The sequence below is a fragment of the Kineococcus sp. NPDC059986 genome (assembly GCF_040702905.1).
Taxonomy (GTDB): domain Bacteria; phylum Actinomycetota; class Actinomycetes; order Actinomycetales; family Kineococcaceae; genus Kineococcus.
The window spans coordinates 57,672-113,676 of record NZ_JBFBND010000013.1 but is presented as its reverse complement, the minus strand read 5'-3'; the positions used below and the strand labels follow the sequence as shown (position 1 = coordinate 113,676).

At 73.9% G+C, this 56,005-nt stretch carries 59 protein-coding genes and 1 pseudogene (2 of these 60 only partly in view); 26 read left to right on the top strand and 34 right to left on the bottom strand.

Annotated elements, in window-relative coordinates; translation table 11 throughout:
• A protein-coding gene (gene fabG, locus AB0637_RS12215) for a 3-oxoacyl-ACP reductase FabG (protein WP_366172448.1) crosses the window boundary here: on the top strand, positions 1–160 show its final stretch. The gene continues 587 nt to the left of window position 1, outside the view; the window shows 160 of its 747 coding nt (coding positions 588–747); its start codon lies beyond the left edge, outside the window; its stop codon occupies positions 158–160.
• Positions 161–302: 142 nt separating this feature from the next.
• Here fabG and serB read toward each other — a convergent pair whose 3' ends face one another.
• The 3 genes from serB to glgC form a co-directional block, all read right to left on the bottom strand.
• Positions 303–1,529 carry a phosphoserine phosphatase SerB gene (gene serB, locus AB0637_RS12210; RefSeq protein WP_366172447.1) on the bottom strand — a complete coding sequence of 409 codons (1,227 nt, stop codon included), beginning with the start codon at positions 1,527–1,529 and terminating at the stop codon, positions 303–305.
• A 69-nt stretch (positions 1,530–1,598) separates the two neighbouring features.
• Positions 1,599–2,384, bottom strand: a complete 786-nt coding sequence (locus AB0637_RS12205; RefSeq protein ID WP_366172445.1) for an LLM class F420-dependent oxidoreductase — start codon at positions 2,382–2,384, stop codon at positions 1,599–1,601.
• Positions 2,381–3,625, bottom strand: coding sequence for a glucose-1-phosphate adenylyltransferase (gene glgC, locus AB0637_RS12200; RefSeq protein ID WP_366172483.1), 1,245 nt, complete (start codon positions 3,623–3,625; stop codon positions 2,381–2,383). The genes AB0637_RS12205 and glgC overlap by 4 nt, the downstream gene beginning before the upstream one ends.
• 92 nt (positions 3,626–3,717) lie before the next feature.
• On the opposite strand from glgC, the gene glgA reads away from it, so the two are divergent.
• A complete protein-coding gene (gene glgA, locus AB0637_RS12195) occupies positions 3,718–4,908 on the top strand; it encodes a glycogen synthase (RefSeq protein ID WP_366172444.1) in 1,191 nt (396 codons plus the stop codon).
• 7 nt (positions 4,909–4,915) lie between these two features.
• Here glgA and AB0637_RS12190 read toward each other — a convergent pair whose 3' ends face one another.
• Complete coding sequence (locus AB0637_RS12190) at positions 4,916–5,866, bottom strand: DUF1731 domain-containing protein (RefSeq protein WP_366172443.1); 951 nt, start codon at positions 5,864–5,866, stop codon at positions 4,916–4,918.
• A gap of 60 nt (positions 5,867–5,926) precedes the next feature.
• Here AB0637_RS12190 and AB0637_RS12185 point away from each other — a divergent pair, with 60 nt between their 5' ends.
• Positions 5,927–7,009 (top strand): type III polyketide synthase, encoded by a 1,083-nt coding sequence (locus AB0637_RS12185; protein ID WP_366172442.1) that lies wholly within the window; start codon positions 5,927–5,929, stop codon positions 7,007–7,009.
• Complete coding sequence (locus AB0637_RS12180; protein WP_366172441.1) at positions 7,006–7,545, top strand: isoprenylcysteine carboxylmethyltransferase family protein; 540 nt, start codon at positions 7,006–7,008, stop codon at positions 7,543–7,545. Before AB0637_RS12185 ends, AB0637_RS12180 begins: the two co-directional genes overlap by 4 nt.
• Here AB0637_RS12180 and AB0637_RS12175 read toward each other — a convergent pair.
• Positions 7,454–8,752 (bottom strand): MFS transporter, encoded by a 1,299-nt coding sequence (locus AB0637_RS12175; RefSeq protein ID WP_366172440.1) that lies wholly within the window; start codon positions 8,750–8,752, stop codon positions 7,454–7,456. The two genes, AB0637_RS12180 and AB0637_RS12175, sit on opposite strands and share 92 nt — an antisense overlap.
• 104 nt (positions 8,753–8,856) lie before the next feature.
• Positions 8,857–9,690: a hypothetical protein gene (locus AB0637_RS12170; protein ID WP_366172439.1), complete on the bottom strand. Its 834-nt coding sequence runs from the start codon at positions 9,688–9,690 to the stop codon at positions 8,857–8,859.
• Between the two features lie 34 nt (positions 9,691–9,724).
• Between AB0637_RS12170 and AB0637_RS12165 the strand changes: the two genes are divergently transcribed.
• The gene (locus AB0637_RS12165; RefSeq protein ID WP_366172438.1) at positions 9,725–10,507 is read left to right on the top strand and encodes an ABC transporter ATP-binding protein; all 783 of its coding nucleotides are present in this window, start codon (positions 9,725–9,727) and stop codon (positions 10,505–10,507) included.
• Between the two features lie 7 nt (positions 10,508–10,514).
• Here AB0637_RS12165 and AB0637_RS12160 read toward each other — a convergent pair whose 3' ends face one another.
• Together AB0637_RS12160 and AB0637_RS12155 are read right to left on the bottom strand one after the other, a co-directional pair.
• Positions 10,515–11,180 (bottom strand): pyridoxal 5'-phosphate synthase, encoded by a 666-nt coding sequence (locus tag AB0637_RS12160; RefSeq protein ID WP_366172437.1) that lies wholly within the window; start codon positions 11,178–11,180, stop codon positions 10,515–10,517.
• A 75-nt stretch (positions 11,181–11,255) separates the two neighbouring features.
• Positions 11,256–12,080, bottom strand: a complete 825-nt coding sequence (locus tag AB0637_RS12155) for an aminoglycoside 3'-phosphotransferase (RefSeq protein WP_366172436.1) — start codon at positions 12,078–12,080, stop codon at positions 11,256–11,258.
• A gap of 100 nt (positions 12,081–12,180) precedes the next feature.
• Between AB0637_RS12155 and AB0637_RS12150 the strand changes: the two genes are divergently transcribed.
• Together AB0637_RS12150 and AB0637_RS12145 are read left to right on the top strand one after the other, a co-directional pair.
• A complete protein-coding gene (locus AB0637_RS12150) occupies positions 12,181–12,687 on the top strand; it encodes a sigma-70 family RNA polymerase sigma factor (RefSeq protein ID WP_366172435.1) in 507 nt (168 codons plus the stop codon).
• Positions 12,687–13,460, top strand: a complete 774-nt coding sequence (locus AB0637_RS12145) for a zf-HC2 domain-containing protein (protein ID WP_366172434.1) — start codon at positions 12,687–12,689, stop codon at positions 13,458–13,460. The genes AB0637_RS12150 and AB0637_RS12145 overlap by 1 nt, the downstream gene beginning before the upstream one ends.
• 30 nt (positions 13,461–13,490) lie before the next feature.
• Here the strand turns inward: AB0637_RS12145 and AB0637_RS12140 are convergent, their stop codons facing one another.
• Positions 13,491–14,621 (bottom strand): lytic transglycosylase domain-containing protein, encoded by a 1,131-nt coding sequence (locus AB0637_RS12140; RefSeq protein WP_366172433.1) that lies wholly within the window; start codon positions 14,619–14,621, stop codon positions 13,491–13,493.
• 270 nt (positions 14,622–14,891) lie between these two features.
• Between AB0637_RS12140 and AB0637_RS12135 the strand changes: the two genes are divergently transcribed.
• On the top strand, positions 14,892–16,037 hold the full coding sequence (locus AB0637_RS12135; RefSeq protein ID WP_366172432.1) for an EAL domain-containing protein: 1,146 nt from the start codon (positions 14,892–14,894) through the stop codon (positions 16,035–16,037).
• Positions 16,034–16,204: a DUF1059 domain-containing protein gene (locus AB0637_RS12130; RefSeq protein ID WP_366172431.1), complete on the top strand. Its 171-nt coding sequence runs from the start codon at positions 16,034–16,036 to the stop codon at positions 16,202–16,204. Before AB0637_RS12135 ends, AB0637_RS12130 begins: the two co-directional genes overlap by 4 nt.
• Before the next feature lie 35 nt (positions 16,205–16,239).
• Here the strand turns inward: AB0637_RS12130 and AB0637_RS12125 are convergent, their stop codons facing one another.
• The gene (locus tag AB0637_RS12125) at positions 16,240–16,707 is read right to left on the bottom strand and encodes a PPOX class F420-dependent oxidoreductase (protein ID WP_366172429.1); all 468 of its coding nucleotides are present in this window, start codon (positions 16,705–16,707) and stop codon (positions 16,240–16,242) included.
• Positions 16,708–16,768: 61 nt separating this feature from the next.
• Here AB0637_RS12125 and AB0637_RS12120 point away from each other — a divergent pair, with 61 nt between their 5' ends.
• Complete coding sequence (locus AB0637_RS12120; RefSeq protein WP_366172428.1) at positions 16,769–18,169, top strand: amino acid permease; 1,401 nt, start codon at positions 16,769–16,771, stop codon at positions 18,167–18,169.
• 26 nt (positions 18,170–18,195) lie between these two features.
• On the top strand, positions 18,196–18,873 hold the full coding sequence (locus AB0637_RS12115; RefSeq protein WP_366172427.1) for a response regulator transcription factor: 678 nt from the start codon (positions 18,196–18,198) through the stop codon (positions 18,871–18,873).
• On the opposite strand, the gene AB0637_RS12110 is transcribed toward AB0637_RS12115, so the two are convergent.
• The gene (locus AB0637_RS12110; RefSeq protein WP_366172426.1) at positions 18,846–20,321 is read right to left on the bottom strand and encodes a HAMP domain-containing sensor histidine kinase; all 1,476 of its coding nucleotides are present in this window, start codon (positions 20,319–20,321) and stop codon (positions 18,846–18,848) included. The two genes, AB0637_RS12115 and AB0637_RS12110, sit on opposite strands and share 28 nt — an antisense overlap.
• A gap of 146 nt (positions 20,322–20,467) precedes the next feature.
• On the opposite strand from AB0637_RS12110, the gene AB0637_RS12105 reads away from it, so the two are divergent.
• Complete coding sequence (locus AB0637_RS12105) at positions 20,468–22,387, top strand: ABC transporter ATP-binding protein (protein WP_366172425.1); 1,920 nt, start codon at positions 20,468–20,470, stop codon at positions 22,385–22,387.
• Here AB0637_RS12105 and AB0637_RS12100 read toward each other — a convergent pair.
• Positions 22,377–22,886: a GrpB family protein gene (locus tag AB0637_RS12100; protein ID WP_366172423.1), complete on the bottom strand. Its 510-nt coding sequence runs from the start codon at positions 22,884–22,886 to the stop codon at positions 22,377–22,379. The two genes, AB0637_RS12105 and AB0637_RS12100, sit on opposite strands and share 11 nt — an antisense overlap.
• Positions 22,887–22,919: 33 nt before the next feature.
• Between AB0637_RS12100 and AB0637_RS12095 the strand changes: the two genes are divergently transcribed.
• Both AB0637_RS12095 and AB0637_RS12090 read left to right on the top strand, forming a co-directional pair.
• Positions 22,920–23,564 carry a hypothetical protein gene (locus AB0637_RS12095; RefSeq protein WP_366172422.1) on the top strand — a complete coding sequence of 215 codons (645 nt, stop codon included), beginning with the start codon at positions 22,920–22,922 and terminating at the stop codon, positions 23,562–23,564.
• A gap of 70 nt (positions 23,565–23,634) precedes the next feature.
• Positions 23,635–24,426: a DUF4190 domain-containing protein gene (locus tag AB0637_RS12090; RefSeq protein WP_366172421.1), complete on the top strand. Its 792-nt coding sequence runs from the start codon at positions 23,635–23,637 to the stop codon at positions 24,424–24,426.
• Between the two features lie 10 nt (positions 24,427–24,436).
• Here the strand turns inward: AB0637_RS12090 and AB0637_RS12085 are convergent, their stop codons facing one another.
• The 4 genes from AB0637_RS12085 to AB0637_RS12070 form a co-directional block, all read right to left on the bottom strand.
• The gene (locus tag AB0637_RS12085; RefSeq protein ID WP_366172419.1) at positions 24,437–24,868 is read right to left on the bottom strand and encodes a MarR family transcriptional regulator; all 432 of its coding nucleotides are present in this window, start codon (positions 24,866–24,868) and stop codon (positions 24,437–24,439) included.
• Positions 24,861–25,958 (bottom strand): LLM class flavin-dependent oxidoreductase, encoded by a 1,098-nt coding sequence (locus AB0637_RS12080; protein WP_366172481.1) that lies wholly within the window; start codon positions 25,956–25,958, stop codon positions 24,861–24,863. Before AB0637_RS12080 ends, AB0637_RS12085 begins: the two co-directional genes overlap by 8 nt.
• Positions 25,959–26,036: 78 nt before the next feature.
• On the bottom strand, positions 26,037–27,506 hold the full coding sequence (locus AB0637_RS12075; protein WP_366172418.1) for an amino acid permease: 1,470 nt from the start codon (positions 27,504–27,506) through the stop codon (positions 26,037–26,039).
• Between the two features lie 20 nt (positions 27,507–27,526).
• Positions 27,527–27,742 carry a DUF5703 family protein gene (locus tag AB0637_RS12070; protein WP_366172417.1) on the bottom strand — a complete coding sequence of 72 codons (216 nt, stop codon included), beginning with the start codon at positions 27,740–27,742 and terminating at the stop codon, positions 27,527–27,529.
• 56 nt (positions 27,743–27,798) lie between these two features.
• Here AB0637_RS12070 and AB0637_RS12065 point away from each other — a divergent pair, with 56 nt between their 5' ends.
• Positions 27,799–28,110, top strand: a complete 312-nt coding sequence (locus AB0637_RS12065) for a primosomal protein (RefSeq protein ID WP_366172415.1) — start codon at positions 27,799–27,801, stop codon at positions 28,108–28,110.
• Positions 28,111–28,259: 149 nt separating this feature from the next.
• Positions 28,260–29,102, top strand: a complete 843-nt coding sequence (locus AB0637_RS12060) for an undecaprenyl-diphosphate phosphatase (protein WP_366172480.1) — start codon at positions 28,260–28,262, stop codon at positions 29,100–29,102.
• Positions 29,103–29,111: 9 nt separating this feature from the next.
• Here AB0637_RS12060 and AB0637_RS12055 read toward each other — a convergent pair whose 3' ends face one another.
• Positions 29,112–30,158, bottom strand: coding sequence for a magnesium and cobalt transport protein CorA (locus tag AB0637_RS12055; protein ID WP_366172414.1), 1,047 nt, complete (start codon positions 30,156–30,158; stop codon positions 29,112–29,114).
• A gap of 142 nt (positions 30,159–30,300) precedes the next feature.
• On the opposite strand from AB0637_RS12055, the gene AB0637_RS12050 reads away from it, so the two are divergent.
• From AB0637_RS12050 to mshC, 4 genes are read left to right on the top strand one after another with little or no spacing between them, the layout of a single operon-like run.
• On the top strand, positions 30,301–31,029 hold the full coding sequence (locus AB0637_RS12050) for a histidine phosphatase family protein (RefSeq protein ID WP_366172413.1): 729 nt from the start codon (positions 30,301–30,303) through the stop codon (positions 31,027–31,029).
• Positions 31,030–31,039: 10 nt separating this feature from the next.
• Positions 31,040–31,588: a DUF3090 domain-containing protein gene (locus tag AB0637_RS12045; RefSeq protein WP_366172412.1), complete on the top strand. Its 549-nt coding sequence runs from the start codon at positions 31,040–31,042 to the stop codon at positions 31,586–31,588.
• Entirely contained in the window at positions 31,558–32,433 is an 876-nt protein-coding gene (locus tag AB0637_RS12040; RefSeq protein ID WP_366172411.1) for an SCO1664 family protein, read from the top strand. The genes AB0637_RS12045 and AB0637_RS12040 overlap by 31 nt, the downstream gene beginning before the upstream one ends.
• A 23-nt stretch (positions 32,434–32,456) precedes the next feature.
• Positions 32,457–33,710: a cysteine--1-D-myo-inosityl 2-amino-2-deoxy-alpha-D-glucopyranoside ligase gene (mshC, locus tag AB0637_RS12035; protein WP_366172410.1), complete on the top strand. Its 1,254-nt coding sequence runs from the start codon at positions 32,457–32,459 to the stop codon at positions 33,708–33,710.
• Here the strand turns inward: mshC and AB0637_RS12030 are convergent.
• The 7 genes from AB0637_RS12030 to AB0637_RS12000 form a co-directional block, all read right to left on the bottom strand.
• Positions 33,707–34,723, bottom strand: a complete 1,017-nt coding sequence (locus AB0637_RS12030; protein ID WP_366172409.1) for a dipeptidase — start codon at positions 34,721–34,723, stop codon at positions 33,707–33,709. The two genes, mshC and AB0637_RS12030, sit on opposite strands and share 4 nt — an antisense overlap.
• Positions 34,720–35,493, bottom strand: coding sequence for an AIM24 family protein (locus AB0637_RS12025; protein WP_366172408.1), 774 nt, complete (start codon positions 35,491–35,493; stop codon positions 34,720–34,722). The genes AB0637_RS12030 and AB0637_RS12025 overlap by 4 nt, the downstream gene beginning before the upstream one ends.
• Entirely contained in the window at positions 35,493–36,161 is a 669-nt protein-coding gene (locus AB0637_RS12020; protein WP_366172406.1) for an AIM24 family protein, read from the bottom strand. Before AB0637_RS12020 ends, AB0637_RS12025 begins: the two co-directional genes overlap by 1 nt.
• On the bottom strand, positions 36,161–36,829 hold the full coding sequence (locus AB0637_RS12015; protein WP_366172405.1) for an AIM24 family protein: 669 nt from the start codon (positions 36,827–36,829) through the stop codon (positions 36,161–36,163). The genes AB0637_RS12020 and AB0637_RS12015 overlap by 1 nt, the downstream gene beginning before the upstream one ends.
• A 63-nt stretch (positions 36,830–36,892) precedes the next feature.
• Positions 36,893–37,402 (bottom strand): DUF805 domain-containing protein, encoded by a 510-nt coding sequence (locus tag AB0637_RS12010; protein ID WP_366172404.1) that lies wholly within the window; start codon positions 37,400–37,402, stop codon positions 36,893–36,895.
• A gap of 118 nt (positions 37,403–37,520) precedes the next feature.
• Positions 37,521–38,000, bottom strand: a complete 480-nt coding sequence (locus tag AB0637_RS12005) for a DUF805 domain-containing protein (protein ID WP_366172403.1) — start codon at positions 37,998–38,000, stop codon at positions 37,521–37,523.
• A 114-nt stretch (positions 38,001–38,114) separates the two neighbouring features.
• Positions 38,115–38,987: a PAC2 family protein gene (locus AB0637_RS12000; RefSeq protein ID WP_366172402.1), complete on the bottom strand. Its 873-nt coding sequence runs from the start codon at positions 38,985–38,987 to the stop codon at positions 38,115–38,117.
• 25 nt (positions 38,988–39,012) lie between these two features.
• Here AB0637_RS12000 and AB0637_RS11995 point away from each other — a divergent pair, with 25 nt between their 5' ends.
• Both AB0637_RS11995 and AB0637_RS11990 read left to right on the top strand, forming a co-directional pair.
• Entirely contained in the window at positions 39,013–39,741 is a 729-nt protein-coding gene (locus tag AB0637_RS11995; protein WP_366172400.1) for an HAD family phosphatase, read from the top strand.
• 61 nt (positions 39,742–39,802) lie between these two features.
• Positions 39,803–40,612 (top strand): alpha/beta hydrolase, encoded by an 810-nt coding sequence (locus tag AB0637_RS11990; RefSeq protein ID WP_366172399.1) that lies wholly within the window; start codon positions 39,803–39,805, stop codon positions 40,610–40,612.
• Positions 40,613–40,628: 16 nt separating this feature from the next.
• Here AB0637_RS11990 and AB0637_RS11985 read toward each other — a convergent pair whose 3' ends face one another.
• Positions 40,629–41,477 carry a PD-(D/E)XK nuclease family protein gene (locus tag AB0637_RS11985; RefSeq protein WP_366172398.1) on the bottom strand — a complete coding sequence of 283 codons (849 nt, stop codon included), beginning with the start codon at positions 41,475–41,477 and terminating at the stop codon, positions 40,629–40,631.
• 109 nt (positions 41,478–41,586) lie between these two features.
• On the opposite strand from AB0637_RS11985, the gene AB0637_RS11980 reads away from it, so the two are divergent.
• Positions 41,587–42,723, top strand: coding sequence for a site-2 protease family protein (locus AB0637_RS11980; RefSeq protein WP_366172397.1), 1,137 nt, complete (start codon positions 41,587–41,589; stop codon positions 42,721–42,723).
• Between the two features lie 24 nt (positions 42,724–42,747).
• The gene (locus tag AB0637_RS11975; RefSeq protein ID WP_366172395.1) at positions 42,748–43,785 is read left to right on the top strand and encodes a tRNA (adenine-N1)-methyltransferase; all 1,038 of its coding nucleotides are present in this window, start codon (positions 42,748–42,750) and stop codon (positions 43,783–43,785) included.
• 27 nt (positions 43,786–43,812) lie between these two features.
• On the opposite strand, the gene AB0637_RS11970 is transcribed toward AB0637_RS11975, so the two are convergent.
• From AB0637_RS11970 to AB0637_RS11950, 5 genes are all read right to left on the bottom strand, one after another.
• A complete protein-coding gene (locus AB0637_RS11970) occupies positions 43,813–44,538 on the bottom strand; it encodes a ThuA domain-containing protein (RefSeq protein WP_366172394.1) in 726 nt (241 codons plus the stop codon).
• The gene (locus AB0637_RS11965; protein WP_366172393.1) at positions 44,535–45,620 is read right to left on the bottom strand and encodes a Gfo/Idh/MocA family oxidoreductase; all 1,086 of its coding nucleotides are present in this window, start codon (positions 45,618–45,620) and stop codon (positions 44,535–44,537) included. The genes AB0637_RS11970 and AB0637_RS11965 overlap by 4 nt, the downstream gene beginning before the upstream one ends.
• Complete coding sequence (locus AB0637_RS11960) at positions 45,590–47,044, bottom strand: DUF222 domain-containing protein (RefSeq protein ID WP_366172392.1); 1,455 nt, start codon at positions 47,042–47,044, stop codon at positions 45,590–45,592. Before AB0637_RS11960 ends, AB0637_RS11965 begins: the two co-directional genes overlap by 31 nt.
• 144 nt (positions 47,045–47,188) lie before the next feature.
• Positions 47,189–48,037: a phosphotransferase gene (locus tag AB0637_RS11955; protein WP_366172391.1), complete on the bottom strand. Its 849-nt coding sequence runs from the start codon at positions 48,035–48,037 to the stop codon at positions 47,189–47,191.
• Positions 48,034–48,882: a sulfurtransferase gene (locus tag AB0637_RS11950; RefSeq protein WP_366172389.1), complete on the bottom strand. Its 849-nt coding sequence runs from the start codon at positions 48,880–48,882 to the stop codon at positions 48,034–48,036. Before AB0637_RS11950 ends, AB0637_RS11955 begins: the two co-directional genes overlap by 4 nt.
• 73 nt (positions 48,883–48,955) lie before the next feature.
• Here AB0637_RS11950 and AB0637_RS11945 point away from each other — a divergent pair, with 73 nt between their 5' ends.
• A complete protein-coding gene (locus AB0637_RS11945; protein WP_366172388.1) occupies positions 48,956–49,942 on the top strand; it encodes a bile acid:sodium symporter family protein in 987 nt (328 codons plus the stop codon).
• Here AB0637_RS11945 and AB0637_RS11940 read toward each other — a convergent pair.
• The 4 genes from AB0637_RS11940 to AB0637_RS11925 all read right to left on the bottom strand — a co-directional run bounded on the left by AB0637_RS11940 (position 49,853) and on the right by AB0637_RS11925 (position 54,228).
• Positions 49,853–50,899 carry a YhjD/YihY/BrkB family envelope integrity protein gene (locus AB0637_RS11940; protein WP_366172387.1) on the bottom strand — a complete coding sequence of 349 codons (1,047 nt, stop codon included), beginning with the start codon at positions 50,897–50,899 and terminating at the stop codon, positions 49,853–49,855. The two genes, AB0637_RS11945 and AB0637_RS11940, sit on opposite strands and share 90 nt — an antisense overlap.
• A gap of 76 nt (positions 50,900–50,975) precedes the next feature.
• Positions 50,976–52,088, bottom strand: coding sequence for an alpha/beta hydrolase (locus AB0637_RS11935; RefSeq protein ID WP_366172386.1), 1,113 nt, complete (start codon positions 52,086–52,088; stop codon positions 50,976–50,978).
• Positions 52,088–52,936: a tryptophan 2,3-dioxygenase gene (gene kynA / locus AB0637_RS11930; RefSeq protein WP_366172385.1), complete on the bottom strand. Its 849-nt coding sequence runs from the start codon at positions 52,934–52,936 to the stop codon at positions 52,088–52,090. The genes AB0637_RS11935 and kynA overlap by 1 nt, the downstream gene beginning before the upstream one ends.
• Positions 52,933–54,228 carry an aminotransferase class V-fold PLP-dependent enzyme gene (locus AB0637_RS11925; RefSeq protein ID WP_366172384.1) on the bottom strand — a complete coding sequence of 432 codons (1,296 nt, stop codon included), beginning with the start codon at positions 54,226–54,228 and terminating at the stop codon, positions 52,933–52,935. Before AB0637_RS11925 ends, kynA begins: the two co-directional genes overlap by 4 nt.
• A gap of 254 nt (positions 54,229–54,482) precedes the next feature.
• Between AB0637_RS11925 and arc the strand changes: the two are divergent.
• A pseudogene (gene arc, locus AB0637_RS11920) lies at positions 54,483–56,005 on the top strand (proteasome ATPase) (its annotated part continues 121 nt past the right edge of the window); the annotation flags it as partial.

Sequence of the window (56,005 nt, the reverse complement as noted above, 5' to 3'; positions counted from 1 at the left end):
GCTGCCCGAGGCCACACAGGCCCAGTACAAGGGGCAGATCCCGGCGGGCCGCTTCGGCGACGCCGCCGACGTCGCGCAGGCCGCGCTGTTCCTGGCCGACGCGGGCTACGTCAACGGTGCCGTCCTGCCCGTCGACGGCGGCCTCGGGATGGGGCACTGAGTGTCCGAACCCTCCGGCGGTCGCAAGCTGGCGCTGCTGGGCGCCGTGATGATCGCGTTCATCGCGGCGCTCGCCCTGCTCTCGACGTGGGCCCTGCGCCAGGGCTGAGCCCCGCCCGTCCCCGCTCTCGTCGGCGCGGTGCTCAGTCCCGGCCGAGCGCCTCGTCGGCCAGGTCCGCGTCCTCGACGTCCTCGCGCGTGATGCCCAGCAGCGGCAGGACCGCGTCGAGGTAGGGGACGTTGAGCGCGGCGTCGGCCTGCTCGCGCACGACGGGTTTGGCGTTGAAGGCGATGCCGAGCCCGGCCGCGCCGATCATGTCGAGGTCGTTGGCGCCGTCGCCGATGGCGACGGTGCGGTGCAGGGGCAGCCCCTCGGCCGCGGCGAACTCCCGCAGGGCCGTGGCCTTGGCGGCCCGGTCGACGACCGGCCCCAGCACACGGCCGGTGAACCGGCCGTGCACGACCTGCAGGCGGTTGGCGCGGACGTGGGCGATGCCGAGGTCGGCCGCCAGCGGCCCCACGACCTCCAGGAACCCGCCCGAGACGAGCGCCAGCGTGAAACCCAGCCGGTGCAGCGTCCGGCACAGGGTCCGCGCGCCGGGCGTGAGTTCCACCGCGGCGCGCACCTCCTCCACGACGCCGACGTCGAGACCCTCCAGGCAGGCGACGCGTTCGCGCAGCGAGGCGCCGAAGTCGATCTCCCCGCGCATGGCGCGTTCGGTCACCGCCGCGACCTCGGCCTCGCGGCCGGCGTGGGCGGCGAGGAGTTCGATGACCTCCTGCCGGATGAGGGTGGAGTCGACGTCCATGACGACGAGCCGGCGGCCCATCCGGGCCAGCCCGGCGGGGGAGACGGCCGCGTCCAGGCCGTGGCGGCCCGCCTCGACGGCCAGGGTGCGGCGCAGGGCCAGGACGTCCTGGGCGCTGCCGTGGGTGGACACGTCCAGTTCCACGCTCGTGACGGGTTCGCCCGACATCCGCCGGATCCGGTCGACGTTGGCGCCGGCCTGGGCCAGGACCGTCGTCACGCGGGCGACGGCGGCGGGCAGGAGCGGGGCGCCCAGCAGGGTGACGTGCAACCGCCGGGGCCGGTCGGTGACCGTCGGACGCGGTGCGGTGCAGCGGATCTCCAGACCCTCCAGCCGCAACGGCGCGATGGTGGCGCGGACGGCGTCCGCGTGGCTGGTGAGGACCGACAGGGTCAGGACCCCGCCGACGACGACCTGCTCGACGTCGAGCACGTGGGCGCCGGTGGGTTCCAGGGCGGCGAACAACGCCGAGGTCACGCCGGGGCGGTCCGGCCCGGTGACCGTGACGAGGACGCTGTCGTGCGCAGTGTCGTGCGAGGTGTCCGGGGACGTGGGGGGCACGCCCGGAACCCTACCGGGAGGGTTCCGGGCGGCTCGTGGCCGACCGTGTGGCCGAACGCGCGGGCGACCTCAGGCGTTCTTGGCGTCGCGCCAGGCGAGCAGGTCGGCCAGGACGGCGGTGTCGTAGTCCGGTCCGCCGACGCCGATGGTGAACAGGCGGGCGCCCGCGGCGAAGAGGGCCTCGGCCTCCTCGACGTTCTCGACCCCGACCGAGCGCTCGATCTCACCGGGGTCGCGGCCGATCTCGGCGCAGCGCTCGTCCAGGACGGCCGACTTGCGGGTGAACGTCTCCACGTCGCCGAAGGTGTGCCAGATGTCGGCGTGCTTGGCGACGAGGCGCAACGTCTTCTTCTCCCCGCCGCCGCCGATGAGGACGGGGATCTTGCGGGTGGGCGCGGGGTTGAGCTTGCCGAGGCGGGACTCGATGCGCGGCAGGTCGTCCCGCAGCTTGTCGAGGCGGCCGCCGGCGGTGCCGAACTCGTAGCCGTACTCGTCGTAGTCCTTCTCGAACCAGCCCGAGCCGATGCCGAGGACGAGGCGGCCCGCTCCCGTGTCGTGGGCCGAGACGTGGTCCACGGTGCGGGCCATGTCCGCGAGCAGTTCGGGGTTGCGGTAGGAGTTGCAGGACACGAGCGCACCGATTTCGATGCGGCTGGTGGCCTCGGCCCAGGCGGCGAGCATCGTCCAGCACTCGAAGTGCAGACCCTCGGGTTCGCCGTAGAGCGGGTAGAAGTGGTCCCAGTTGAACGCGATGTCCGCGCCCATCTCCTCCACCTTCGCCGCGGCGGCGCGGATGGCGGGGTACTGGGCGTGCTGGGGCTGCAGCTGGATGCCGATGCGTGCTGGCGTGCTCACGAGATGGTCTGTCCCTTCCCGACGACGGTGATGCCCGAGGGGGTGACGTGGAAACCCCGGGCGCGGTCCTCCTCGGCGTCGACCCCGATGCGGGTGTCGTCGGGGATGGTGACGAACTTGTCGACGATGGCGCGCTGGACCACGGCGTGCCGGCCGACCGTGACGCCGTCCATGAGGACGGATTCGGACACGTGCGCCCAGGAGTCCAGGCGCACGTTGGGGGAGACGATCGACTTCTCCACCAGCGCACCGGAGACCACGGTGCCCTGGCTGATGATGGAGTTCACGGCGTGGCCGTAGGTGCCCTGCCACCCGTGGACGAACTTGGCCGGCGGGTAGAAGTCCTGGGCGGCGACGATGGGCCACTCGTAGTTGTAGAGGTTGAAGACGGGCAGCACCGAGATGAGGTCCATCTGCGCCTCGAAGTAGGCGTCCAGCGTCCCCACGTCGCGCCAGTAGGCGCGGTCGCGGTCGGTGGCGCCGGGCACCTCGTTGTCCTTGAAGTCGTAGACCGAGGCCAGACCGCGGCTGACGAAGTCGGGGACGATGTCGCCGCCCATGTCGTGCTTGGAGTCCTCCCGCTCGGAGTCGCGGGTGACGGCGTCCACGAGCGCGTCGGCGTCGAAGACGTAGTTGCCCATGGAGGCCAGGACCTCGTGGGGGGAGTCGTCCAGGCCCTGCGGGTCCTTGGGCTTCTCGAGGAACTCGGCGATGCGCGAGGAGCCGTGCTCGGTCTGGATGACGCCGAACTGGTCGGCCAGGGAGATGGGCTGGCGGATCGCGGCGACGGTGCACGGCGAGCCCGAGGCGATGTGCGCCTCCACCATCTGGGAGAAGTCCATGCGGTACACGTGGTCGGCGCCGACCACGACGACGATGTCGGGACGCTCGTCGCTGATGAGGTTGAGCGACTGGTAGATGGCGTCGGCCGAGCCGAGGTACCAGCGCTGCCCGACGCGCTGCTGAGCCGGGACGGAGGCGATGTAGGAGCCGAAGAGGTTCGACATCCGCCAGTTCTGCGAGATGTGCCGGTCCAGGGAGTGCGACTTGTACTGCGTCAGGACGACGATCTTGCGGTAGGCGGCGTTGACGAGGTTCGAGAGGGCGAAGTCGATGAGCCGGTAGGTGCCGCCGAACGGCACCGCGGGCTTGGCCCGGTCGGCCGTGAGTGGCATCAGCCGCTTGCCCTCCCCGCCGGCGAGGACGATTGCGAGGACGTTCGGTGTGGCCACGAGGGGCAGACTAGGGCCCAGTACCCTGGCTTGCCCATCACCGGGCTCAACACGGCGGCTGATGCGCTCTCCTGCAGCGCGGTTTCCGGGAAGGACGTGCGATGCGTGTCGACCTGTTCACCAAGGAGTACCCGCCCGAGGTCTACGGCGGCGCGGGCGTCCACGTGGACGAGCTGGTCAAGGCCCTGCGCGCCGTGCCGACCGGCCCGCAGGTGCAGGTGCGCTGCTTCGGCGCGCCGCGCACCGAGCCCGACGCCACGGCCTACCCCGAACCGGCCACGCTGGAGGGCGCCAACGCGGCCCTGCGCACCCTCGGGGTGGACCTGGCGATGGCCTCCGACGCCGGCGGCGCCGACCTGGTGCACTCCCACACCTGGTACGCCAACATGGCCGGGCACCTGGCCTCGCTGCTGCACGGCGTCCCGCACGTCGTGACCGCGCACAGCCTGGAACCGTTGCGGCCGTGGAAGGCCGAGCAGCTCGGCGGCGGGTACCGCGTGTCCTCCTGGGCCGAGCGGACCGCGTTCGAGGCGGCCGCCGCGGTCGTGGCCGTCAGCGCCGGGATGCGCGCGGACATCCTGCGCTCCTACCCCGCGCTGGACCCCGCCCGCGTCCACGTCGTCCACAACGGCATCGACGCCGCCCAGTGGAACCGCGTCGAGGGCCGGGACCTGGTGCGCGCCAACGGGGTGGACCCCGACCGTCCCAGCGTCGTCTTCGTCGGGCGCATCACCCGGCAGAAGGGGCTGCCGCACCTGCTGCGGGCCGCCGCGCAGCTGCCGCCGGAGGTCCAGCTCGTCCTGTGCGCCGGCGCGCCGGACACCCCCGAGATCGCCGCGGAGGTCGCCGCGCTCACCGAGGAGCTGCAGCGCACCCGCGACGGCGTCGTGTGGCTGCAGCGGCACCTCTCGCGAGCCGAACTCCTCGAGCACCTCTCCCAGGCCACCGTCTTCGTCTGCCCGTCGGTCTACGAACCCCTCGGGATCGTCAACCTCGAGGCGATGGCCTGCGGCGCAGCCGTCGTCGGCACCGCCACGGGCGGCATCCCCGAGGTCGTCGACGACGGCGCCACCGGCTGGCTCGTGCCCATCGAGCAGGTCACCGACGGCACCGGCGCCCCCGTCGACCCCGACCGCTTCGTCGCCGACCTCGCCGCCACCCTCACCGAGGCCGTCTCCGACCCCGACCGGGCCCGCGCGTACGGCGCGGCCGGCCGCACCCGGGCCGTCGAGCAGTTCTCCTGGGACGCCATCGCCGACCGGACCCTGGAGGTCTACCGCTCCGTGCTGTGAGCGGCGGTCAGAGGGCGCGGCGGCGGGCGACGAGGTCGGCCGCCGCGTCCGGCCACGTCGGGTGGGCGAAGGCGAACCCGGCCCCGAGCAACCGCCCCGGCACGACGCGCCGGCTCTTCAGCAGCAGTTCGGCGTCGGTGCGCAGTGCCAGCGCCCCGGCCCGGGCCATCCACCGCGTCGCCGGCAGACCGACGGGCCGGCCCCACGTGCGGCGCAGCACCCGCATCGTCTCGGCCTGCGTCAGCGGGTGCGGCGCGGCGAGGTTCACCGGACCGGACAGCTCCGGGTGCTCCACGAGGAAGTCCAGGGCCCGCACGACGTCGTCGCCGTGGATCCACGACACGTACTGCCCGCCCCCGGCGACCGGGCCGCCGAGGCCGAGCCGCGCCATGGTCGAGAGCACGTCGAACACCCCGCCGCGGTCGGGCGTCATGACCATCGCCGCCCGCAGCGCCACCTTCCGCGTGCGGGGGGTGTCCGCCTCGGCCAGGGCCTGCTCCCAGCGGCGCGCGATGCGCACGCTGTACTCCCAGTAGAGGGGGACGTGCGGTTCCTCCCCGCCGAGCTCGCCGTCCTCGTCGTGCGCGGGGCCCCGAGTGTCGGCGTAGACCGTCGCGGTGCTCATCTGCAGCCACGTCGACGGCGGCCGGGCCGCGGCGGCGACCGCCTGCCCCACGACGCGGGTCGACTCGACCCGCGAGTCCATCATCTGGCGCAGGTTCTCGTCGGTGTAGCGGCAGTTCACCGTGCGCCCCGCGAGGTTCACGACGACGTCGGCGCCGTCGAGCTCGGCCGCCCACGGTCCCAGCGTCCGGCCGTCCCAGACCGCGTGCCGCACCCCCGGTTCGAGCTGCTCGGGCCGGCGGGACAGCACCACCACGTCGTGCCCGCGTCCGGCGTACGTCCGGCGCAGCAGCGCCCCGACCTGACCCGTGCCCCCCGGCAGGACGATCTTCACGTCCTCGACGGTAGCCGCCCCGCACGAGCAGTCCCCAGGACGGGGTGCGAGGCTGCGCCGATGGACCCACGTGCGACGTCCCGGGCGTCACGGGTGCTGGCCGTCGAACCGGTCCTGCCCGCCCACCGGCACGAGCAGGGCGAGATCGCGGCCGAGCTCGCGCTCCTGCTCACCGAACCCGGCCCGCGCCGGCAGCTGCTGCACCGCCTGCACGCCAACGCCGGCGTCCGCACCCGGCACCTGGCGCTGCCGCTGGCCGAGTACGCCGACCTCGCCCGCCGTCCCGACGCCTTCGACGCCGCGGGCGCGGTGTTCGCCGACGTCGGGCTCGACCTGGCCGAGCGTGCGGTCAAGGGGGCGCTCGCGAGCGCCGGGCTGGCGCCGGCCGACGTCGACGTCCTGCTCTTCACCACGGTCACCGGGGTCGCGGCCCCGTCGCTGGACGCCCTGCTCGTGGACCGGGTCGGGTTGCGGCGCGACGTCGTGCGCTGGCCGGGGTTCGGCCTGGGCTGCGTGGCGGGGGCGGCGGGCATCGCGCGGCTGGAGGACCACCTGGTGGGGCACCCGGGACAGGTCGGGCTCCTCGTCAGCGTCGAGCTGTGCTCCCTCACGTTGCAGCGCAGCGACACGTCCGTGGCCAACCTCGTGGCCAGCGGGTTGTTCGGCGACGGGGCCACCGCGGTGGTGGTGGCGGGCGCCGAGCGTGCGGGGGACCGGCCCGGGTGGGCCGTCCTGGACCACGTCTCGCGGCTGTTGCCGGACTCCACCGACGCCCTGGGGTTCCAGGCGGGGTCGCGGGGGCTGCGGATCGTGCTGTCCGCGGGGCTGCCGGACGTGCTGCACCGGCACGTCGGCGGTGACGTCGCCGCGTTCCTGGCCGGCCGGGGGGAGGACCGGGGGGTCGACCGGTGGGCCGTGCACCCCGGGGGCCCGAAGGTGCTCGACGCGGTCGCGGACGCGCTCGCCCTGCCGGCCGACGCCCTGGACGTGTCGCGCGAGGTGCTGGCCGACGTGGGGAACCTGTCGAGCTCGGCCGTCCTGCACGTGCTGGCCCGCACCCCGGCGGTGGTGGGGGAACGGACCCTGCTCCTGGGCGTGGGCCCCGGCGTCAGCACCGAGACCGTCCTGCTGGAGCGCGTGTGAGCGTCCTGTTCGTCGTCCTCGTCGTCGCGACGGGGCTGGAACGGCTGGCCGAGCTCGTCGTCTCCACGCGCAACGCCCGCTGGTCCTTCGCCCGCGGCGGGGTGGAGAGCGGCCGGGGCCACTTCCCGCCCATGGTCGCCCTGCACACGGGGCTGCTGGTGGCGTGCCTCCTCGAGGCGCACGTGGCCGACCGGCCCGTGCTGCCGGCCCTGGCGTGGCCGATGCTCGTCCTCGTCCTGGCCTCGCAGGCGTTGCGCTGGTGGTGCATCGGGACGCTGGGGCGGCGCTGGAACACCCGCGTCGTCGTCGTGCCGGGGTTGCCGCTGGTGGCCCGCGGGCCCTACCGGTGGTTCACCCACCCCAACTACGTGGCCGTCGTCGTGGAGGGTTTCGCGTTGCCGCTCGTGGGGTCCTGCTGGTGGACCGCGGCCGGTTTCACGGTCCTCAACGCGGTGCTGCTGCTGGGGTTCCGGCTCCCGGCCGAGAACCGCGCGCTCGCGGCGCTGCCACCAGCAGCGACAGCCCCGCCGCGGTGAGGCACAGGACGCCGCCGACCCAGAACGCGCTGTCGTAGGCGCCGGTCCGGTCGCGCAGGACCCCCGCGGCGAACGCCATGACGGCGGCGCCCACCTGGTGGGAGGCGAACACCCACCCGAACACGACGGGGCCGGCGAGACCGAAGTGCTTGCGCGCCAGCGCGATCGTCGGGGGGACGGTCGCGATCCAGTCCAGGCCGTAGAACACGACGAACACCCACGTCGCCGGTTCCACCCCCGGGGCCAGCAACCCCGGCAGGAGCAGCAGCGAGAACCCGCGCAGCGCGTAGTAGCCGAGCAGGAGCAGCCGCGGGTCGACGCGGTCGGTCAGCCAGCCCGAGGCGATCGTCCCGGCGACGTCGAACAACCCCACGAGCGCCAGCAGCGACGCGGCCGTCGTCGGGGGCATCCCGTGGTCGTGCGCGGCGGCGACGAAGTGGGTGCCGACGAGACCGTTCGTCGTGGCCCCGCAGACGGCGAACCCGGCGGCCAGGAACCAGAACGCCCGGTGCCGCACGGCCAGCCGCAGCGCGCCCACGGCCCCCAGCGGGCGCGAGGGTCCGGCCTCCGGCAGCGGTCCGCCGTAGGGGGTGACCCCGAGGTCGGCGGGGTGCTCGTGCAGGCGCAGCAGGACCAGCGGCACCACGGCCGCCGCGACGGCGGCGATGAGCAGGCACGGGGTGCGCCAGCCGTGGTCCTGCGCCAGCGCCGCGACCAGCGGGAGGAACACCAGTTGCCCGGCGGAGGCGGCCGCGGCCAGGACCCCGGTCACCAGACCCCGGCGGGCGGTGAACCAGCGGCCGACGACGGTGGCCGCCAGCGACATCGCCATCGACCCCGTGCCCAGACCCACGAGCACGCCCCAGGTGGCCACGAGCTGCCAGCGGTCGGTGACGAACGCCGACCCCGCCGACCCGGCCGCCACCAGCAGCAGCGCCACGGCCACGACGCGCTGCACCCCGAACCGCTGCATGAGGGCCGCCGCGAAGGGCGCCATCAGCCCGTACAGGACGAGGTTCACGCTCACCGCGGCGGACACGCTCGCCGTCGACCAGCCGAACTCCGCGCCCGCCGGCTGCAGCAGGGTGGCCGGCACCGAGCGGAACGCGCCGGCGGCCAGCAGGGTCGCGAACGTGACGGCCGCGACGGCCCACGCGGGGTGGACGGAGCGCAGGCGGACGGGGCGCACACCGACGGGAGAGCTCACCGGGTCATCGTGACCGACGACGGCCCGGTCCGTGAGCCTCGCGACGGACACGTCCCGTCCAGATCCCGCCACCGGCCGCGCGCCAGGACGGGACGGGACGAGCGCTAGGGGCGGGCGGGTTCGGTGTGGGCGTTGACGGCCGCCACCAGCGCCCGCCGCGCCACGGCACCGACCTCGCGCAGCGCCACGGCCCGCGACGTGGCCTCCAGGCTCGTGATGGCCGCGCCGTCGTCCTCGGTGGCCAGGTCGACGATCGCCAGCACCCGCGCGGCCGTCTGCAGGACCCGCATCGCCCGCGGCGACGTCGCCGGCGGCACCGCGTCCGGGACGAGCGCCCCGTCGCGGACGGCGGCGATCCGGTCGGCGGCCTCCTCGCGCCAGCGGGCCACGTCCAGGCTGGCCAGGGCCTGCGTCGCCGTCGACAGCGCCACCCGCAGCTCCCGTTCGGACTCGGCGACGCTGGAGCTCTCCGGAACCCGGCGCGGGGCCGCGGAGTGCGCGGTCCAGCTCACGAAGGCACCCGGCTCCAGGACGGACCCGAACTCGACGACCTCCGGGACGAACGCCCAGCGGCCCTCGTGACCGTCGACCTCGGCCACGACGCACTCGCCGGCCTCGAGGGCGGCGACGTTGACGTCCGCGGGGCCGGGCAGCCCGCGCGGGTCACCGGGCACCGGCAGCGCCAGCAGCAACCGTCCACCCGAGGACCCACCCGAGGACCCACCCGACCCGGTCGCGCACTCGGCCAGCCCGGCCAGCAGGGTCGTGACGTCGTCGGGGACCGACCGCACCCCGGGCAGCGCCTCGCCCTCCCACCGCACGGTGTGCGGTTCGTCGTCGCGCAGCACGGCGGCGACGGCGGCGGCCAGGGGGACGTCGGCGGTCAGCACGCCCGTGCCCCAGGCGGCCAACCGCGCGGAGCGGGGCAGGTCCAGCACAGGCGCGAGGATACGACTCGTTAGGGTCGCGACCATGAGCGACGTGCTGGACCTGTCCGCGGTGACCGTCCGGCGGGGGAGCAGCGTGCTGCTCGACGCCGTCGACCTGGCCGTGGGCAGCGGGGAGCGCTGGGTCGTCCTGGGGCCCAACGGCGCGGGCAAGTCGACGCTGCTGTCCATCGCCGCCGGCCGGCTGTTCCCCACCTCGGGCACCGTCGGCATCCTCGGTGAGGTCCTGGGCCGCGTCGACGTCTTCGAACTGCGCCCCCGCATCGGCCTGGCCAGCACCGCCCTTGCCGGCGCCGTCCCGAACCGCGAACGCGTCCGCGACGTCGTCGTCACCGCCGCCTACGGCGTCACCGGCCGCTGGAACGAGGAGTACGACCCCGACGACGAGGCCCGCGCCGCCGACCTGCTCGCCCTGCTCGGCGTCGCGCACCTGGCCGACCGCGCCTTCGGCACCCTCTCGGACGGGGAGCGCAAGCGCACCCAGATCGCCCGCGCCCTCATGACCGACCCGGAACTGCTCCTGCTCGACGAACCCGCCGGCGGCCTCGACCTCGGCGGTCGCGAGGACCTGCTGCGGCGGCTGACGGCGCTCGCGGCCGACCCCGACGCCCCGACCCCGGTCATGGTCACCCACCACGTCGAGGAGATCCCCGTCGGCACCACGCACGCGCTGCTGCTGCGCGGCGGGCAGGTCGTCGCCGCGGGCCCCGTGGCGGAGACCATCGCCTCCCCGTCGCTGTCCGACACGTTCGGGCTGGCGCTGGAGGTCAGCGCCCGCGAGGGCCGGTACGCCGCCCGGGCGGTCTGACCCGACCTCAGGGACGGAGGAGCTCGGTCTCCCAGCCGCCGCCCTCGTGGCGGGAGTAGCGCAGCCGCAGGTGGTGGCCCTCGGGGTCGGCCTGGAAGAACTCCATCCGCCCCGCGTCCACACCCCACAACCGCCACGTCGGGGCCGAGGCCGCGCCGGGTTCCTCCAGCTGGAGCAGTTCGCTGGGGTCGCCGAGGGCGTCGGACAGGTACACCTCGTCGTGCAGGGGGCGGCTCTGCCGGTCCACGAGCGCCTCGGCGCGCGCGTGCGCGGACAGCCGTTCGAACGCCGCGGTCGTCCGCGCCTCGTCGGCGGCGCGCACCGTCCCGCGCACCCGCACCTGCCGACCCTGCTGCGGCCAGTGGAAGACGAGCGCCGCCACCGGCACCCGGCCCAGCTGCTTGCCCTTGGGGCTGGTCTCGCTGGCCGCCAGCCAGAAGGCGTGGTCGTCGACGTCCTCCAGCAGCGTCACCCGCGCGTCGGGACGGCCGGCGACGTCGACGGTCGCCAGGGTCATCACGTGCGCGGCGGGCACGTCGTGCGCGACGGCTTCGCGCAGCCACCGCTCGAACAGCTCCACCGGGTCACCGGGAGCGGCCTCGGGGTCGAACGCGGGTGCGTGGGGGCGGGGCCAGGACAGCTCGGCGAGGAACCGGGACAACTCACTGCGCACCCCGCGACGGTAGCCCGTCCGCACCCCGGCGCCGGACACGGCTCCACCCACCAGCGGGACACGGTCCCGCAACAGTCAGGGGCCGACGTCCCACAGCGCCCGGTAGTACGCCGTCCGCACCGGGTCCGGCGCCACCCCGTACGCGCCCAGGAACACCTCCTGCCACCCCGTCCCGTAGTTCCAGTCCAGGCTCATCGTGGCCACCGCGACGTCCGCCCACCGGTCCGCGACCCCCACGCCCGACAGGTCCACCCACGCCACGGCGTCGCCGGTCGCGTCGTCCAGCAACGTGTTCGGGGCGCACGCGTCGCCGTGGCACACGACGAGCCGGTCCACCGGCGGCGGTTCGCGCAGCGCCGAGGTGTCCTGCACCGCCCGATCCAGCCGGTAGGGCACCGACCAGTCGAACGGGCACTCCCGCACCGGCAGCGCCTCGTGCCAGCGCCGCAGCGCCCGGCCCAGCGCCGGCACCGCCACCTCCGGACGGGCGATCCAGTCCGGCTCGACCGCCGACCGGCCCGGCAGCCCGCGCGAGAGCAGCCACGACCCGCTCGCGTCGGCCCCGGTCTCGACGACCTCCGGCACCGGCAGCCACCGCGCCGCCCACCGCGCCTTGACGGCCTCCCCGGCCAGGTCCAGCGCCACCCCCGCCGGCGCCCACTTGCAGAACACCGTCCCGGCCCTGCCCTGCACGCGGAACGTCACCCCGCCCGCCGCGTTCACCCACGCCGCGGGCAGCTCCCGCGCGTGCGGCGGTGCGCCCCAGCGGGTCAGGACCGGCCGCAGCGCCGGTGGCACCGGCACCGGGTCCTCCGGCACCTGGCTGATCGGCACCAGACCGTGCGGCACCGGACCGTGCGGCGCCGGATCGTGCGGCGCCGGACCGTTCGCTTCGTCCACCCGGACCAACCTAGGGGCGGTGTCGAACCGTTTCCCCGGCTGCCTCGTGGTGTCCTCGAGAAGGCGCCACGACCAGGACGAGGAACGGGAGGGACCAGCGGTGACCGATGCCGACGAGGAGCTCGTGCGTGCCCTGCACGACGAGCACGCCGGCGCCCTGTGGGCCTACGTCGTCTCCCTCACGGGTGACCGCGTCAGCGCCCAGGACATCGTCCAGGAGACGCTCCTGCGGGCCTGGCGCCACCCGGAGTCCCTGGACCCCGCCCGCGGCTCCACCCGCGCGTGGCTGTTCACCGTCGCCCGCCGGCTCGTCATCGACGACTGGCGCTCGGCCCGCAACCGCCGCGAGAGCGTCCACGCCGACGTCCCCGACCGCGCCGTCGTCGACGAGTCCGAGCAGGTCCTGCAGCAGTGGGTCGTCGCCCAGGCCCTGACCCGGCTGTCCGCCGAGCACCGCGCCGTCCTGCGCGAGTGCTACTTCGCCGGCCGTTCGGTCGCCGACGCGGCCCGCACCCTCGGCATCCCCGAGGGAACCGTGAAGTCCCGCACCCACTACGCCCTGATGAACCTCAGACTGGCCCTGCAGGAGATGGGGGTGAGCCGCTGATGAGCCAGCCGTTCCACCAGCACGACCGCGACCGGGACCACGAGCACCGGCACGGCGACGACGGCGTCGGCACCGACCCGTACGCCACGACCGCCGGCCCGTACGTCCTGGGGGCCCTGTGCCCCTCCGAACGCGCCGACTTCGAACGCCACCTGCGCGGCTGCGCCGACTGCCGCCGCAGCGTCGAGGAACTCGCCGGACTGCCCGGACTGCTGTCCCGCACCCCGCGCGAGGTCGTCGACGCCCTCACCGAGGACGACCCGCAGGCCGCCCTGCGCGAAGGCACCGGTGTCCCCGACACCGTCCTGCCCGGGCTGCTGCGCGCCGTCCGCCACCGGCGCCGCACCCGCCGCGCGGCGCTCGCGGGCGGACTGGTCGCCGCCGCCGCCCTCGTGGCGACCGTCGTCACCGGCGGACTCGGCGGCCTCGGCGGGGACGACCCGGCCGGGACCCCGCAGGCCGGCACCCCGCTGCCCATGGACCCGGTCGTCAGCACGCCCATCACCGCCACCGTGGCCCTCACCGAGGTCGGCTGGGGCACCAAGGTCGACCTCGTCTGCGCCTACGCCGCCGCGTCCACCGCCGAGCCCTACCAGTACGCCCTCTACGTCAGCGGGACCGACGGGAAGACCCAGCAGATCGGCACCTGGACCGCCGTGCCCGGCCACGACGCCCAGCTCAGCGGCGCGACGTCCTGGACGCCGTCGCAGATCAAGAGCATCGAGGTCAAGACGATCGGCGGCCTGACCGTCCTGCAGCGCGAGGAGACCTGACGGTCCGGCGGCGCGGGGGAGGGACGGAGTTCAGCTCCCGAACCCCTGCGCCGCCAGCTCGTCGGCCACCCGCTGCACCATCTGCACGTACCAGTCGGCGTGGTTGTACCGGAACACCGCCGACGCCTCCGCCTCCCGGCCCTGCCCGGCCCCGTTGCTGCACAGGTACTTCGCCGCGCTGAACACCGCGTCCGCGGGGTCGGAGGCCGACGTCTCCCCGTCCCCGTCCCCGTCGACCGCGTACGTGGCGAACGTCGAGGGCATGAACTGCATGGGACCCACGGCACCGGCCGAGCTCGGGCCGGTGTTCACCCCGTGCCCGCTCTCGACCTGCCCCACCGCCGCCAGGAGTTCCGGGCGCATGCCCGCGCACGTCGCCGCAGCCCGCACGTACAGGTCGGAGTAGTCGGCCGGCACGCCCCGGGCGTGCACCGTGGCCGCCCGCCCGGCCGCCGAGGCGTTGAGCGCCGCCGCGGCGGCCTGCGCGGCCGCCAGCGCCGCCGCCGCGTCCTCCGCGGCCTGCAGCCGCACCGCCTCCCCCTGCAACGCCTCCACCCGCGACCGCGCCAGCTGCAGCGCGTCGTCCGCGCGGCTCACCTGCGCCGCCACGTCCCGCAGCGAGGCCACCGCCGACGTCGCCCCCGACGCCGCGCTCTCGGCGCGCTCGCGGGCGCTCGTGGCCGCCTGCTCCCGCGCCGCGACCTGCGCCCGGTCCTCGCGCCGCACCGCCGAGAAGGCCCGCTCGGCCACCGCGGGGTCGGCCCCCGAGACCGCCGAGGCCAGCAGCGCCAGCCCGCGCCGGGCGCCCAGCGTCCCCGCGCCCAGCGCCCCGTCCATGTAGATCGACCGCGCCCGCGCCGTCGCCGCCGCCTTCTCCCGGCGCGCCGTCGCCGCCGAGCGGTCCGCCTCGACCTGCGCCTGCACGCTCTCGCTCACCGCCGTCCCCACGGCCGCCGTCGACCGCGTCAGCGCCTCCTGGGCCTGCTGCACCGCCACCCCCGCCGCCTGCGCCGCACTCGCCGCGGCCGCCGCGTCGGCGCGCGCCTGGGCCGCCGTGCGACCCGGGTCGGCGCTCGCGGGCCCTGCCACGCCGGCCAGGACGGTGGCCGCCAGCGTCGCGGCGAGCGTGGTGCGCAGGAGGGCGCGCGGTCGGGTCGTCACCGACAGGGCATCGACCCGGCGGTGGCAACCCTTGAGGTGTCGGACGGTTCAACGCGTGAGCAGCGTGTGACCACGCGGTTACCCCTATATGCTCCGCGACACGACGCTGGATCCTCACAGGGCACTCACTCGGGCGCTCCAGGGGGGAGGATTCAACGACGCTGTGGTCGGGAACAGCTACGGGGAGCGACCGTGACGGGGTCCCGGACGAGGGGGTGGGCAATGGGTGCTGCGGGTGACGTGGCGCACCGGGGCAGGTGGCACCGGAGGTTGGACGCGGTCTGCGCCGACCCCGACGCCCTGCGCCTCGTGCTGCACCCCGTGGTCGACGTCGCGGCCGGGCGGGTGGCCGGGTACGAGGTGCTCAGCCGCTTCGCCTCCGACGTGCCCACCGAGCAGTGGTTCCGCGCCGCACGGGCGCTGGGGCGCGACGCCGACCTCGACCGCGTCGTGCTGACGGCGGCGCTGCGCTTGTTGCCCCAGCTGCCCGCGGGGACGTTCCTGACGGTCAACGCCAGCCCCACCTCCCTGGCCGACCAGCGGGTCATGGACGTGCTGCTCTCCCACGACCTTACCGGTGTCGTCCTCGAACTCACCGAGCACGCCGACTGCGACCCGCGACACCTCGCCGGACCCCTGCAGCTGCTGCGCGCCCGGGGCGCGCTGGTGGCCCTCGACGACGTGGGCACCGGTCACTCGGGGCTGCTGCGGATGGCGGTCGTGCGCCCGGAGATCCTCAAGGTCGACCTGCAGCTCGTGCGCGGTCTGCACCACGACCTCGTCAAGCGCTCCCTCGTGCAGTTCCTCGGGGAGTGCGCGGGCCGGCTGGACGCCTGGATCATCGCCGAGGGCGTGGAGACGGTCGACGAGCTGGACGTCCTGCGCGGGATGGGCGTCCCGCTCGTGCAGGGGTTCCTGCTGGCCCGGCCCGGGGCGGACTTCGTCGACCTCGACGCCGACGCCCGCCGGTTGCTGCACGTCGGCGACGGGGTCCCGCCCCCGCGTCCGGCGGTGGGGGCCGCGCGGCGCGCACGGGACCTGACCCGGCGCACCAAGACCGACCGGTCGGTGACCGACGCGGTCCGCTCGGTCGCCGAGCAGTCGGCCCCGGTCGTCGTCGTCGACGGCGAGGACGTGCCCCGCGTGCTGGTGCTCCCCTCCCAGCGGCCCGGCGGGCTGCCGCGCGTGCAGACGGTCGACGTCACGGTGGCGCCGGAGACGACGGTGACCGACGTCGCCGCGCGGGCCGTGGCGCGCTCGGCCGACGTCCGCTTCGACCCGCTCGTGTGCACCGACGCCGCCGGCCGCTACGTGGGGGTCGTGGGGGTCGAGGACCTCGTGCTGGAGCTGGCCGCCACCTGCGGCCCCGCGTCCACCGCGCCGGGCGGACGTTCGGGCTGGAGGATGGGCGCGTGAAGGCCTTCCGCTGCGGCGACGTCGTCCCCGGCTGCACCCGGGAGTTCACCGGGACCGACCGCCAGGACATCCTCGACCAGGTCGCCGAGCACGCCCGCGCCGACCACCACGTCGAGGTCGACCTCAGCCTCCTCGAGGCCGTGGAGGCGAACCTGCAGGACCGGTGAGCCAGGACCCGGTGCGTCAGGACCGGTGAGGGTCCTCAGCCGGCGAGCCGGGCGGGGAACCCGCCGGTGGCGACGGGACCCCAGCGGGTGATCGTGAGCCGCAGCAGCGACTTGCCCTGGTCCCGCATGGCCTGGCGGTACTCGTCCCAGTCGGGGTGCTCCCCGGAGATGCACCGGAAGTACTCCACGAGGGGTTCCACGGCCTCCTCCCCGTCGAGGACCTCGAACTCCCCGTCGACCTGCACCCACGCGCCGCCGAAGTCGTCCGACAGGACGAGGACCGATCCGCGCGGATCGCGGCGGGCGTTGTTGGCCTTGGCCCGGTCGGGGTAGGTCGAGACGACGATCCGCCCCGACTCGTCCACGCCGGCGGTCACGGGGGAGGACTGCGGGAAGCCGTCGGCCCGGAACGTGGACAGCACGACGTTGTGCCGGGGCCGGACGAAGTCGAGCAGTTCGGGCAGTTCGACGCGACGCGCGGTCGCGATGGTTCGCGGGCTCATGTCCCCGGACGCTACTCTGCTGCGCGCCCAGCACCACCCACCCACGGTTCGAGGAGGCGTCGTGCAGACGGTCGAGCAGTCCGGCAACGGACTCGGGACGGGGCTCAAACCCCGCCACATCACGATGATCTCCATCGCCGGGGTGATCGGCGCGGGCCTGTTCGTGGGGTCCAAGAACGCCATCGCCGAGGCCGGTCCCGGCGTGCTGCTGTCCTACGCGCTGGCCGGGACCCTCGTCGTCCTCGTCATGCGGATGCTGGGGGAGATGGCCACGGCCCAACCGGACACGGGGTCGTTCTCCACCTACGCCGACCGCGCCCTCGGCCGCTGGGCCGGGTTCAGCGTCGGGTGGCTGTACTGGTGGTTCTGGGTGCTCGTGATCCCGGTGGAGGCCACCGCCGCCGCCAACATCCTCTCCAGCTGGCTCGGCGCCCCGCAGTGGGTCTGGGCCCTGGCGGTGACGCTGCTGCTGACGGCGACGAACCTGGCCAGCGTCGGGAACTACGGCGAGTTCGAGTTCTGGTTCGCCGGCATCAAGGTCGTCGCCATCGTCGGGTTCATCGTCGTCGGTCTGCTGGCGATCACCGGGGTCCTGCCCGGCTCCGACGTCAGCGGGACACCCGGGCTCTCCCTGGCCGGCGGGTTCCTGCCCAACGGTTTCTCCGCCGTCCTGGCGGGCATGCTGCTGACGATGTTCAGCTTCATGGGCACCGAGATCGTCACCATCGCCGCGGCCGAGTCCCCGGACCCGCAGAAGGGCGTCCGGCGCGCGGTGAACTCCGTCATCGGCCGCATCGCGGTGTTCTACCTGCTGTCGATCTTCGTCGTCGTGGCCATCGTCCCGTGGAACTCCCCGGAGCTGGAGGCCGACGGGTCGTTCCAGACGACGCTGCAGTCCATCGGCATCCCGGGCGCGGCGACGATCATGGACATCGTCATCCTCACCGCCGTCGCCAGCTGCCTGAACTCCGCGCTCTACACGGCCTCGCGGATGGTGTTCTCCCTGTCCCGCCGCGGCGACGGCCCCGCCTGGCTGTCCCACGTCTCCGGCCGCGGGGTGCCGTACCCGGCGATCCTCATCTCCACCGCCGTCGGGTTCCTCGCCGTCCTGGGCAACTACCTGCTGCCGGAGAAGATCTTCGGCATGCTCCTGGCCACCAGCGGCGCGCTCGCCCTCGTCATCTACGCGATCATCGCGCTGTCGCAGGTGTCGATGCGGCGACGGCTGGACGCCGAGGGCGTGCGCCCGGCGGTGCGGATGTGGCTGTTCCCCTGGCTCACGTACGCGGCGCTGGCGTTCATCGCCGTCGTGCTCGTCCTCATGGTCGTGCTGCCCGGCCAGCGGCTGGAACTCCTCCTGTCCCTCGTGCTGACCGCCGTCGTCGTGCTCGTCGGGGTCCGGCACCAGCGCGCCGCGCGCGCGGTGGACGTCAGCGACCGGGACGTCACCGCCGAACGCTGACCCGGGGGCTCCGGCACACTGGGGGAGTGAAGGTCCTGCTCGTCGAGGACGAGGTCCGCCTCGCCGACACCGTCCGACGCGGCCTGGAGGCCGAGGGCCTGAGCGTGGACGTCGCCCACGACGGGCTCACCGGGTACGACCGCGCCCTGCGCGGCGACCACGACGTCCTCGTCCTCGACCTCATGCTCCCGGGCCGCAACGGCTACGAGGTGTGCCGGGACCTGCGGGCGGCGGGGGTGTGGACCCCCGTGCTCGTCCTGACGGCCAAGGACGGCGAGTACGACCAGGTCGACGCCTTCGACCTGGGCGCCGACGACTACCTCACCAAGCCGTTCTCGTTCCCGGTGCTCATCGCCCGGCTGCGCGCCCTTCAGCGGCGCGGCGCCCCGGAGCGCCCCGTCGTCCTGACCGCCGGCGACCTCGTCCTGGACCCCGGCAGCCGCCGCGTCGAACGGGCCGGCCAGCCGGTCACCCTCACGGCCCGGGAGTTCGCCCTGCTCGAACTGCTCCTGCGCCACCGCGACGAGGTGCTGTCCAAGACGGAGATCCTGCGCGCCGTGTGGGACCCCGTCGTCGACGCCGACCCGAACGTCGTGGAGGTCTACGTGCGATACCTGCGCAAGAAGATCGACATCCCGTTCGGCCGCGCCGCGATCCAGACGGTCCGCGGCGCCGGCTACCGGCTCGCCGCCGACGGCGGCTGAGCCCCGCTCCCGGACCCGTCCAGGGGCAGTCGCAACCGCAGGCTCGCCCCACCGCCCGGGCGTTCGCCCACCTCCACCGACCCGCCGTGCGCGGCCGCGACCTCCGCCACGATCGCCAACCCCAACCCGGTGCCACCCGCCCCGCGCTGCCGGCTCTCGTCCAGGCGCACGAACCGCTCCAGCACCCGTTCGCGGTCCCCGGCGGGGATCCCCGGGCCGTCGTCGGCGACGGTCACCACCGCCGTGCCCCCCGCCGTGCCCCCCGCCGTGCCCCCCGCCGGGCCCCCCGCCGTGTCCCCGTCCTCGACGGCCACCGCGAGCTCGACGACACCGCCGGCGTGCCGGACCGCGTTGTCGACGAGGTTGCGCACCGCACGGGTCAGCGCCCCCGCGTCCCCGCGCACACGCGCCGGCACCGTCGTCACCCGCACACCCGGCGACCCCCCGCTGACGGCGCGCACCCGCACGGCCTCGGCCTCCACCACCTCGTCCAGGTCCACCTCCACGGCCCCCGCCCCCACGAGCCGACCCTCGTCGGCGCGGGCCAGCAGCAGCAGGTCCCCCACGAGGGCCTCCAACCGCCCGCTCTCGGAAGCCACCAGCTCGGCGAACTCCGGGTCCACCTGTCCCCGCCACACGTGCGCCGCGGCCCGCAGCGTCGCCACCGGCGAGCGCAGCTCGTGGCTGGCGTCGGCGACGAACCGCCGCTGCGAGCGCTGCGACGCCTCCAACCGCGCCAGCATCGAGTTCATCGTCACCGCCAGCCGGGACACCTCGTCGTCCCCCGCCGGGACCGGCACCCGCCCGTCCAGCCCGCCCGCCGTGATGCCCTGCACCGTCGAGCGGATCGCCTCCACCGGCCGCAGCGAACGACCCACGAACGTCCACGTCGCGACCGCGATCGCCCCCAGCAGCACGGGCGTGCCCACCGCCAGCAACGCCGCCGCCACGTGCAGGACCCGCTGCGCGTCCTGCGTGCTCTGCGCCACGACCACCCAGAACCGCTGACCGTCCACGTCCGCGCCCAGCACCGTCACCACCCACGGCGCCGACCCCGACAGACCGGGCAGGTCCACCGTCTCCCGCGCCACCTGCGCCTCACCCGGACGCAGCGCCGACAGCGGCGCCCGCCCCCGCAGGGCCACGCTCGCCACCACCACCTGCCCGTCGGCGCGCACCACCTGCACGTGCGAGCCCCGGTCGGCGTCCGCGCCCACGACCGCGGCCAGCCCACCGTCGACGTCACCGCGCGTCAACGCCGGCCCCGTCACCGCGAGCCGCACCAGCCGCGCCTGCAGCTCCCCGGTCTCGGCGTCCCCGCCGTACAGCGCGAGCCGCACCACCGCCAGCCCCAGGAACGCCCCCGCGACCACGAGCACCGCCAGCAGCGCCGTCGCCGCCACCGTCGAACGGACCCGCACACCCGCCCCGCGCCACCACCGCCTCACGTCTCCCTCACCGCCCCAGCATGCCGCCCCGGCGGTGGGTCCCACGTCCCGTTGAGCTGCAGCGCGCTGCAGCACCTAGCGTCGAGACATGCAGTCCCCCTCCTGCCTGGAGTCCCACCGGTGAGCCTGAAGACGGAGTCCTCGTCATGAGCATGGAGAACGTCGCCCACACGGCGCTGTGGAAGGCGATGAGCGCGCCCGACGGCGGCCCCGGGGGGCGGCCCTTCCGCGCCGACACGCCCCGCCGCGTCCTGGCCATGGCCCGCGAGCGGTCCCGTCTGCTCGCCCTCTTCGTCGTCGGCAGCGTCGTCCTGGCCGTCCTCGCCGTCGCCACCCCCGTCCTGGCCGGCCGCGTCATCGAGGCCGTCGCCGACGGTGAACGCTCCCGCGTCGTCACCCTCGCGCTGCTCATCGCCGCCGTCGCCGTCGTCGAGTCCGCCCTCGGCCTCGTCGTCCGGTGGTGGTCGGCCACCCTCGGGGAGGACCTCATCCTCGACCTGCGCACCCGCGTCTTCGACCACGTCCAGCGCATGCCCGTCGCCTTCTTCACCCGGACCCGCACCGGCGCCCTCGTCAGCCGCCTCAACAACGACGTCCTCGGCGCCCAGCGCGCCTTCAGCGACACCCTCTCCGGCATCGTCTCCAACATCGTCGCCGTCGCCCTGACCGCCGTCGTCATGATCGGCATCTCCTGGCAGATCACGGTCCTCGCGCTCGTCCTGCTCCCCGTCTTCCTGCTGCCCGCCCGCCGCTTCGGCCGGTCCCTGGCCCTGCTGGCCCGCCGCGCCGCGCACCTGAACGCCACGATGATCAACCAGACCACCGAGCGCTTCTCCGCCCCCGGCGCCACCCTCGTCAAGCTCTTCGGCCGCCCCGACGACGAGTCCCGCGCCTTCGCCGGCGCCGCCCGCGCCGTCCGCGACATCGGCGTCACCACCGCCGTGCGCCGCAGCGTCTTCGTCACCGCGCTGACGTTGGTCTCCGCCCTCGCCCTCGCCGTCGTCTACGGGGTGGGCGGCGTCGCAGCCATCGCCGGCACCCTCGACGCCGGCAGCATCGTCACCCTCGCCCTCCTCCTCACCCGCCTCTACGCCCCCCTCACGGCACTCGCCAGCGCCCGCGCCGACGTCACCAGCGCCCTCGTGAGCTTCGACCGCGTCTTCGAGGTCCTCGACCTCGTCCCGCTCGTGCGGGAACGCCCCGACGCCCACGCCGTCCCCGACGGGCCCGTCACCGTCGAGTTCGACGGCGTCGGGTTCGCCTACCCCGCGGCCTCCGACGTCTCCCTGGCCTCCCTCGAGGACGTCGCCACGCTCGACACCCGCGGCGGGGTCCCCGTGCTGCACGAGGTGTCCTTCCGGGTCGAACCGGGGCAGGTCGTCGCCATCGTCGGTTCCTCGGGGGCCGGCAAGTCCACCCTCGCCCAGCTCCTGGCCCGCCTCTACGACGTCGACGGCGGCGCCGTCCGGATCGGTGGCCACGACGTCCGCGACCTCACCGCGGAGTCGTTGCGCCGCACGGTCGGTGTCGTCACCCAGGACGGTCACCTGTTCCACGAGTCGCTGCGCTCGAACCTGCGGCTGGCCCGCCCCGAGGCCACCGACGCCGAACTCCTCGACGCCCTCGACCGCGCCCGCCTGCGCGACCTCGTCGCCGCCCTGCCCGAGGGCCTGGACACCGTCGTGGGGGAGCGCGGGTACCGCTTCTCCGGCGGGGAGCGGCAGCGGCTGACCATCGCGCGGCTGCTGCTGGCCCAGCCGCGGATCGTCGTCCTCGACGAGGCCACCGCCCACCTCGACAACGCCTCCGAGACGGCCGTCCAGGCCGCCCTCGACGAGGCCCTGGAGGGTCGCACGGCCATCGTCATCGCCCACCGGCTGTCCACCGTCCGCGGCGCCGACCAGATCCTCGTCCTGGAGGCCGGTCGCATCGTCGAACGCGGAACCCACCGCGAACTGCTCGCCCTCGGCGGCCGCTACGCCGAACTGCACCGGCACGGGGGAGACGGGCTCCAGGACGAGGCGTCCCGGGACGCCGACGCGCCCGCCGTCGGGCTCACCCCCTGAGCACCCGCGCCACGAACGCCGCCTTCGCCGCCGCGTACCCCACCCGGTCCCCGGGGTGCGCGGCGGCCAGGCCCGTCTTCAGCGCGGCGTACTCCGACCGCAGGGAGTCGCTGCCGCGCAACGCGTCCCGGAACGCCAGGTAGTCCCCCCAGCGCGGGCCGCCGTCGGCGACGACGTGGACGAGGTGGGTCCGGAAACCCCGCGACCTGCCGAACACGAAGTCGTCCGGGATGCCGACGTCACCGGGGAAGTCGTACCCCAGACCCGCCATCCCCGGCGCCATCGCGGCAGCGTCCGCCAGGTCCCGCACCGCCACCGCGACGTCCACGACGGGTTTCGCCACCAGCCCCGGCACCGCGGTGCTGCCCACGTGCTCGGCCCGCAGCGCCCACGGGGCGGCCGCCGCGAGCACCCGGGCGCACTCGGCCGCACCCTCCGCCGCCCACGCCGGCTCGGGCGCCACCAGCCGGACCTCACCGTCCCGCAGTCCCAGCTCCACCCGAGCAGCGTGCCAGCTGCCAGACTCCGGGACGTGGCCGTCCACCACCCCGCGACCATCGCCCCCACCAAGCGCGAACTGCTCCACGCCTGGGTCCCGCGCCAGCCCTGGACCGGGGGCGGGGACCCGACCTCACTCACCGCACTGGGCTCGTTCCGCTTCGACGACCCCGACGGCGCGGTCGGGATGGAGACCCATCTGCTCGCCACCGGCGACGGGCGCGTCCTGCAGGTGCCCCTGACCTACCGGGGCGCCCCGGGACCGGCCCGCACCCTCGTCACGACCACGACCCACACGACCCTCGGCGACCGCTGGATCCACGACGGCTGCCACGATCCCGTGCACCTCGCCGTCCTGGCCGCGACGATCCTCTGCGCCGGGCGGGAGGCCGACCTCTTCGAGGCGACCCCCGACGGGCTGGTCCTGCTCCCCGGGAGCACCCACGTGCGCGGGGACGGAGTCGTGGGGTTCGCCGACGGGGTCGCCGTCACGGATCCCGACGCCTGGGACACGCCCGTCGTCGAGCACCAGGGCACGACCACCGTGGTCCACGGCCGGGGCGCCCGGCTCACCCTGCCGCGGGTCGTGGGGGAGCCCCTCCCCGCGACCGGTCCGGCCCTGCGCGGGACGTGGCCCGGGCAGTCCGAGCCCGTCGTCCTCGCCGTCCTGTCCCGGTGACGACCACCCACCCGGGGGGTCCCCGCCCGGACCGGCCCCCGGCCCGCGCCCCGGGTGGTGCAATGGACAGGTGACCTGGCACCACCCCTCCTCGCCCCCCGGCCCCGGGGCGTTCCCCCCGCCCTACCCGCCGACCCGACCGACGTCCACGTCGGCGCTCGCCGTCGTCGGCCTGTGCACCGGGATCGCCTCGATCGCCCTCGTCGCCGTCCTCGGCCCCTTCGCCGCCGCGCTCGGCGTGGCCGGCGTCGTCACGGGCGCGATCGCCCTGGGTCGGCGACTCCCCGGCCGCGGCATGGCGCTCGCGGGCCTCGTCACGGGCGCCGTCGGGACGCTGCTGTCCGTCGTGCTGACCGTCGTCCTCGTCGTCTTCACCGGCGGGGTGTTCCTCACCGCCCTGCTCGGCTCCTCGGGGGCGTGGTCGGCGCCGGACCCGGGGGGACCGGACGACGGTCAGTCGGCGGGGGAACTCGCCTTCGGTGCACCGGCCGAGCTCGACGAGTACACGGTGACGGTCGACGGCGTGACGACGCGCGGTGACGTCGTCTTCGCCGACCTCACGGTGCAGTTCACCGGCCAGGGGTCGGGCGACTCCTACGAGGACCTCTACGGCTACCTCTACGACGCAGACGGCTACTCCTACGACGCGACCGACTGCACCGAGCCGCTGTCGCCGGACGCGGCCGACCTCCCCGACCTCGCGCCGGGGCAGACCGCGTCGTTCCAGATGTGCTTCGAGGGGGTGCCCGACGCCGCCGGCGCCTGGGTCGAGGTCGACGACGCCGCGGCGGGGACCTACGCCGGGTGGACCGATCCGGGGACGCTGCAGGGGCCGGACGGCGGTGGCGGCGGCGTCGTCTGACGCTGCCGGGTCACCCCTCGAGGGCCTTGCGGCACAGCCGTTCGAGCTCGGCGAGCTCGTCGCTCGACAGGGCCGAGAACTCCCGGGCGATCCCGGCCGCGTGCCGGCCACCGATCTCCCGCTGGGTCGCGGCGCCGTCGTCGGTCAGGACGACGACGACGCCGCGACCGTCGCGGGGGTCGGGTTCGCGGGTGAGGAGCCCCCGCCCGACGAGCCGGTCGACGAGCCGGCTCAGCGACGGTTGCGGGAGGTAGACCTCCTCGCTCAGGCCGCCGAGCCGGCACCGTCCGCCGGAGCGGGCGAGCGTGTAGAGCACGTCGTACTCCCGCACGCTCATCCCGCCCCAGACGTCCTGCGCGTCGAACCGGCGCAGGAGGGTGGCCTGCAGCCGGAACACCTGTTCCCAGGCCTCGACCGCGGTGCGGGTCCGGCTCTCAGGCACCGGAGGCGGCGGAGGTCGCCTTCGCGGCCACCCGGGCGGCGTGCGAGGGCGGGTCGCTCGGCACGCCGGGGGCACGACGGGCCTCGAACTCCTTGCGCAGCACGGGCACGACGTGCTCACCGAGCATGTCGAGCTGTTCGAGCACCGTCTTCAGCGGCAGCCCGGCGTGGTCCATGAGGAACATCTGGCGCTGGTAGTCGCCGAAGAACTCCTGGAAGGTCAGGGTCTTCTCGACGACCTGGTCGGGGGTGCCGACGGTGAGCGGGGTCTGTCGCGTGAACTCCTCCAGCGACGGCCCGTTCCCGTACACCGGGGCGTTGTCGAAGTAGGGGCGGAACTCGCGCACCGCGTCCTGGGAGTTCTTGGCCATGAACACCTGGCCGCCGAGCCCGACGATCGCCTGCTCCGGGGTGCCGTGCCCGTAGTGGGCGTAGCGCTCGCGGTACAGCGTGATGAGCCGGATGTAGTGCTCCTTCGGCCAGAAGATGTTGTTGGCGAAGTAGCCGTCACCGAAGTACGCGGCGATCTCGGCGACCTGCGGGGTGCGGATCGACCCGTGCCAGACGAACGGCGCCACGCCGTCGAGGGGCCGGGGGGTCGAGGTGAAGCCCTGCAGCGGCGTGCGGAACTCGCCCTGCCAGTCGACGACCTCCTCGTCCCACAGGCGGCGCAGCAGCTGGTAGTTCTCGACCGTCAGCTCGACACCGCGGCGGGGGTCCTGCCCGAACCAGGGGTAGAGCCGGCCGTCGTTGCCGCGGCCGAGGACGAGGTCGACGCGCCCGTCGCTGAGGTGCTGGAGCATCGCGTAGTCCTCGGCCATCCGCACCGGGTCGTTCGTCGTGATGTGCGCGATGGACGTCGAGACCGTCAACCGGGTGGTGCGGGCCGCGATCCAGCCCAGCAGGGTCGTCATGGCGGACGGCACGAACGGGGGGTTGTGGTGCTCGCCGACGGCGAAGACGTCCAGGCCCACCTGCTCGGCGTGCTCGGCCATCGTCACCAGCGCCTTGATGCGCTCGTGCTCGGTCGGCGCGCGACCGGTGGTGGGGTCGGGCGTGATGTCGCCGACGCTGAAGATCCCGAACTGCATGTCGCGCTCCTCGTCGAAGTCCATGCGTTTGCATGTATCTGGTTGAAGAGTACACGACCAGGTTCTGTTCCCGGCGGCTCAGCGCGCCGGCGCGAGCCGGGACCTGCGGTAGCCGTAGGCGAAGTACACGGCCAGCCCCAGGAGCATCCACACCCCCAGCCGGATCCAGCTCAACCCCGGCAGGAAGCCCATGAGCACGAGAGCCAGGACCGCCGAGACGACCGGCAGCACCGGCACCCACGGCATCCGGAAGGCCCGCGGCAGGTCCGGCCGGGTCCGGCGCAGGACGACGACCCCGATCGAGACGAGGACGAAGGCGAAGAGCGTGCCGATGTTCACCATCTCGGCGAGGTCGGAGATCGGCGTCACCGCGGCGACGACGGCCACGACGACCCCGGTGACGGCCGTGATGCGCAGCGGCACCCCCGTCCGGCCGTCGACCTTGGAGAACCACGACGGGATGAGCCGGTCGCGCGCCATCGCGAAGAGCACCCGGTTCTGCCCGAGCATCAGCACCATCATGACCGTCAGCAGGCCGACGACGGAGCCGACGCTGATGAGGGTGGCGACGACGTCCGCACCGACGGCGCGGAACGCGTTCGCCAGCGGCGCCTCGACGGAGATCCGGTCGTACCGGACCATGCCCGTCACGACGAGGGAGACGAGCACGTAGAGGACCGTGCAGACCGCCAGCGAGCCGAAGATGCCCCGCGGGACGTCCCGCTGCGGGTTCTTCGTCTCCTCCGCCGCCGTCGCCACGATGTCGAAGCCGATGAAGGCGAAGAAGACGAGCGCCGCGGCGGTGAGGACACCCCCGAGGCCGAAGGTCCCCAGCGGGACCCCGAGGTCCTGCCACAGCGAGGGGTCCGGCGGGGTGCTGACGGCGCCGCGCGACCCCGTCGGCGGGACGAACGGGGACCAGTTGGACACCTTGACGAAGAACAACCCGGCGACGATCACCACGGCGACGACGGTGAGCTTGATCGCCACGACGACGGCGTTGACCCGCGCCGACGCCTTCGTCCCCACGCAGAGCACCCCGGTGAGCACGAGGATGACGGCCGCGGCGATGAGGTTCGGCTGCGTGGGGGAGGGGTCGGTGGAGTACAGCCACTCCGGCACGCGCAGGCCCAGGGTCTGGCTGAGCAGGTCCGCGGCGTAGCTGGACCACCCGACCGCCACCGTCGCGGCCCCCAGGGCCAGTTCGAGGATGAGGTCCCAGCCGATGATCCACGCGACGACCTCGCCGAGGCTGGCGTAGGAGAAGGTGTAGGCCGAGCCCGCGACCGGGACGGTCGAGGCGAACTCGGCGTAGCAGAGGGCCGCGAGCGCGCAGACGACGCCGGCGATGACGAACGACAGCGTCACGGCCGGGCCGGCGCGGGTGCCGGCCGCCTCCCCGGTGAGGACGAAGATGCCCGTCCCGATGATGACGCCGACCCCGAACACGGTGAGGTCCCAGGCCCCCAGCGTCTTCTTCAGCCGGTGCTCGGGTTCGTCCGTCGTCGCGATCGCGTCCTCGACGCTCTTCGTCCGGAAGATGCCCACGGAGGGCGACGGTAGGCCGCTCAGGCCGTGCGTGCGACCCGGATGATCTTGCGCCGGAGCCACACCTTGCGGCTGCCGCCCATGTAGAGGCGGACCCGGGCCAGCTCCCAGCGGCCGTACTCGGCGTGCTCGGTCAGGAGTCGGCGCGCGTCACCGCGCGACGTCTCCCGGGGCAGGGTCAGCACCCGGTACTCGTACTCGTGGCGGTCCGGCGTGGTCGTCTCGTGCGCAGCCATCGTGACCATGATGCACCCCGTGGGGCGGGCGCACCCGTTCCCGGTACGGTCGGACCATGACCCCCGACCCGCGCGCGGCCCTGGCCCGACTCGTGGCCGCCCTCGAGGACCACCTCGCTGCCGCCGCCAACCGCCGGGGGGAGACCGACCCCGCCGTCGCCGACGCCTACCAGCGCGTGGCGGACGCCTTCGAGGTCTACGAGGAGGCGATCTACGACGCCTACGACGAGGTCACGCCCTTCGTCCTCTACGACGACGTCGAGGACGACCGCGAGGACGACGACGAGGACGACGACGAAGACGACGACGAGGACACCGAGGACGAGGAGTCCGAGGACTCCGACGACGAGGCCCCGAAGCCTCTCTGACCGTCCGGTGTGAGGGTTCGGTGCGTCCGCGGTGACGCACCGAACCCGCCCCACCCGGCGCGGGTGAGCGCCCGCTAGCGTTCGGCTGTGCCCATCCCCAGCTCGCGCGTCGTCCCCGCCTGCCCGACGGGAGGTGCCCCGGCGTGAGCATGGGCGTCCTCGAAGGTGCGTTCCTCGGCCTCGTGCAGGGGCTGACCGAGTTCCTCCCCATCTCCTCCAGCGGCCACCTGGCGATCGTCGGGACCCTCATCGGGGCGCAGGACCCGGGTGCGGCGTTCACCGCCATCTGCCAGCTCGGCACCGAGGCCGCGGTGATCCTCTACTTCCGCAAGGACATCGCCCGCATCATCACGCGATGGGTGCAGTCCCTCGCCGGACGCGTGCCGCGCAACGACCCCGACGCGCGGATGGGCTGGCTCGTCATCCTGGGGACCATCCCGATCGGGCTCCTCGGGCTGCTGTTCCAGGACGCGATCGAGACGACCCTGCGCGGTTTCGTCGTCATCGCCACCACGCTGTGGGTCTTCGCCCTCGTCCTGGGGGCGGCCGACCGCTTCGGGCGCAAGGAGCGCACGCTGGACCAGCTCACCTGGAAGCACGGTGTGCTCTTCGGTCTGGCGCAGGCGATGGCGCTGATCCCCGGGGTCTCGCGGTCGGGCGGCACGATCACGATGGGCCTGCTCCTCGGCTACACGCGCGAGGCCGCCGCCCGCTACTCCTTCCTCCTGGCGATCCCCGCCGTCGTGCTCTCGGGCTTCTACCAGCTGTACGACGAGGTGAGCACGGGCGCCGCGATCGCGTGGGTGCCCACCGCGGTGGCCACCGTCGTCGCGTTCGTCGTCGGGTACGTCGTCATCGCCTGGCTCATGCGCTTCATCACGACACACAGCTACACCGTGTTCGTCGTCTACCGGATCGCGCTGGCCGTCGTGGTCTACGCGCTGGTCCTCACCCAGGTCCTGCCGGCGTGGAACGGCACGAGCTTCGGCTGACGGCGGCGCTCAGAGCCAGCCGGAGCGCTTGAAGAGGCGGAACAGGACGACGCAGATCCCGACCATCGCGAGCACGCACAACGGGTAGCCGTAGTGCCAGCTCAGCTCGGGCATGTCCTTGAAGTTCATCCCGTAGACGCCCGCGATGAGCGTCGGGACGGCCGCGATCGCCGCCCAGGCCGAGATCTTGCGCATGTCGTCGTTCTGCCGGACGGAGACCTGCGCGAGGTGGGCGTTGAGGATGTCCGTCAGCAGCCGGTCGTACGTCTCGACGTGGTCGACGGTGCGCAGGAGGGTGTCGAGGACGTCGCGCAGGACGAAGAGCGCCTGCGCGTCGACGGGGTGGTGGGACACCTCGTGCGCCGGCGCCCCTGACGCCCCGGTCCCCGCGTCGACGAGCTTCCTCAGGGGGGCCACCAGGGGGACGGCGCCGCGGCGGACCTCGAGCACCTCCCGCTTGAGGGAGTAGATGCGCTGGGCGTCCGAGCTGCGGCTGGGGGAGAAGACCTGCTCCTCCATCTCCTCCACGTCCTGCTCGAGCTCGGCGTCGATGGTGGCGTACCCCGCGACGACGTGCTCCATGACGGCGTGCAGGACGCCCTTGGGGCCGCGGGCCAGCCGGCGCTGGTCGCGTTCGACGGCGGCGCGGACCTCGGTGAGCGAGCCCACCGCGCCCCGGCGGACCGAGACGACGAACCTGCGCCCGACGAAGAGCATGATCTCGCCGGTCTCGACGCTGGAGGAGTCGTCGAAGTACTCCAGCACCTTGAGGACGACGAAGACGGTGTCGCCGAACCACTGGATCTTGGGCCGCTGGTGGCCCGCGACGGCCGCCTCGACGGCGAGCCGGTGCAGGTGCAGGGAGTCGGCGACGTCGGCGAACTCCGCGGCCGTGGGGTCCTTCAGACCCAGCCAGAGGAACTCCTCCTGCGCCGGGTCGGGGGAGGGGGCCGCGTCGGCGGCCGAGGCGTCCTCGCGGCAGGCCCGCAGGGTCGCGGTGAGGTCGGGGACCTCGTGGCGCCGTCCGTCCCGGTAGGTCGCCACGTCCACGATCACTGGTGCATCACGGGCTCATCGTGCCCTGCGTCGCGGTCGACCGCAGCAACAGCGGAAGTTCAGTTACCGGAGCCAATTAGCTGACGCAACCACCCGCGCACCACGCCGGGCCGCACTCCACGAGCGGCCTAGAGTGGGGGCCGTGCCGACCCTCCTGCTCGTCCGCCACGGCCGCAGCACCGCCAACACCGCCGGCGTCCTGGCCGGCTGGACGCCGGACGTCCACCTCGACGACACCGGTCGTGCGCAGGCCGCGGCCCTGGCCCAGCGGCTGGCCCCGGTGCCGGTGGCCGACCTCGTCGTCTCGCCGCTGGAACGGTGCCAGGAGACCGCCGACGCGCTGCGCTCCGTCGACGGACCGACGGGACCTCGGCCGGAGCTGCGCACCGAAGAGCGGCTGGGGGAGTGCAAGTACGGCGACTGGACGGGCAAGGCGCTCAAGGACCTCACCCGGGAACCGCTGTGGCGCACGGTGCAGTCGCACCCCTCGGCCGCCGTCTTCCCCGGCGAGGCGGGCGAGGGACTCGCGACGATGCAGCACCGGGCGCTCGAAGCGGTGCGCCAGCACGACGCGCGCGTGGCGGCCGAGCACGGCGAGGACGCCGTCTGGGTCGCCGTCAGCCACGGTGACGTCATCAAGGCCGTCCTGGCCGACGCCCTCGGCATGCACCTCGACCTCTTCCAGCGGCTGTCCGTCGACCCGTGCTCCGTCTCGGTCGTCCGCTACGCCCCGCTGCGGCCCTTCGTGCTGCGGATGAACGACTCCGGCGGCGACCTCGCCGGCTTCGCGCCGGCCCGCAAGAAGCGCCGGTCGACGCGCAAGGCGTCGAGCAGCGACGCGGTCGTCGGTGGCAGCACAGGCGCGGCGTAGGGTCGGCGCCATGCCCGTGCACGAGTACGACCCGCCCGAGCGCTTCGTCGCGGGGACCGTCGGTCAACCGGGGCAGCGCACCTTCTTCCTCCAGGCCAGGGGCGGCGGGCGCCTGACGTCCGTGGCCCTGGAGAAGACGCAGGTCTCCGCCCTCGCCGAGCGCGTCGGCGAGCTCCTCGACGAGATCGTGCGCCGGTCCGGCGGGTCCGCGCCCGTCCCCGCCATGCCGCCCGCGGGCAGCGAGGACACCGCCCCCCTCGACCTGCCCATCGACGAGGACTTCCGCGTCGGGACCATGAGCCTGGCCTGGGACGGCGAACGCGACGTCGTCGTCATCGAGTGCTTCGAGGTCAGCGACACCGACGTCGACCCCGAGCAACCCGAACCCGGCCCGGAGCAGAACCTGCTGCGCGTCTCCCTCGACGGGGCGACCGCGCGGGCGTTCGCGGCCCGGGCCCTGGCGCTCGTGGCCGCCGGCCGGCCGCCGTGCCCGTTCTGCGCCGGTCCGCTCGACAGCGCCGGCCACGTGTGTCCCCGCGCGAACGGGTACCGGCGCTGAGCGGGACGTTCGCCGGGGTCGACGAGCAGGAGGCGCTCGTCCGCCTCGCCACGGGGGAGCTGCGGATCCGCGGTCGGCTCGCGGACGCGTCGAACGCGACGCTCTACGCCACCTGCACCACGGACGAGGGCGACCTCGCGTGCGTCTACAAGCCGGTCTCGGGGGAGCGCCCCCTGTGGGACTTCCCGGACGACACCCTCGCCCGCCGGGAGGTGTCCTCCTACGCCGTCTCGGCGACGACCGGGTGGGACGTGGTGCCGCCCACCGTGTTCCGCGACGGACCGCTCGGGCCGGGGTCGGTCCAGCTGTGGTTGCAGCAGGACGGCGCGGACCCCGCCGACGCCGACGAGGTCGTCCTGCCCTCCCCGGGGGCGGGTCTGGTCGACATCGTCCCCGCGCGCCGGGTGGAACCGGGGTGGCTGACGGTCCTGGAGGCCGAGGACGGCGCGGGCCTTCCCGTCTCCCTCGTCCACGCCGACGACCTGCGGCTGCGGCGCATGGCCGTCCTGGACGTCGTGCTCAACAACGCCGACCGCAAGGGCGGGCACGTGCTGCCCGGCTGGTCGGGCGCCGTGCACGGCGTCGACCACGGACTGACCTTCCACGAGGAACCCAAGCTGCGGACGGTGCTGTGGGGCTTCGGCGGGACGCGGCTGCTGGCCGACGAACGCGAGGTCCTCAGCGTGCTCGTCGCCGACCTCGACGGCCCGCTCGGCGAGGTGCTGGGGGAGCTGCTGGCGGTCGAGGAGGTCGTCGCGACGCTGGAACGCACCGAGCGGCTGCTCACCGCCGACCGGATGCCGCGGCCGCGGGGCCACCGGACCATCCCGTGGCCGCCGTTCTGAGCGACGCCAGGTAGGTTCGGCCCGTGCGTTCCTGGCCCGTCCCCGCCGTCCCGTCCCTCCCCGGTCGGGGCCCTCGCGTCCACCTCCACGACACCTCGACCGGCGAGGTCGTGCCGGTCGGCCCGGAGGAGGGCACCGCGACGCTCTACGTCTGCGGCATCACGCCCTACGACGCGACCCACCTGGGGCACGCGAACACCTACGTCGCCTTCGACCTGCTGGGCCGCGCGTGGCGCGACGCCGGTCTCGACGTCCACTACGTCCAGAACGTCACCGACGTCGACGACCCGCTGCTCGAACGCGCCACGGCCACCGGGGTCGACTGGCGAGACCTCGCGGCCTCCCAGATCGACCTGTTCCGCGCCGACATGGAGGCGTTGTCGGTCGTCCCGCCGCAGGAGTACCTCGGCGTCGTCGAAGCCGTCGACCTGGTGTCCCAGGCGGTCCGGGACCTGCTCGCGGCGGGGGCGGCCTACCGGGTCCCGGGGGTCGACGGCGGCCCCGACGGGGACGTGTACTTCCCCGTCGGCGCGGACACCGCGTTCGGCGAGGTCGGCGGCTACGACCGGGAGACGATGCTCGCGCTGTCCGCCGAGCGCGGCGGCGACCCGCAGCGCCCCGGCAAGCGGGACCCCCTCGACCCGCTGCTGTGGCGGGTGGAACGCGAGGGCGAACCCGCCTGGGACGCCGGCGACCTCGGCCGCGGCCGGCCCGGCTGGCACGTGGAGTGCACGGCGATCGCCCTGCAGCACCTGGGGATGCCCATCGACGTGCAGGCCGGCGGCTCCGACCTCGTCTTCCCCCACCACGAGATGGGCGCCTCGCACGCGCACCTGTTGCGGCCGGAGTCCCGGCCGTTCGCCCGCGCCTACGCGCACTCCGGCATGGTCGCCTTCGACGGCGAGAAGATGAGCAAGTCCAAGGGCAACCTCGTCCTCGTCTCCACGCTCCGCGCGGCCGGGGTCGAACCCGGTGCCGTCCGGTTGGCGATCGTCGCCCACCACTGGCGCAGCGAGTGGGAGTGGACCGACGAGGTCCTCGCCACCGCACGCGAGCGGTTCACCGCGTGGAGCGCGGCCGTCGCCCGCCCCGCGGGTCCGCCCGCCGAGGAACTCCTGGCGAGCGTGCGCGAACGCCTCGCCGACGACCTCGACGCCCCCGGGGCGGTCGCGGCCGTCGACGCGTGGGTGGCGGCCGGCGACGGCGACGACACGGGGTCCCCGGCCCTGGTCCGCGACCTGGTCGCCGCCCTGCTCGGGGTCGAACTCGCCCGCTAGTCGACCGACGTCCCGTCCTGCGCCTGCTCCAGGACGCGCAGGGCGTTGCCGGACGTGAGGGCCCGCAGGTCGGCCGCGGACCACCCGCGGTCGGCCAGGGCCTGCAGGAGCGCCGGGTAGCAGGAGACGTCCTGCAGCCCGTCGGGGAACGTGTCGGTGCCGTCGTAGTCGCCGCCGATCCCCACGTGCTCGACGCCGACGACATCGCGTGCGTGCTCGAGGTGGCGCACGACGTCCTGCAGGCTCGCCCGGTCGGCGCCGGGGGCGGCCACGAAGGCCGGCACGAACGTCACCATGAGGACACCCCCGTTGCCGGGCAGCCGTTCCAGCACGCCGTCGGGCACGTTGCGGGGGTGGTCGGTCACGGCGCGGCAGGAGGAGTGCGAGAACAGCACCGGTCGCGACGTGACGTCGAGGGCGTCGTGCATCGTCCGTTCGTGCACGTGCGAGAGGTCGACGAGCACACCCGTCCGGTTCATCTCGCGCACGACGTCGCGGCCGAACTCCGTCAGGCCGTGGTCGACGGGTTCGCCCGTCGCCGACGCCGCCCACGGCGTGTTGTCGTTGTGGGTCAACGTCATGTACGCCAGACCCGCCCGCCGCAGTTCGCGCAGGACGCCCAGCGACCCGGCGATGGCGTGCCCGCCCTCGGCGCCGGGCAGGGACGCGATGCGTCCGGTCGCGACCGCCTGCCGGACCGCGGCCGCCGTCGGCGTCCACGCGAAGACGTCCGGGTGGGCGGCGACGACACGGCGCACGACGTCGACCTGTTCCAGGACGGCGACCGTGGCCGCGGCCGGGTCCCAGTCCGAGGGGACGAACACCGACCAGAACTGCGCGCCCACGCCCCCGGCCCGGAGCCGGGGGACGTCGGTGTGCAGGGTCGGCTGGTCGAGCAGGCCGGCGGCGACGGGGTCGGAGCCGAACCGTTCCCGCAGTTCCCACGCGAGGTCGTTGTGGCCGTCGAACACCGGGTGGGTGGCCAGCACTTCGCGCCACAGGTCCACGGTCACTGCTGGTGCTGCGTGAGCTGCTGCTGGATGACTCCCGAAAGGTGCCGCAACTGGTTCGGCCCCAACTGGTGCACCTCGCCCTCCAGCCGGCGCACGACCTGCGGGTCCTCCAGCATGCGTTCGGAGCTCTGCAGCAGGACCGTCCCGGCGCCGGTGAAGTCGTACTGCCGCTCCTCCCCGGACCGGGTGCCGAACAGGGCGCCGCGGGCCGCGCCGAGGAAGTGGCCCATCCAGCCCGCGTCGAAGTGCTGCGAGGGTGCCGGGCAGTCGGCCCAGCCGACGAGCGCCTCGGGGTCCACCCGGACCGGGGGTTCGACGAAGATGACCGGGCCCGAGGAACTCGCCAGGAACTTCCCCGTCCCGATGAGGGTGAGGAACCCCGGGATGATCGACTCCTTGAGCTCCAGGCTCGCGTCGAACGCCAGGAGGTTCGCGGCGCGGACGGTGAGGTTCCCGTCGTCGAGGTCGTAGGAGTTGATGTCGTACCCGCGGTCGCCGAGCAGGACGTGGCCCTGGCCGTTCGCGACGACCCAGTCCCGGCTGTAGAGCGGGGAGGAGAACTTCGAGGCGACCATGGACGTCATCGACGTCGCCGTCAGCGGTTCGAAGCGGATCGTCCCGCCGCCGGCGGGGTAGTAGGCGATCATCCGGCCGGTCTGCATGAACAACGGGCCGGTGAGCCGGACGCAGTACGCGTACGGGTTGTCGGGCAGGTTGTCGTGGTCCGGCAGGGACTGCGGGTCGAGCGGCTGGGGGCTGGTGGAGGCCATCAGAGCTTCTCCTCGCTCGCCTGGACGTAGACGGTGCCCTCACCGGACACCTTGAGCTGCACGCCTTCACCGGACCCGCGTCCCACGGCGTCGCGCCACGACAGGGCCGTGGCGACGTCGAGGCGCAGGTTGCCGACGTGGGCGACGTAGGCCTGCGGGTCGACGACGACCTGCCGGTTCCCGCCGACCTGGAGGGCGAAGGTGCCGCCGTGGGAGAGCACCGCCACGGTGCCGCGGCCCGACAGCTGCGTGGTGAACAGGCCCTGGCCCGTCACCGCGCCGCGGACGGCGCCGCGCAGACCGCCCTGCTGGCCGAGGAACACCACGGAGCTGGACATGGACGCGTCGTGCGCGAGCAACCGGTCGGCCTCGACCGACATGGGCGCCGAACCGTCGAGGTCGATGATCGTCACGTGGTGGCCGCGGTACCCGTAGTGGACCGTGCCGTTGCCCTCGGCGACCATGAGCGGGACCGCCTCGCCCTGCATGCCGCGCGCGAGCGCCGAGGCGATGCCGCCCCCGTACGCGCCGCCGCCCGGGCCGCCGACGACGGGGGAGAAGGCGATCTGGCCGCTCGTGGCGAGCATCGCACCCCGACGGGCCAGGACCTCGGCGCCGGGGCGGACCTCGGCGAGGACGACCTTGGAGGTGACCTTCGTGAAGCCCATCAGCGCTCCTCGGGCTGGATGTAGACGACGCCCTGGCCCTCGAACCGCAACGAGAACGCCTCCCCGGAGCTCTCGCCGATGAGGTTGCGCCAGGAGACGTCGGTGACGAAGGACTGGGACAGGCTCCCCACGGCCCCGATGTAGGCGTCGGGGTCGACGACGAGCGGGGTCTGCGGCGTGACGCGCAGGGCGATGGGCGGTCCGCCGAGGGACAGCAGCGCGACCTGGCCGTGGCCGGTGACGGTGGTGGTGAACAGGCCCTGGCCGCTGGAGGCGCCCTGCAGGCCGGTGAAGGTGACGTCCGTCTTCAGGCTGTCCTGCAGGCAGAGCAGCCCCTCGGACTCGGCCTTGAGCGTGTCGCCGGCGAGGTCGAGGACGAGGACGTACCCGGCGTCGACGGCGAAGTGCACGGTGCCGCGGCCGGTCACCTCCATGAGGGACAGGGACTCACCGGTGACGCGCTGCTTGAGGGCGGCGCGCAGGCCCCCTCCACCGCCCATCCCCGCGTTCTTGAACTGCACGTCACCCTCGTAGGCGACCATCGAACCGGTCTGGGCGCGCACGGCGCTGCCCTTGGACCCGTCGAGGTCGACGACGAGGACGCGCGGTGTTTCGAGCCGCCAGGACACGAGTTCCTCCTCGGTGTTCGGCACGGTCGGGACGCTCATCGGACTGCTGTGTCGGTCCCATCATGGCGTGGACGGGTCCGGGGACGCCTCGGGGGCGTCGGGTCAGAACGGGCCGGGCTGCTGGCCGTGCTGCTGGCCCGGGCCGCCGAACTGCGGGGGCTGGCCGGGGAACTGGCCGTAGCCGCCGCCGACGCCCTTGGGGTTGGGGCCGTGCTCGTTGGGGCCGGGGGTGGAGTCCATGGCGCAGAACACGATGAGCACGATGCCGCCGCCGGGCACGAGCTCCAGGAGGATCCACCAGGCGGACTTGCCGGTGTCGTGGAGCCGGCGCGCCTCGGCGGCCAGCGACGGCAGGAACACCGCGAGGGAGACGACGAGCACCAGCAGGTACATGACGACGATGGCGATCGTGCTGCCGGCGGACATCGTCTCGGAGCCGCTGGCTCCGGCGGCGGCGGCGATGGAGCCGGCGACGACGGCGAAGACGATGCCGAGCACGAGGCCGAGGAGGCCGAGGAAGAGCCGGAAGTACCAGTACTCGGAGCGTCGGGCGCGTCCGGAGAAGACGGCGTACTTGCGCAGGCAGGTCTTGACGGCGTCGGCGAAACCCACGGGGCCCCTTTCCTCGGGCGGCGCGGACGGTCCGCGCGGCGCCCAATGCTGGCGCAGGTGGTCAGTCCCCGTCACGTCGGACGGGGAGCGACCACCTGCGGAGTCGAGCGGGTGAGGGTCAGAACTGGCCGGGCTGCTGGCCGTACTGACCGGGCTGGCCGTACTGACCGGGCTGGCCGAACTGCGGCGGCTGGCCGGGGAACTGGCCGTAGCCGTCGCCGATGCCCTTGGGGTTGGGGCCGTGCTGGTTGGCGCCGGGCTGGCTGTCCTTGCAGGCCCAGACGATGAAGATGATCCCGAAGACGATGTTGGCCACCGGGATGAGCAGCGTCAGGACCCAGAGGCCGGACCGGCCGATGTCGTGCATCCGGCGGAAGAAGACCGCGAGACCGGGCAGCAGCAAACCCAGGGCGACCAGCCCGCGGAAGACCCCGCCGCCGCTGCTGGTGGTCGTCCCGGCGATGGTGTCGAGGATGCTCGCGACGACGCCCGCCAGGAAGGCGAAGAGCGCCCAGAACCAGTACTCCGAGCGCCGGGCTCTTCCGGAGAAGGTCACGTACTTGGAGAAGCCGGTCTTGATCGCGGTCTGGAAGTTCACGGGTGTCCCCCCTCGTGCGGCCGGACGGTCCGGCCCCGACCAGTCTGCCGTGATCTTGGTCTCCGTGGGGCCGGATCCGCACACAGCGTCACCCGGGCGGGTGACTCTGGAGGGTCAGCCGCGGCGCGGCGGGTCGTCGCGTCGACGCAGGTAGCGCTCGAACTCGCGTGCGATGGCCTCCCCGGAGGCCTCGGGCAGCTCGGCGGTGTCCTTGGCCTCTTCGAGCTGCTGGACGTACTCCGCGATCTCGGAGTCCTCGCCGGCGAGCTCGTCGACACCGCGCTCCCACGCACGGGCGTCCTCGGGCAGCTCGTCGAGGGGGATGGACAGGTCGAGCAGCTCCTCGATCCGGCGCAGCAGCGCGAGGGTCCCCTTCGGCGAGGGGGGCTGCCCGACGTAGTGCGGGATGGCCGCCCACAGCGACACCGACGGGATGCCGGCGGCCGTGATGGCGTCCTGGACGACCCCGACGATTCCGGTGGGGCCCTCGTAGCGGCTGGGCTCGATATCGAGCTTCTCGACGAGCTCGGGGTCCTCGCTGCTGGAGGTGACGGGCAGGGGGCGGGTGTGCGGGACGTCGGCCAGGAGCGCGCCGAGGGTCAGCACGAGGGAGGCGTGGTGCGTCCGGGCGACCTCGACGAGTTCCTGGGCGTAGGTCCGCCAGCGCATCGACGGCTCGATGCCGCGGACGAGGATGACGTCGCGGGGGCCGTCGGGCAGCTGCACGGCGGAGATGCGCGTGGTCGGCCAGGTGAGCTGGCGGCGGCCGTCGTCGTCGAAGTGGACGGTCGGCCGGTTGACCTGGAAGTCGTGGTACAGCTCGGGGTCGAACTCCGCCAGCTCGGTGGCGTCCCAGACGTCGTGGAGGTGGGCGACGGCCTGGCTGGCGGACTCGCCCGCGTCGTTCCAGCCCTCGAAGGCCGCGATGACGACGGGGTTGCGCAGGACGAGGTCGTCCGTCGTGGGGTCGGCAGGCTGCTCTGGCACGGCTCAACCCTAGACTCCGGGGCTGATGAGTCCCCACGAAGCGCCCACCGGACACACCTCCGAGACACCCGTCCAGCTCCCTGCCGCCGTGCTGTGGGACATGGACGGCACGCTCGTCGACACCGAACCGCACTGGATCGCGGCCGAGACGGCGCTGCTCGGGCGGCACGGGGCCACCTGGAGCCACGAGCAGGCGCTGCAGCTGGTCGGCAGCGCGCTGCCGGACTCCGGGCGTGTCCTGGCCGAGCACGTCGAACGCACGACGGGGGTGCGCCTGGACGCCGTGGCCGTCGTCGACGAGCTCATCGAGGCGGTCATCGCCCAGGTGAGCGCGGCCGTCGTGTGGCGGCCGGGGGCCCTGGAGCTGCTGCGCGCCCTGGGGGAGGCCGGCGTCCCGTGCGCGCTCGTGACGATGTCGTACCGCAGCCTGGCGGCGACGGTCGCGGCGATGCTGCCGGGCGCCTTCACCGTCGTGGTCGCGGGCGACGAGGTCGAGCGGGGCAAACCCGCCCCCGACCCGTACCTGCGCGCCGCCCAGCTGCTGGGGGTCGACCCGGCCGACTGCGTCGTGGTGGAGGACTCCCCGACGGGGGTCGCGTCGGGGGAGGCGGCCGGTGCGCACGTCCTGGCCTGCCCGCACATGGTGCCGATCCCGGCCGCCCCCGGCCGCAGCCGCGTCGAGGCCCTGACCGAGGTCGACGTCGCGGCGCTGGGTCGCATCGCCGCGGGCCGGCCGGTGGACACCCTGGCGTGAGGTGCGCCCGCACCGGTGAGTCGTGGCGATGAGTTCCACCGGTGCGCCGAGTCCCACGGGCATGACGACACTCGAGGTGCAGACCGACCAGGGCGACACGGTGGTGCTGGACCGCTACGGCTCCGGACCGGCCGTCGTGTTCATCGCCGGGGCAGGGCCCTACCGCGAGATCGACGGGGCGACCACGCAGACCGCGCAGGCCCTCGCCGACCGGGGGTTCACGACGACCGTGCACGACCGGGTGGGCCGCGGCGACAGCGCGGCCACCGGCGACGTCACGCTGGAGCGTGAGCTCGCGGCCGTCGCCGCCGTCGTGGACGCGGCCGGTGGCGGGCCGGCGGTGCTCGTCGGGCACTCCTCCGGGTGCTCGATCGCGCTGGCCGCGGCCGCGCGCGGGGTGCCGACCGCGGGGCTCGTCCTGTGGGAGGCACCGCTGGACGAGCAGTCGGACCTGGACTCGGTGCGCTCGTGGCTGGCGGACGTGACCGACCGCCTCGACGCCGGAGACCTGGCCGGCGCGACGGCGGAGTACGTGCGGGACATGCCCGCCGAGTTCCGGGAAGGACTGGCGCACATGCCGTTCCACGCCCGCTTCGTCGCGCAGGCGCCCGCCTACCGCGCCGACGGGGAGTCGCTGGTGTGGGCCGCGAGCGGTCCGCTGGGGGAGTTGCTGGGGCGGGACGTCCCGGTGCTGGCGCTCGTGGGGGAGCAGACGTTCCCGGGGATGCCGGAGGCGGCGGCGCGGATCGCGCGGGAGGTCCCGGGGGCGGTGTCGGAGGTGCTGGCCGGGGCGTGGCACTCGTGGGACGTCCCGGCCGCGGTCGACCGCTTCGCCGCCTTCGCCCGCGCGGTGCAGCCGACGCGCGTCTGAGGGTGCGGTCGGGGGTTCAGACCTCGGGCAGCGGTGGCGGGGTGCCCCCGAAGCTCGGGCACAGCGCCTTGTGGTCGCACCAGGTGCACGTGCGGCCGGGCTTCGGGCGCCAGTCGCCCGCGGCCCGGTTCCGCTCGATGGCGTCGGAGAGGGCACGGACCTTGCGTTCGGTGGCGAGCAGGTCGGCCTCGTCGGGGGCGTAGCGCAGGACGTCGCCGGAGCCGAGGTAGACGAGCTGCAGCTGGCGGGGCACCTCCCCGCGCAGCCGCCACAGGACGAGGGCGTAGAAGCGCATCTGGAACAACGCCTTGGACTCGAACAGCTCCGAGGGCGCCCGCCCCGTCTTGTAGTCGACGACGCGCATCGCCCCGCCGGGGGCGACGTCCAGGCGGTCGACGATGCCGCGCAGGTGCAGGCCGTCGGTGAGGTCGATCTCGACGGGCAGTTCCCGGCCCGCCGGTTCCAGGCGCGTCGGGTCCTCGAGGTCGAAGTAGCGCTGCAGGAGACGCCGGGCCTCGGTCAGCCAGATGGCGAGCCCCTCCTCGTCGGCCGTCCCGGGCGGGTCCTGCGGGAAGAGCGCCGCGACGCGGGGTTCGCGCTCGAGGAGGGCGTGCCACTGGCCCTCGACCATCGCGCACGCCTGCTCCGCGGTGCGCTCGTGCGCGGGGAGGTCGAAGAGCCGCTCGAGGACGGCGTGGACGAGGGTGCCGCGCACGGCCGCGCGGGTGGGCACCTCCGGCAGCCGGTCGATGGTGCGGAACCGGAACAGCAGCGGGCACTGCATGAAGTCGGAGGCCCGCGAGGGGGACAGCGGACGCCGGGTCGTGGCCGGGGTGGTCTCGATCCGAGGCACGCCGGTGGTCACCCGACCACCTTACGGGGGACAGGAGGTGGTCCCCCCGCGTCCGCCGCCGGACCGCCACCTAGGATCGGCGGATGCAGCAGGTCGCGTCCCGGGTCGTCGGCGGAGTCTTGTGAGAGGCGGCATCTCCCTCGGCCGCCCGTTCGGGGTGCCGCTGCTGCTGGCCCCGTCCTGGTTCCTCTTCGCCGCGCTGATCGTGGTCGTCTTCTCGCCCGTGGTGCAGCTGCGCGTGCCCGGTCCCGCGTCCTACGTCGTGGCCTTCGGGTACGCCGTGCTGCTGCTGATCTCGGTGCTCCTGCACGAGATCGCGCACGCGGTGGCCGCGAAGGCGACGGGGCAGCGGGTCACCGGGATCGTCCTCAACCTCTGGGGCGGGTTCACGTCCCACGAGGGCCGCACGACCCCGGGCAGCAGCCTGCTCATCGCCGTCGTCGGCCCCGTGGCGAACGGTGTCATCGCGTTCGTCGCCTGGCGGCTGCGCGACGGTCTCGCCGAGCAGCCCGGTCCGGCCGGGGTCGGGGAGCTGCTCCTCGGCGCGCTCATGCTGTCCAACCTGCTGCTGGCGGTCTTCAACCTGCTGCCGGGGCTGCCGCTGGACGGCGGGCACGCCCTGGAGGCCGTCGTCTGGAAGGTGCGCGGCGACCGCGCCGCCGGGACGGTCGTGGCCGGCTGGGTCGGCCGGGTCCTGGCCGTCCTGGTCCTCCTCGGCGGGCTCCTGCTGCCGCGGCTGCTGGGCTGGGGCTCGTCCATCACCGACGTCGTGTGGGCGGCCCTCGTCGGCGCCCTGCTGTGGCAGGGGGCGTCGGAGGCGCTGAAGTTCGCGTCGGTCCAGCGGCGGGTGCCCGAGCTGTCGGTGCGGGCGCTGCAGCGGCCGGCGATCGCCGTGAACGCGCGTGCGACGGTGGAGGAGGTCGTGCGGACCGCGCGGTCCGCCATCGACGCCGGCGCGACGGCCGGGTCCTCGCGCGACCTCGAGGTCGTCCTCGTCACCGACGACGGGGTGCCCGTCGCCGTCGTCGACACGGCGGCGCTGCGGCAGGTCCCGGAGGAGCGGCGCACGTCGCTGGGGGCCGGTGCGACGGCCCGCGCGCTGCCGCCGCGGTCCTGGCTGCCGGAGGACCTGACGGGCGAACAGCTCCTGGACGCCGTGCAGGTGCGCCCCGGCGAGCACGTCGTGGTGGACACTGCTGGCCGGGTCCGTGGACTGCTGCACACCGGTGACGTGATCGCGGCCGTCACGGCCCGCTGAGACGGACGAACGGAAGAGGACCCTGTGATCGACCCTGCCCACCCGCCGACGGGTGCGACCACCCGCCGTGGACCGCTGCGCGAAGGCGAGCGGGTGCAGCTGACCGACCCCCGGGGCCGGATGCACACGATCACCCTGACCGCGGGGAAGGAATTCCACACCCACCGCGGCAAGTTCCTGCACGACGAGCTCATCGGCCGCCCCGACGGCACGACGATCGTCAACACGGCGATGATCGAGTACCTCGTGATGCGGCCGCTGCTGACGGACTTCGTCCTGTCGATGCCGCGCGGGGCCGCGGTCGTCTACCCCAAGGACGCCGGGCAGATCGTGCAGATGGCGGACGTGTTCCCCGGGGCCACGGTCATCGAGGCCGGGGTGGGGTCCGGTGCGCTGTCGATGTCGTTGCTGCGCGCCGTCGGCGACCACGGGCAGCTGCACTCCTTCGAGCGCCGGCAGGACTTCGCCGACGTGGCCCGCGGCAACGTCGAGACGTTCTTCGCCGGGCCGCACCCGGCGTGGACGGTGCGGGTGGGCGACCTCGTCGAGACGCTGCCGACGACGGACGTCGTCGCCGACCGCGCGGTCCTCGACATGCTCGCCCCGTGGGAGTGCCTCGACGTCGTGGCCGACCACCTCGCCCCCGGCGGGGTGCTCATCTGCTACGTCGCGACCGCCACGCAGCTCTCGCGCGTCGCCGAGGCGATGCGGGCGTCCGGGCGCTGGACCGAACCGGAGGCGTGGGAGTCGATGGTGCGCGGGTGGCACCTGGAGGGGCTCGCCGTCCGTCCGCAGCACCGGATGATCGGGCACACCGGGTTCCTCATCACGTCCCGGCGCCTGGCCGACGGGTACACCCCGCCGCTGCGCAAGCGCCGTCCCGCCCCCGGCGCCTACCCCGTGGACGGGGAGGCCGCCGAGGTCGAGGTCGTCGAGGGCACCGAGTACGGCGACCGGCCGATCTCGGACCGCAAGGTGCGCCGCGCGGCCCGGGAGGCCGCGCGGGGCGCCGAGGCGTCGGCCAGCGCGGACGAGCAGTCGGACGAGACGTTCGAGGACTGACGCCGGCGCAGCCCGCTCCCCGTCAGGTCAGAGCAGCCACTGGCGGGGCGGGTTGCTGACGTCGGGGACGGCGCGCTCACCCGTGGGGGCCGCCCAGCGGACCCCGTTGGCCAGCACCTGCTGGACCTCCGGCTGCTGGTAGACGGGGTACTCCTGGTCGCCGGGGGAGAAGTAGAAGATCTTGCCCTGGCCCCGGGTGAACGTGACCCCGGACCGGAACACCTCGCCGCCCGCGAACGAGCTGATGAACACCAGGTCGTCGGGGTCGGGGATGTCGAAGAGCTCGCCGTACATCTCCTGGCGCGGGATGACGAGGGGGTGCGGGACGCCCTGGGCGATCGGGTGGGACGGCTTGACCGTCCACACCAGCTCCTGCTCGCCCTCGTTGCGCCACGCCAGGGAGCACGTCGTGCCGAGCAGGTCGCGGAAGATCTTCGAGAAGTGCCCCGAGTGCAGGACGAGCAGACCCATCCCGCCGAGGACGTGCTGCTTGACCCGGGCCACGACGGCGTCGTCGACCTGGTCGTGGGCGACGTGTCCCCACCAGAGCAGGACGTCGGTCCGGTCCAGGACGTCGGCGGTCAAGCCGTGTTCGGGGTCGGCCAGCGTCGCCGTGGAGACCTCGGCGTCCTGCAGCAACCGGCGCAGCCCGGCGGCGATGGCGCCGTGCATGCCCTCGGGGTAGTAGTCGGCGATGTCGGGCGGGGACCCGTTCGCCTCGTGGACGCCTTCGTTCCAGACCAGGACCCTCACGCGACCGTCCCTCCGACCTGTTCCACGGGTTCGACCTTCCCCGAGGCGGCGGACCGGGCCGCGGCCTCCATGAGCGCGACGCTGCCGAGGTTCGAGCGGCCCGTCACGTCGGGTGCCCCGCCGCCGCGGATCGCCCGGGCGAACTGGCGCAGCCCGGCCGAGCGGCCCCAGACGTCCATCACCGGGAGCTCGACGGGTTCGGCGGGCTTCCCCCCGAGCCCGAGGCGGACCTCGTCGTCGGCCGGGCCGTCGTTGCCGCGGCCGGCGAGGGTGACGTAGCCGTCCTGGCCCTCGAAGACCCACTCGCCGTCCCAGTGCGTCTCCGGCGCCCGGGAGACCCAGCTGCCGCGGTAGCTGCAGACGAGGCCGCCCTCGAGCTCGATGACGAGGACGGCGGCCGCCTCCTCCGTGTACTTGCTCCACGAGGGGTCGGTGACCTTGGCGTAGACGCTGACGGCCTCGCGGCCGGTCGTCATGCGCAGCAGGTCGAAGTGGTGGATCGCCATGTCGTAGATGAGCGGGTGCGGGAACTGGTAGTGCCGGTACGTCTCGAGGGGCGCGTCGTGGTCCCAGCGCCGGAAGTCGACGTGGACGACCGACAGGTCACCGACCGCGCCGGTCGACAGCAGTTCCCGCACCTTCTGCGGTCCGGGGTAGAACCGGTAGTTCTGGCTGACCTGCAGGACGAGGCCCAGTTCCTCGGCGCGCTCGACGGCCGTGCGGGCCTCGGCGACCGTCCCCGCGAACGGCTTCTCCACGAGGACGTGCAGCCCCGCGTCGAGGGCCTCCAGGGCGACGGGGACGTGGAAGTCCATCGGGGCGGTCACGATGACGCCCTCCGCCGCCACGGACCCCGCGGCCTCGGTGAGGGAGGTGAAGCACATGGCGTCGGGCAGGCCGAGTTTCTCCTGTGCCGCGCGCAGGGTCGGCTCGTGGGCGTCGACGATGGCGACGCGGTCGACCTCCGTCACCGGGGGGATGGCGTTGCGCTCCCAGTCACCACCCCAGCCGCCGAGGCCGACGTGGATGAGCTTCGTCGTGGGGGTGTCCGTCAGGTCAGGGGAGATGTCAGCAGCGACCACGATCTCGACGCTACACGCTGGCCCCCGGCCCGGGGAGGGGGCGGGGAGGCTCGACCTGGGATCGTTCCCGGCCCGTCACCCGACCGCGGAGGAGGGCCTCCGGCCCGAGGTCGGTCTCGCGTCGCGGTGGAGGTGTCGGTGGCCCGACGTCCTTCCCGACGTCGGTCTGCGGTGCGGCGTTCGGGCAGGGTGGGGTGCCCCAGCACCGGCGGTGGTTCGCGCCGGTACCGGTGCCCGGTCCTGACCGTCAGGACGGTCCGGCCGCGGTCGTCGCTGGTGGTGGTGAAGCCGGGCAGGTCCTTGGTGTAGTTGCAGGACCGGCACAAGCCTTGCCCGTTGGCGACGCTCGTCCTGCCTCCCCGCGCCCAGGGGGTGACGTGGTCGACGTGCCGGATCGGGGCCTGGCACCACGGGGTGGCGCACACCTGGTCCCGCCGTCGCAGGTAGCGGGCCAGCGCCGGTGGGAAGAGGCGGGACTTCGCGTCCATCGCGACCAGTTCACCCGCGGCCGGTGAGGTGTCCGGGGCGGTGTACAGCCGCCGCACCCACGTCTGGTCCCGTTCGGCGGCGTCCAGGACCAGCTCCCGGGCTTGGCGGGCGGGTAGGGGGCCGCCGTCGATGCCGTCGCACCACACGCGGGCGGAGGTGTTCCCGCCGCGCAGGAGGGCGGCTTCGTCCATGACGAGTTCGAGGGTGATCGGGAGGGGGTCGGTGACGAGGTCGAGGCCGGTGACGCGGGCGAACAGGACGTCGTACATCGCCTGGTCCTCGGTCCGCTCGTCGTGGGGGTTGGCGCGTAGCTGGTCGGCGGCGGCGCGGCGCAAGGTGGTGAGCAGGGTGAGGTTGTGGGTGGGGGTGCCGACGGCGGTGAAGTAGGTCATGTGGTCCAGCCCGGGGCGGACGCTGCACCGGCGGGTGCCTTCGGCGCGCTGGTTGCGGGCCACGGCGGCGGCGGGGTCCATCGCGTCGGCCAGGGCGCGGGCGGCGCCGGCGAGGTAGCGGTGTCCGACGCCTTTGCGGCGGTACTCCCGGCGCATCCGGTCGTCGATGCGGGCGCGGTCAGCGGGGCTGACGTGGCCGGTGGCGGTGACGACGGTGCGGGCGGCGTGTTCGGTGATGAGGCCGTCGCGCAGGGCGGCCAGGGTGGCGGGCATCTGGGTGGTCAGGACGGTCGCGGCGGTCAGCAGGGAGGTGGCGGTGTGGGGGGAGACGTGCCGGGCCAGGGCGATCTCGCGGGTGGTGGCCGCCTCGCCGCCGGGTTCGGTGGCCATGAGGTGGGCGTAGCGGGCGGTGGCCTGGACCTGGCGGGCGGTCAGGGCGCGGATCTGCCGTTCGGCGTCGGTGATGACGTCGATGAGCTGCGCGGGGCTCAGGTTCCCCAGGTCCTCCAGGGGGTCCTGAGGGGGCGCGGCGGTCGGCGTCATGGCGCAACCCTAGCGTCCGACGGCTTCGTCGACAAGGGCGAAAGCGTTGCGCTGCAATGGGTTGAAGACGACTGCAGCGGCCCGTCCCAGTTGTACCAGCCACCTCCGACATCGAAGGCGGCCGCCGTTCCGCGCCTGTGGACATCACCCTGCGTCGACGAGCAGTTCCCGCAATCGCGCCACCCGGTGCTGCACCTGGGGGTGCTCGTCGGGCAGGTTCCGCAGGGGCCCGAGCCACCGGCACAGCTGACGCAGGCCGAGCAGCACCGCGCTGCGCCGCAGCGCGGCAGGTCCCACGGTCGGCCCGTACCCGCGCAGGAGGTGCGGCATCAGCCCGGCAGGCAGGGTTTCGCCCTCGTGCAGCAGGAAGTGTGCGAGGTCGAACCAGGGTTCGGCGCCGCGGGCCTCCCCGAAGTCGATGAACCCCGTGAACCTCGCGCCGTCGCAGAACACGGGCGTCACGTCGAAGTCCCCGTGCACCAACGAGGGGTCCACGTCCAGCGCCGCCTGCTCGGCGACCAGGACCGCGAACCGGTCCAGCTCGCCCGGCGTGAACACCCCACCGAGCCGACCGGGCCACGGGTCCGGCAGGTGGGACCGCACGAACTCCTCGTGGGTGGCGAACTCCGCCCGCAGCGGCCACCCCGGTCCGCGGCGGCGGACGAACCCGAAACCCTCGACGGGGAACGCGTTGACCGTCCGCAGGTGTCGGCCCGCCACTTCGAGGACGGCGGGGGCGTGCCGCACGTCCGTGAGCGGTCCGCCCGGCACCTCGGTCGTCAGACCCGCCCACCGGTCAGCGTCCGGCACCCGGGCCACGGCGACGAACTGCGGGACGGGGACGCCTGCGGCGAGCAGCCGGGCGTGCAGTTCCGCATCCGTCCAGAGGTCGTCCTCCGGTTCCTCTCCGAACCGCAGGTACCAGGTCCGAGCCTGCGTCCGGACCCGGAAGACGACCGTCGAGACGCCGTCCTCGACGCGTTCGACGATCACCCGGGGTCGGCGCCCGTGGCCACCGGCCGGGACGCGTCGGCCACCCACTCCGACCACGAGCCGGGGTAGAGCGTCCCGCGCAGACCCGCGACCTCCAGGGCCAGCAGGGTGTGCGCGGCGGTGACGCCCGACCCGCAGTACACGCCGACCGGCTCCTCCGCCCCCGCGCCGACGGCCGCGAACCGCGCCCGCAGCTCCTCGGCCGGCAGGAACGTCCCCGACGCCGTGACGTTCGCCGTCGTGGGGGAGTTCACCGCGCCCGGGACGTGACCGGCCACGGGGTCGACGGGCTCGACGTCGCCGCGGTACCGCTCGGCCGCCCGCGCGTCGAGCACGAGACCCGTCCGGGCCAGCTCGGCGACCTCCGCGGCGTCGAGGACGGGCAGGGTGCCGGGCGCGACCTCGACGTCGCCGGGGTCCGGCAGTGGCACGTCGGTGCTCAGCGGCAGGCCCGCGGCGGTCCACGCGGCCAGTCCGCCGTCGAGCACCCGCACGGTGCGCAGACCCGCCCAGCGCAGGACCCACCACCCGCGCGCCGCACTCGTGGACGTCGCGGCGTCGTAGACCACCACCGGCGATCCCGCCGAGATCCCGGCGTCCCGCAGGACCTCCTGCAGGGCCGCGGGGTCCGGCAGCGGGTGCCGTCCCTCACCGGCGCGCCGCGGCCGGGACAGCTGGGTGTCGAGGTCCACGAAGACGGCCCCCGGCAGGTGGCCCGCCGCGTACTCGGCCGCGCCGTCCGGCCCGCCCAGGGCCCAGCGCACGTCGAGCAGGACGGGCGGGTCCCCGCCGGCGAGTTCTGCGCGCAGCGTGGGGACGTCGACGAGCGGGCTGCCGTGGCTCATGACGCCACTGTGCCGCACTACCCCCTCGAGGCTCCGAGCAACCACCACGTTCTGCGGCAGTAGGGTGCCGCGGGTGCGCCGCTGGTCCGAGGTCCCCGTCCTGCGCCGCGTCGAACCCTTCGTCGTGGCCATCCTGGGCGCGGTCCTCGTGGCCGCGCTGCTGCCCGCCGGTGGCGCCGCGGCCACCGGGTTCTCGTGGGGCACGACGATCGGCGTCGGGGTGCTGTTCTTCGTCTACGGCGCCCGCATGGCGCCCGCGGAGGCGGTCACCGGGCTGCGCAACTGGCGGTTGCAGGGTGCCGTCGCCGCGACCACCTTCGTCGTCTTCCCCGTGCTCGGTCTGCTGCTGGCGTTCGTCGTGGGCGGTCTGCTCGACGACGGGCTCGTCGCGGGGCTGCTGTTCCTGTCGGCGCTGCCCTCCACCGTCCAGTCCTGCGTCGTCTTCACGGCGATGGCCCGGGGGAACGTGCCGGGGGCCGTGGTGAGCGCCACGGTGTCGAACCTCGCCGGCATCGGCCTGACCCCGCTGCTGGCGGCGCTGCTCCTCGGGTCGTCCGGGGCCGGCCCGGACGCGGGCGCCGTCGGCCGCATCCTCCTGCAACTGCTCGTCCCGTTCCTCGTCGGGCTCGTGGCGGGCCGCTGGATCGGGGACTGGGTCCGCGCGCACAAGCGGCGTCTCACGCTGCTGGACCGGGGTGTCATCGTCGCTGTCGTCTACGCCGCGTTCAGCCGCGGGGTGCGTCAGGGCGTGTGGCAGGAGGTGACGGTGGCCGAAGTGGTCGTCGTCGTGCTGTGCGCCGCCGTGTTCCTGGCCGCCGTCCTGGCGGTGGCCTGGTGGACGCCGCGGTTGTGGGGAGCGGACCGCGCGGACCGCATCACGATCGCGTTCTGCGGGTCCAACAAGTCGCTCGCGACGGGGCTGCCGATGGCGACGGTCCTCTTCGACCCGCACGTGGTGGGGCTCGTGGCCCTACCGGTCATCCTCTACCACCCGCTCCAGGTCACCGTCTGCTCGTTCCTCGCCGGCCGCCTCGGCCGCACGCCGCTGCTCCAGGGGTGACTCCCCGAACTCGACGTGCACCTTCTCGAACCCCTTGTGCCGCTGCGCCTTCGCGATCCGCGTGTAGGCGCGCTGGTCGCCGGGGGTGAGTTCGACGGCGTCGGTGAACGGGGTGAGCAGCGCCCGCGGGTACAGCTTCCGGATGCGCACGACGTCGACCTCGACGCACAGCACGACGCAGACCGAGGTGACGAACAGGAAGGCGATGACGCCGAGCAGGGCGGTGAACACCTGGTTCGACACGCTGCTGCGCTCCGCGACGAGCGAGACGAGACCTCGCCCGAAGTACTGCAGCAACTGCCAGAGCACCGCCATGGTCAGTGCGCCGGGGAGGATCGTGCGGAAGGGTGGCCGGTGCGCGGCGGCGAGCCAGAACGCCATGGTGAACCCGACCCCTGCCAGGAGGGTGTAGCCGACGCGGCTCGCGGCGTCGGACAGGAACCCGGCGTCCCCCACGACGTCCCCGAGGACGACGTTGAGCACCGTCGTCCCCACGACGAACAACCCCGCCGTGACCATGAGCAACAGACTGCGCAGCCGTGCCTTGAAGGGGTTCGGACGCTCGTTCCGTGGGATGCCCCACGCGGTGTTCACGGCGTTCTGCACGGCAAGCCCGACGCCCAGGGAACCGTAGAGCGCACCGACGATCCCGATGGTCAGGCCGATGCCCCCGCCCCCGACGGCGCCCGGGTCCCCGATCTCCTGACCGATGACGGGGATCTGCGAGACGGCCGAGTTGACGATCTCCTCCTGGGCCCGAGGGTTCCCCGCCAGGACGAACCCCAGGATCGTCGACAGCAGCAGGAGCAGCGGCACCAGGCTCAGCAGCCCGTAGTAGGTGATGATGACGGCGAGGTACGCGCCCTGGTCCTCGAAGAACTTGTAGACCACCGCCAGGGGGTAGCCGACGACGGGGTGCCGACGTTGGAACCCGTCGATCCTCGAGACCGACGACATCGACCTGTTCCCGCCCTCCGACGACCCGCGCGCAGCCGTGATCCCGACCGTGCGCCACGAGGGTACGGGGGACCCCTCAGCCCCGCACCTCGTCCACCAGCACCCGGACGAGCCCTGCCCACACGGCGCTGCCCGGGTCCACGACGGAGAAGTGGTCGCCGTCCTCCTCCACGACGTGCACCTCGTCGCCCGCCGCCCGTGCCGCGTCGGCGAAGCGCCGGGAGGCGTCGAGCAGGTCCGGGTCGTCGCCCCGGCAGCAGACGACCGCGACGGGCGCGCCGAGGGGGAGCCGGGCGAGCGGGGAGGACGCCGCGTAGACGTCCGGCAGTTCCTCCGGTGTCCCCCCGAGGGCACCCGCGACGGCGTGCTCGGACAGGGCGCGGGCGTGGATCGAGTGCAGGTCCAGGCAGCCGGCCAGCGACACGGTCAGCGCCGGCTTCCCGCCCGCTGGCAGGTCGGCCGTGAGCCGCCCCACGAGTTGACCGCCCGCCGAGTGCCCCAGCGTCACCACGCGCGACAGGTCGAGCGGACCCTCGACCTGCGCGAGCGCCGCGTACCCGGCCGCGACGTCGGCGGTGGTGGCGTCCCAGCCGTGCCGGTCGGGCCGGCGGTACTCCAGGTTCCAGGTCGCGAAGCCGCGGGCGGTGAGGTCGGTGGCCGCGGCGTGCAGGGTGTCGTTCTCCCAGCGCGAGCGCCAGTACCCGCCGTGCACGAGGACGGCGACGGGGTGCGGTCCGGGGCCGTGGACGGCGGGGTCGGGCAGCCGGAGGTGCGCGTACTGGTCGGGGTCGTCGCCGTAGGGGACGCGGACCGCGGGGGAGGTCCGTTCGAAGAACCAGTCGTCGACCGCGAACCGGAGCCCGCCGGTGCCGCGCCACCGCACGTGCCGGCGGACGCGGCGGGAGGGGTCGACGTCCCGGGCGTCGAGGTCGACCCGGACGACCGTCGTGTCGAGGTCCCCGAGCAGCTCGTCCGCCGGGGTGTCGTCGCCGGTGACGAGGAGGAACTCCCCGGTGCGGGCGGCGGTGGCCAGGGCGGCGCGGAACTCCGCGTCGTCGGCCGTCAGGACGAGGGAGCCGCGCAGCCCCCGGGCCCGCAGGGCCGCGTCGAGGACCTCGCGTGCCGTGCGGGAACCGGCGAGGACACCGGGCGTGGCGACCGCGACGAGGCCGGGGAGGGGATCGGTCATCAGGACCCGATCTCCGTGCGGACGGCGTACAGCTCGGGGAAGAACGTGAGGTCGAGGGCGCGGGCGAGGAAGTCGACGCCCGAGGACCCGCCGGTGCCGCGCTTGAAGCCGATGGTGCGCTCGACGGTCTTGAGGTGCCGGAACCGCCAGAGCTGGAAGTTCTCCTCGAGGTCGACGAGCTCCTCGCAGGCCTCGTACTCGGTCCAGAACTCCTCGGCCTGCTCGTAGATGCGCCGGAACACGGGGACGAGGTCGGGGGCCATGACGTGGGCTCGGGTGACGTCGCGTTCGAGCAGGGCGGCGGGGACGGCGTGCCCGCGCCGGGCGAGGAACCGCAGGAACTCGTCGTAGAGGCTGGGAGCGTGCAGCAGCTCGGCCAGTTCGGCGTGCCGGGCCGCGTCGTGCGCGAAGACGTCCAGCATCGCGGCGTTCTTGTTGCCCAGCACGAACTCCACGGCCCGGTACTGGTGGGACTGGAACCCCGAGGAGTTCGCGAGGAACCCCCGGAACTGGGCGTACTCGGTGGGGGTGAGGGTGGCCAGGACGGACCACTGCTCGGTGAGGGTGCGCTGGATGTGCTTGACGCGGGCGATGTTCTTCAGCGCGGTCTTGAGGTCGTCGGCGCCGACGGCGCGCACGGCCGAGCGCAGTTCGTGCAGGACGAGCTTGAGCCACAGCTCCGACGTCTGGTGCTGGACGATGAAGAGCAGTTCGTCGTGGTGCTCGGGGACGGACAGGGGGTGCTGGGCGGTGAGGAGTTCGTCGAGGTGCAGGTACTCCCCGTAGGACATGTCGCGGGTGAAGTCGGTCTTGACGTCGGGCTCGACCGCCCGGGTGTTGCCGCTCACGCGGGCCGCACGGTGCGCTCGAGGGCGACGATCCCGTCGAGGACCTCGCCGAAGCTGGTCGACAGGGGGGCCAGGCCGAGGCGGATGCCGTCGGGGGTGCGGAAGTCGGGCACGACTCCGTCGGCCCACAGGCGCCGGGTCACGTCGCGGAAGTCGGCGCCGCTGCGGCCGGCCCGCACGGTGACGTGGCCGCCGCGGGCGGCCGGGTCGCGGGGGGTGACGACCTCGACGCCGTGCGGGGCGAGCAGAGCGTCGGCGAGCTCGACGGCGAACCCGGTGAGCAGCAGCGACTTCTCGCGGACGGCGTGGATGCCGACCCGTTCGAGCTGCTCGACGCCCACGCGGACGGGGACCATGCCGAGGATCGGCGGGGTGCCGGACACGAGCTGCCGCACCCCCGGCCCGGGGGCGTAGCCCTGGCCCATGGCGAAGGGGTCGGCGTGCCCCATCCACCCCTGCACGGGCTGGTGCAGCAGGCCGTGGTGGCGTCGGGCGAGGTAGGCGAAGGCCGGGGCACCGGGACCGCCGTTGAGGTACTTGTAGGTGCAGCCGACCGCCAGGTCCACGCCCCAGGCGTCCAGTTCCAGCGGGACGGAGCCGACGGAGTGGGACAGGTCCCACAGCACGAGCCCCCCGGCGTCGTGGACGGCGCGGGTGATGCCCTCGGCGTCGGCGAGGTGGCCGGAGCGGTAGGCGACGTGGCTGAAGGTCGCGAGCGCCGTGCGGGGTCCGACGGCGGCGCGCACCTGGTCGAGGGTGGTGCCGGCGGCGGGGTCGGTCTCGATCCAGCGCAGGGTGACGCCGCGTTCGGCGGCGACGCCCTCGAGGACGAAGCGGTCGGTGGGGAAGTTGTCGGTGTCGCAGACGACCTCGTCGCGGCCCTCGCGCAGGCCCCGGTCGACGGCGGCGCGGACGAGCTTGTAGAAGAGGACGGTCGTGGAGTCGGCGACGACGGTCTGGCCGGGGGCGGCGCCGAGGGCGGCGCGGCCGACGCGGTCGCCGAGGTCGACGGGCCAGTCCATCCAGCCGCCGTCGGGGACGTGGGTGTCGCCGCTCCAGCCCTGGATGAGCCGGCCGCCCCACTCGTGGTGGACGAAGGCGTCGACGGCGGCGGCGGTGGCCTTGAGGGGGCGGCCGAGGGAGTTGCCGTCGAGGTAGGCGCTGACGGCGGGGGCGGCGTCGAGGAGGAACTCGTCGCGGTGGCCGGCGAGGGGGTCGGCGGCGTCGAGGGTGGCGGCGCGGGCGGCCCAGTGCGCGAGGCCCTCCGTCAGCTCCTGCTCGGTGGCGGTCACGGGCTGTCCTCCAGGTCGACGCGGTGGGTGGTGCCGGGGTCAGTCTCCCCGACGGCCTCGGCTGGTGGGGCGCGGATGTGTCCGGCACGTTGCCGCCAGGTCACGTTCTGCTGCAGAGCAGCACCGAGCGTGGCGCGCCGGGGCGATACCGCCGCGCGATCGCCAGGGCGCGGGTTAGGGTCGAATGCACCACCCAGGACGGGAGATGCGCCATGACGGAGCCCACACGCCGCTTCGGCGGTGGCGGTGAGCGGGACGCCCGCCACCTCGCCGCGCTCGAGGAACAGCTCGGAGCGGCCCGCACCCGACTCGCCCAGGTCAGCGCCCAGAACGACCGGCTGGCCTCCACGTTGCGCGAGGCGCGTGACCAGATCGTCGCGCTGAAGTCCGAGGTCGACCGCCTCGGTCAGCCGCCGGCCCAGTTCGCCACGTTCCTGCAGGCCGGGGGCGAGGACGGGACGGCGGACATCATGTCGGCCGGCCGCCGGATGCGCGTGGCCGTGAGCCCGGCCGTGGACCTGGAGTCGTTGCAGCCCGGTCAGGACCTCATGGTCAACGAGGCCATGAACGTCGTGGCGGCCTTCGACTACGAGCGCACGGGCGAGCTGGCCACGGTCAAGGAGGTCCTGGCGGACGGTCGGGCCCTCGTGCTGGCCCGCGCCGACGAGGAGCGCGTCGTGCGCCTGGCGGGTCCGCTGCTGGACGGTCCGCTGCGGGTCGGGGACTCCCTGACCATCGACACGCGGTCGGGGTTCGCGTTCGAGCGGATCCCGAAGGCGGAGGTCGAGGAGCTGGTCCTCGAGGAGGTGCCGGACATCGACTACGAGGACATCGGTGGTCTGGGTCCGCAGATCGAGGCGATCCGGGACGCGGTGGAGCTGCCGTTCCTGCACGCTGACCTGTTCCGCGAGCACGGGTTGCGGCCCCCGAAGGGGATCCTGCTGTACGGCCCGCCCGGCTGCGGCAAGACGCTCATCGCCAAGGCCGTCGCGAACTCCCTGGCCAAGAAGGCGGCGGAGCTGCGCGGTCAGACGCACGCGAACGCCTACTTCCTCAACATCAAGGGTCCGGAGCTGCTCAACAAGTACGTGGGGGAGACGGAGCGGCACATCCGGCTGATCTTCGCCCGGGCGCGGGAGAAGGCCAGCGGTGGAACGCCCGTCGTCGTCTTCTTCGACGAGATGGAGTCGTTGTTCCGCACGCGCGGGTCGGGGGTCTCCTCGGACGTGGAGACGACGATCGTGCCGCAGCTGCTCTCGGAGCTGGACGGTGTGGAGCGGCTGGAGAACGTCATCGTCATCGGCGCCTCCAACCGCGAGGACATGATCGACCCCGCGATCCTGCGGCCGGGCCGTCTGGACGTGAAGATCAAGATCGAGCGTCCGGACGCCGAGAGCGCCGGGCAGATCTTCTCGAAGTACCTGACGCCGGACCTGCCGCTGCACGCGGACGACCTCGCGGTCAACGGTGGGGACGCGCGGGCGACGGTGGACGCGATGATCCAGGCGACCGTGGAGCGCATGTACACGGAGACCCCGGAGAACGAGTTCCTCGAGGTCACGTACGCCGGTGGGGACAAGGAGGTCCTGTACTTCAAGGACTTCAACTCCGGCGCGATGATCCAGAACATCGTGGACCGCGCGAAGAAGATGGCCATCAAGGACCTGCTGACGTCCCAGCAGCGGGGTCTGCGGGTGGACCACTTCATGAGCGCGTGCGTCGACGAGTTCAAGGAGAACGAGGACCTGCCGAACACGACGAACCCGGACGACTGGGC

What these genes read in the sequence shown, in the direction of transcription:
- glgA (WP_366172444.1), top strand. Translation starts at nt 3,718, where the DNA reads ATGCGTGTCGACCTGTTCACCAAGGAGTACCCGCCCGAGGTCTACGGC.
- AB0637_RS12185 (WP_366172442.1), top strand. Translation starts at nt 5,927, where the DNA reads ATGGACCCACGTGCGACGTCCCGGGCGTCACGGGTGCTGGCCGTCGAA.
- AB0637_RS12165 (WP_366172438.1), top strand. Translation starts at nt 9,725, where the DNA reads ATGAGCGACGTGCTGGACCTGTCCGCGGTGACCGTCCGGCGGGGGAGC.
- AB0637_RS12145 (WP_366172434.1), top strand. Translation starts at nt 12,687, where the DNA reads ATGAGCCAGCCGTTCCACCAGCACGACCGCGACCGGGACCACGAGCAC.
- AB0637_RS12125 (WP_366172429.1), bottom strand. Translation starts at nt 16,707, where the DNA reads ATGAGCCCGCGAACCATCGCGACCGCGCGTCGCGTCGAACTGCCCGAA.
- AB0637_RS12105 (WP_366172425.1), top strand. Translation starts at nt 20,468, where the DNA reads ATGAGCATGGAGAACGTCGCCCACACGGCGCTGTGGAAGGCGATGAGC.
- AB0637_RS12080 (WP_366172481.1), bottom strand. Translation starts at nt 25,958, where the DNA reads ATGCAGTTCGGGATCTTCAGCGTCGGCGACATCACGCCCGACCCCACC.
- AB0637_RS12070 (WP_366172417.1), bottom strand. Translation starts at nt 27,742, where the DNA reads ATGGCTGCGCACGAGACGACCACGCCGGACCGCCACGAGTACGAGTAC.
- AB0637_RS12065 (WP_366172415.1), top strand. Translation starts at nt 27,799, where the DNA reads ATGACCCCCGACCCGCGCGCGGCCCTGGCCCGACTCGTGGCCGCCCTC.
- AB0637_RS12060 (WP_366172480.1), top strand. Translation starts at nt 28,260, where the DNA reads ATGGGCGTCCTCGAAGGTGCGTTCCTCGGCCTCGTGCAGGGGCTGACC.
- AB0637_RS12045 (WP_366172412.1), top strand. Translation starts at nt 31,040, where the DNA reads ATGCCCGTGCACGAGTACGACCCGCCCGAGCGCTTCGTCGCGGGGACC.
- AB0637_RS12025 (WP_366172408.1), bottom strand. Translation starts at nt 35,493, where the DNA reads ATGGCCTCCACCAGCCCCCAGCCGCTCGACCCGCAGTCCCTGCCGGAC.
- AB0637_RS12020 (WP_366172406.1), bottom strand. Translation starts at nt 36,161, where the DNA reads ATGGGCTTCACGAAGGTCACCTCCAAGGTCGTCCTCGCCGAGGTCCGC.
- AB0637_RS12015 (WP_366172405.1), bottom strand. Translation starts at nt 36,829, where the DNA reads ATGAGCGTCCCGACCGTGCCGAACACCGAGGAGGAACTCGTGTCCTGG.
- AB0637_RS11995 (WP_366172400.1), top strand. Translation starts at nt 39,013, where the DNA reads ATGAGTCCCCACGAAGCGCCCACCGGACACACCTCCGAGACACCCGTC.
- AB0637_RS11990 (WP_366172399.1), top strand. Translation starts at nt 39,803, where the DNA reads ATGACGACACTCGAGGTGCAGACCGACCAGGGCGACACGGTGGTGCTG.
- AB0637_RS11960 (WP_366172392.1), bottom strand. Translation starts at nt 47,044, where the DNA reads ATGACGCCGACCGCCGCGCCCCCTCAGGACCCCCTGGAGGACCTGGGG.
- AB0637_RS11950 (WP_366172389.1), bottom strand. Translation starts at nt 48,882, where the DNA reads ATGAGCCACGGCAGCCCGCTCGTCGACGTCCCCACGCTGCGCGCAGAA.
- AB0637_RS11940 (WP_366172387.1), bottom strand. Translation starts at nt 50,899, where the DNA reads ATGTCGTCGGTCTCGAGGATCGACGGGTTCCAACGTCGGCACCCCGTC.
- AB0637_RS11935 (WP_366172386.1), bottom strand. Translation starts at nt 52,088, where the DNA reads ATGACCGATCCCCTCCCCGGCCTCGTCGCGGTCGCCACGCCCGGTGTC.